Origin of the sequence: Micromonospora sp. D93 (assembly GCF_018070365.1) — a bacterium.
Classification (GTDB): domain Bacteria; phylum Actinomycetota; class Actinomycetes; order Mycobacteriales; family Micromonosporaceae; genus Micromonospora; species Micromonospora ureilytica.
In genome coordinates this window covers 1-53,600 of record NZ_JAGPXW010000003.1, presented here as the reverse complement: position 1 = coordinate 53,600, position 53,600 = coordinate 1, and the positions used below count along the sequence as shown (strand labels likewise).

The window sequence follows — 53,600 nt, the reverse complement described above, 5'->3', positions numbered from 1 at the left end:
CCGGACTCGCTTCCCGGGTTGCTTCAGACGAGGCAGTATGCCGAGCATCTGCTCCGGTCGCATCCAGAGTTGGCAGAGCGAGAGGTCGGACGCCTGGTCGAGCTTCGCATGGAGCGCCAGCGGATCCTCAAGCGAAAGAAGCCGGAGCCGGCGCGCTTGGAGGTCATTGTGGACGAAGGAGTGCTGCGTCGGCCGTTCCCCGGCATGGCGGACCAACTCCTCCACCTTCACAACCAGGTGGCAGCCGACGTTGCGACCATCCGCATCGTGCCCCGGGACACGCCGCCCAACTATGCCTTGACCGGCGGTGGTTTCGTCATGCTGGAATTTCCAGCGATCGGTATCCGCACCCCCGAGCCCACGACCGTCTACAGCGAGTCACTGACGGGCGCTTTATATCTCGACAAGCCGGCAGAGGTTGCGGCGTACTCTGTGAGGTGGAGAGCGCTCGAAGGTCTGTCGCTCGAAGCGAACCGATCGGCAGACCTATTAGCCACGATCGCCAAGGAGATGTAGCAATGAGTAACCTAACCGGGGCCGTGTGGCGCAAGAGCAGCCGCAGTGGAGGCAACGGCGGGCAGTGCGTGGAGGTGGCTGACAACCTCTCCGGCATCGTCGGCGTTCGGGACAGCAAGGACCCGTCCGGCCCGGCGCTCACGTTCGACCCGCAGACCTGGAAGGCGTTTGTCGGCTTCGCCAAGCGCGCCTGACGAAACGCAGCGAAGACCCCTCGGCATCGCGCTGAGGGGTCTTCGCTGTTGAGGGGTTGACCCTCGGCCTCGTGAGCGGCGATCAAGTCCAGCACAGGACCACCGCCTACGATCATCGGATGACGGTGGACCGGTCGAAGGTCGTGGTGGTCGGGGCGGGGATCGCCGGGGTGGCCTGTGCTGTCGAGTTGACCCGGGCCGGGGTGCCGGTGCAGGTCCGGGAACGCGGGCACGTCTGCGGTGGCCGAATGGCCAGCAAACGCTTCCAGGGCCGGCCCGCGGACATCGGCGCCGCCTACTTCACCGCCACCGACCCGGACTTCGCCGCCCTGGTCGAACAGTGGCGCGCCGCCGGGCTGGTCCGCGAGTGGACCGACACCTTCCAGGCGTACGACCGGAGCGGTAACCACGAGGTGCCCGGGCCGATGCGCTTCGCCGCACCACGTGGGCTGCGCTCGTTGGTCGAGCACCTGGCCGGCGCGGTGCCGGTGACCGTCGACCGGCTGGTACTCACCGTGGAGCCCGGCCCGGTGGTGGACGGGGAGCCGTGTGCGGCCGTCGCCCTGGCCATGCCGGGTCCGCAGGCCGCCCTGCTGCTCGACCCGGCCCTGACCGACGCCACCCGGGTCGTGCAGGCGCAGCGCTGGTCGCCGTCTCTGGCCGCGGTGCTGCGCTTCCCGACCCGGCGCTGGGCGGATTTCCGGGGCGCGTTCGTCAATGAGCACCCGGTCCTCAACCTCGTCTGCGACGACGGCGACCGGCGCGGTGACGGTGCGCCGGTGCTGGTCGCGCATACCGTGCCGGAGTTCGCGGCCGGGCACCTGGCCCAACCCACCGGGGCCGGCCCGGCGATCGAGCAGGCCGTCCGGGATCTGCTCGGGCTGTCCGAGCAGGCCGTCGACGTGCACGTGCACCGCTGGACGTACGCGAAGCCGACCAGCGACGCCGCCGGTGCCACCCACCACCTGGACGCCGACGGGGTCGGCCTGGCCGGCGACGCGTTCGGCAAGCCCCGGGTGCAGAGCGCCTGGCGCTCCGGCCGGGACCTGGGCCGTGCCCTGGCCACCCGCCTGGCCTGAGCGCGCGCCCTCAGGCGTGCCCGGCCGCCGCGACGGGCCGCGCGTCGGAGTCCCGCTCGGCCGGGTCGGAGGTCCGCTCGCCCTCCCGGTCCAGCAGCTGCATGACCGGGGTCGCCGTGATGCCGTGCACCACGACGGAGACGAGCACCACCAGCCCGACGGTCGCCCAGAGCAGCTCGGCCTGCGGGAAGTCGGCCTTGGTGGTGGCGAACGCGAGGTAGTAGAACGAGCCGACGCCGCGAATGCCGAACAACGAGATGACCCAGTGCTCGGCCGGGCGTCCCGGGGCGCCGCGCAGCGACAACCAGCCGATCAGTGGCCGTACCAGGAACACCAGCGCCAGCCCGACGGCGGCCGCCGGCCAGGTCAGCGGACCCAGCAGGCCACCCACGATCGCGCCGCCGAGCAGCAACAACAGCACCAGGGTGAGCAGCCGTTCGACCTGCTCGGCGAAGTCGTGCAGCACCGAGTGGAACTCGTGGGTTCGTTCGGCGGCCCGGATGGCCCGGGCGGCCACGAACACCGCCAGGAAGCCGTACCCACCGACCACCTCCACCAGCCCGTACGCCAGGAACGTGGCGGCCAACGCCAGGAAGCCCTCGGCGTGCCGGGCCAGCCGCAGCTCGCTGGGCGCGCGGAAGAACAGCTTGCCGAGCAGCCAGCCGATGAGCAGGCCACCGCCGACGCCGATGCCGATCTTCCAGAGCACGTCCACGGCGAACCACTCGGCCAACCAGTCGCCCGGGGCGAGGCTGGTCGAGGCGATGGCGATGGCGGCGTAGACGAACGGGAACGCCAGCCCGTCGTTGAGGCCGGCCTCGGAGGTCAACGCGAAGCGGACCTCGTCCTCGGAATCCTCCACGTCGGTCGGCTCGCCGACCTGCACGTCGGCGGCGAGCACCGGATCGGTGGGCGCCAGCGCGGCGCCCAACAACAGCGCGGCGGCCGGCACGAGCCCTGCCCACCACCAGCCGAGCAGGGCCACCGCCGCGATGCACAGGGGCATCGCGATCGCCAGCAGCCGCCAGGTGGACGACCACCGCCGCCAACTCAACGGCCGGTCGATCTTCAGCCCGGCGCCCATCAGCGCGACGATCACCCCGATCTCGGTGAGGTGGGTGGTCAGCTCCGGATGGGCCAGGGGGTCCGGTGACGGCAGCCCGACCGGCAGCAGGAACACCAGCATGCCGAGGGCGAGAAAGGCGATCGGCATGGACAGCGGGCGCTGCTCCAGCACCCGCGGCAGGATGCCCGCGAGCAGAGCGCCCAGGCCCACAAGCGCGAACGCCACATCTACCGGCTCCACGACACCACCCTCCAGCCGCACCCGCGCGGCGCGGGCAGGTGGTGACAGACCTTGCCCCGCAAGGGCTCCGGCTATGCGCGCCCGTGCCGGTGGACCCGAGTGATCCTCACCGCGGCCGGGTGAGCGGTGAGTCCGCCAACTCGTGCAACAGCGCGGCCGGGTCGTCGTACACCGCCACGGCACCCGCGCCGGCGAGCTCGCCACGGCTGGTGCCACCGCAGGTCAGGCCCACACACGGGATGTTCAACGCCCCGGCCGCGGCGACGTCCCACACCGAGTCGCCGACGAAGACCACCCGCTCGGCGGTCAACCCGGACTGCTCCAACGCGGCGACCAGGATGTCCGGTGCCGGCTTGCTCTGCTGGGCGTCCGCGGAGGAGGTGACCGTGTCGATCACGTCATCGGCGGCCAGCGCCTGACGCAGCGCGGCCACCTCGGGTCCCGAGGCGGAGGTGGCGAGCACCACCCGCAGGCCCCGCTCGGCGCAGGCGCGCAACAGGTCTGCCGCCCGGGGTAGCGGCGTGAGCCGTTCCCAGTACTCGGCGTAGAGGGTGTCGTGCGCGTCGCGCAGTTTCGAGTCGGCGTCGCGGTCCCGCTCCGGGCCGAGGAGGTGGTCCAGGAGTTTGTCCGACCCCATCCCGATCGAGCGGTGCACCACCGCCATCGGCACCGGCTGCTCGGTCTGCCGTAACGCCTCCCACCAACTCACCGTGTGCAGGTAGGTGGTGTCGACCAGGGTGCCGTCGACATCGAAGAGGACCCCGGCGGGCCGGTCGGTAGCCATGGGCGTCCTCCTACCCTCGGGCGGCTCAGGGATGCGCGGCCGGCGGCGTCAGGATCTCGAACCAGACCGTGGAGCCCCGGACCGACGGGTCGGTGCCCCAGGCGTCGCTGAGCTCCTCGATCAGGCCGAGGCCGCGCCCACGACTGCTCAACGTGTCGGTACGGGCCCGGGTCACGGTGCCCCGGGTGCCGGAATCCGCGACCGAGACGAGCAGCCGCTCAGCGCTGAGGTCGATCTCCACCCGGGCGGCCGTGCCGGCGTGCAGCAACGCGTTGGTGGTCAGCTCGCTGGTGCAGAGGACCGCCGCCCCGATCACCGACTCGGGCACCTGCCACTCGGTGAGCTGACCGGTCAGCCAGTGCCGGACCCGGCTGGGCGCGGTCGGCTCGGCGGGCACCTCCATGCTCGCCGAACGACTCGGTTTGAGGGCGTGCTCGACCGCGAGCACGGCCACGTCGTCCTCGGTGCCGCCGGGGACCGCCGCGGTGGCCACCGCGCACAGCGCGCGCGGGTCGCCACTGCCGGCCTTGGCGATGGCGTCGCTCAGGGTCGCCAGCCCGGCGCTCAGGCTCTGCCGGCGACGCTCCACCACCCCGTCGCTGAACAGCAGCAACGTGTCACCGGGACGGAACGCGACAGTCGTGGTGCCCGGTCGAACGCCCAGCCCCAGCGGCGGTCCGGCCGGGACGTCGACGTACTCGGCGTGAAACCGACCATCCGGGTCGCCACGGCGGATCAGCGGCGCGGGATGGCCGGCGCTGGACAGGGTCAGCTCCCGCCGCTCCGCGTCGATCACCCCGAACGCCACGGTGACGAACAACTCGTGTGTGCCGGCCTCCGCGCCGAGGCTGGTCACCAGCCGGTCCAGGCCGGCCAGGACCGCGTCGGGCGTCGGGTCGGCCAGGGCCAGGGCGCGCAGCGCGGCCCGGACCTGTCCCATCCGCGCGGCGGCCTGTACGTCGTGCCCGGCGACGTCGCCCAGCACCACGCCGAGCGAGCCGTTGGGCAGCAGGAACGCGTCGTAGAAGTCGCCGCCGGCCGCGTTGCCGTCCACGCCCGGGTCGTACCGGGCCGCGATCCGCAACCGGGGCAGATCCGGCAGGTGTTCCGGCAACATGCTGCGTTGCAACAGTTGGGCCGTGCCGTGCTGGGTCTCGAACCGGCGGGCCCGTTCGGCGGCCTGGCCGATCAGCTCGGCCGAAGCGGCCAGCAGCGCCCGCTCGGCGGGTGACCAGGTGTGCGGGACCTGGTAGCCGACCGCCAGCCCGCCGCGCACCACCGAGGTGCCCAGGGGCAGGGCCGCCATCGCCTGGATCTTCTGGTCGTGGCGGTCCGCTGCGGTGTCCCGCAGTGGTTGCCCGTCGCGGGTGAACGACGGGCCGCCGGAGCGTGCCGCCTGCACCACGGGGGCTGCCCAGTCCGCCGGCGCGCGCCGCCAGAGCGGGGGAAGACGCTCGTCGGCCTCGTCCAGCAACTCGCCACGGACCCGACGCACCATGCGCCAGCCGCCGCCGCCCTCGTCGACAGCGAACGAGGCCTGGTCGGGGTCGAACGTGGTGATCGCGTACCGCAGCGCCACCCGGGCCACGTCGTCGAGGGTGAGGGTGCCGGCGAGCGCCGCGGCCACCTCGCTGAGGCTCTGCAACTGCTCGGTGACGTGAGTGGTCTCGGCCGCGACAGTCAACACACCGACGATCTGCCCGGCGCTGTCGCGCACCGGCGAGTAGCCCCGGGTGAAGACCGCCTGCTCCACAGTCGCGGAGTGCCCGCGGACCAGCGGCAGGGTGGATTCCTTCTCCAGGAAGGGCACGCCCTGCCGGTAACAGCGCTCGATCACCGCACCGACGCCGGGCAGCGCCCAGATCTCCGCGAACACCTCGGCGGCCGGGCGGCCGAGGGCGCTCGGGTGTTTGGTGCCGAGCAGCTCGGCGTAGCCGGCGTTGTAGAGCAGGACGAGGTCGTCGCCGTACGCCAGGGCCATCGGCATCGGCGAGGCGAGGATCAGCTCCACCACGGCGCGCATGGTGACGTCCCACCCGTCGGCGGGCCCCAGCGGCGTCTCGGCCCAGTCGTGGGCCCGCACGCCGACGGCCGGGCCGGACCCGGTGGGTGCGCCCGGGCCCGGAGTTGCTGGAGTGGGGACCCGCCCGACCGTTCCTGGCATGTTCGCAGCCTAGTCGGCCCATCGGGAAAGGCCTCCGACCACGGCGGCGGGCCGCGTCACGGCGGCCGTTCGGGCAGTTCAGGGCCCCTGTCCGGAGGTCTGTCGCAAAAAACGCCGCGCGCTGCGCGGACTGCCGGACCGGTTGCCGGGTATGCGCCCGGCGCAGTCCATGCGACAGGAGGGACATCATGCTGAAAACCCTCGCGGTCCGGCAGGCCGACATCGGCGATGCCATCGCCGACACCTGGAGGTCGGTGCTGCTCTTCATCCCGAAGGCAGTGGCCTTCATCGTCATCCTCGTGGTCGGCTGGCTCATCGCCAGAGCCGTCCTCAAGATCGTGGATACGGTGCTGGAACGGGTGCGTTTCGACCAGGCGGTCGAACGCGGCGGCATCAAACGGGCCCTGGAGAGAACGAAGTACGACGCCAGCGACATTCTGGCCAGACTGGCGTACTACGCCGTACTGCTGTTCACGCTGCAGTTCGCCTTCGGAGTCTGGGGGCCCAACGCGATCAGTGACCTGATCAGCGGCGTGGTGTCCTGGCTGCCGCGCGCGTTCATCGCGATCGTCATCGTGGTGGTGGCGGCCGCGATCGCCAACGCTGTGCGGGATCTGGTCACCGGGGCGCTGGGAGGGCTCTCGTACGGCAAGGTCCTGGCCGACCTGACGGCGATCTTCATCATCGCGCTCGGTGTGATCGCCGCCCTGAACCAGGTGGGTATCGCCACCACGGTGACGACTCCGGTGCTGATCGCGGTGCTCGCCACGGTGGCCGGCATCCTGATCGTCGGCGTCGGCGGTGGTCTCGTGAAGCCGATGCAGAACCGCTGGGACGGCTGGCTGGACCGGGCGGCCCGGGAGGCTCGGGCGGTGCAGCAGCAGCGTCAGGCCAACGCGGCCGGGCGTAGCGACGTGGAGCGGCAGATGGCCGACCGCGGGGGTGACCGCACCCAGGCCATGCCTCGGGTGGACGAAGCCCAGCAGTACCGCTCGTAGCGGGGCGTAACGGCACGACGATGGGGAGGGTGTTCCGCGTACCGCGCGGGGTGCCCTCCCCTCGCGTGTCAGCGCCGGTCGAGTGTCAGTGCCGGTCGAGTGCGCGAGCCAGCGCGCAGACCGCGACCAGGCGGGTGAGCAGCCACTCCGGGTGGCTCCAGTCCACCGGCCCGTTGGGCGGCGTCCACCCGTGCTCCAGGGCGGCGGCGCGTACCCCCTCGGCGTAGCCGGCGAGCGCGGCGGAGGTCAGCGGCGTGCGGTCCCCGTCGAGGCTGTCCCGGACGGCCGCCGCGTGCTGGTCGACGAGGGCCAGCAGCCCCGGTCGTGCGGCGGCGGCGGCGAGCCCCAGAGTGCCCACGGAGACGGTGAGGGCGGCCAGGGTGGACCGCGCCGAGTCGACGGCGGTACGGGAGGCGACCCGGTTGAAGGACACACGCATGGTGACCGAGGCTAACCGACGGGTGACCGGGGCGACCTCGTCCGCTCGGTGGATGTCGGCTGCGCCACTGCGGTGATCGCCGCTGACCTCGGGGATTGATCCGGCACAGACGGGGCAGCAGGAGAACCACCCACGGATGACGGCACACGGCAGGGAGGCACGGATGGGGCAGCAGGTGGACGGACCCGACGAGTGGCACCGGCGGCCGGACGGGGTCAGCGACGCTACGGTAGTCGCGCTCGGCAAGCTCAGCGAGGCGCTGGAGTGTGTGGAGCGGGCCCGGGGGCACCTCTACTCGATGCACCAGTTGATCGGCCGTGCCGACCTGATGCTCGACGACGTGGTGGAGCAGTTTGGCGCTGCCGGGCATCCGCACCTCGCGGACCGGATCGCCACGGAGCTGCGCGGCCGCAACGCCATCGCCGGACGGTGGACGTTCCAGATCGTCGAGGAGTTCGACGACGGCTACCACGCGCTGTTTCGGGAGGTGGACCAGCAGGCCCGCGACGAGCTGGTGGGCGGGCGGCGCCACCTCTACGAGGCGGAGATGAAGGAACGTCGTCGGAGCCGGGGTCGGCCGGGCCACGAGGCCCGGCCGGGCGGCGGAGGCTAGTCGCTTGTCGCGTCGGCCGGGCGTCGCCGGGCCGCGTCGTCAGCGATGATCACGGTGGCCACCATCAGCGCGACGCACAGGCTGAACAGCCACGACTCGTCGGTGACGAACCAGGCGGACACGGGTGCCTGGAGCGCGGCGAGCAGGAAGCCGAGCCAGGCGAACCGGCGCTGACGCGTGGAGAGGATTCCAGAGCCTTGATGCATCCCGAAATTCTTACGCGAACCCGCCGGCTTGCCGTCCTCCGATCGGCCGATTCTGGATGAGCTGTCCGATTTCTCGACCGTACGGGCACGGCTTCTTCGGGCGGCGAGCGAGCGGGTGCCGACGCCGCTAGGGTGCGGTTGCGGCAGGATGGTGACTCGTGTCCACCGCGCCCGCGCGTCCCCGCGCCTCGCTGCTCCTGCTGGCCTACCTCGGGTTCGTCAGTCTCGGTCTGCCCGACGGCCTGCTCGGCGTGGGCTGGCCCTCGATCCGGGGCGACTTCGACGTGCCGACCGAGGCCGTCGGATGGGTGCTCACCGCCGGCACCGTCGGCTACCTCACCTCCAGCGTGCTGGCCGGCTTCACCCTGGCCCGGGTCGGCGTGGGCGTCCTCCTGGCCGGCAGCACCCTGCTGGCCAGCCTGGCGCTGACCGGCTACGCGGTGAGCCCGGTGCTGGCGGTGCTGGTGGGCTGTGCGCTGCTGCTCGGGCTCGGCTCCGGCGCGGTCGACTCGGGTCTCAACGCGTACGCCGCCGGGGCCTTCGGGGCCCGCCACATGAACTGGCTGCACGCCTTCTTCGGCCTCGGCGTGGCCATCGGTCCACTGATCATGACCGCGGCGCTGAGCGCCGGTCTCGCCTGGCGCTGGGGGTACGGCATCGTGGCCGCCGCCCAACTCGTCCTCGCCATCGCGTTCGTGCTCACCGTGCGGGCCTGGCACCGTGACGTCCCGGCCAGCACCGCAGTGAGCGCCGAGGCGGGCGTCGCCGTCCAGACCGGACCCGCCGCCCCGGCAGTCCGGGTTCCGGTTCTGGACACGCTGCGGCTGTCGGCGGTCTGGTCGGGGACACTCGCTTTCGCGTTGTACGTGGCGATCGAGGTGTCCGCCGGGCTGTGGGCGTTCCTGCTGCTGACCGAGGGGCGCGGGCTCAGCGCGGCGCTGGCCGGCGGCTGCGTCTCCGCGTACTGGGGCAGCCTCTTCGTCGGCCGCATCGTGCAGGGTCTGGTGGCCGAGCGCCTCGGGGCGGGGCTGGTGCTGCGCGTCAGCCTGGCCGGAATGGCCGTGGGCGCGGCGCTGATCGCCGTTCCCGGGCCGGCCGTCCTGGCGGTGCTCGGCCTGGTCGTTGTCGGTTTCGCCGCCGCCCCGGTGTTTCCGCTGCTCACCCTGACCACCGCCGACCGGGTCGGCGCCCAGCACGCGGACCGGGCCATCGGGCTGCAGATCGGCGCTTCGGGCGTCGGTGCGGCGCTCGTCCCGGCCGGGCTGGGCGTGCTGATCGGTAACACGTCGGTGCAGGTGCTGGGCTCGGCCCTGCTGGTGCTCGCGCTGGCGCTGATCGGGCTCTACGAGTGGGGTGCCCGTCGACCCACCGCCGGGCCCTCCGTGCCGGTGCTGCCCGCCCAGCCGGGGAACGAGGGTCAGACGTCCGGTCCGGTGCGGCCGGTGGTGGACGGGCGGTAGGCGCGCTGCGGGTCGGTGTCCTCCCGGCTGTTGCCCCGGACCGCCCCGTCGCGGTCCGACGCGGCCGGGCCGTGCCCGAACGTGGCCTCCTCACCAGCGTCGTTGCCCGTCACGTCGTCGGCCTGCCCGTCGAGGCTGGAGCCCGACACGGCGCGCTCCAACTCCTCCAACGGAAGCCGTTCCTCGTCCCGCCACACCCTGATGTTGTCGTCGGTCATACCTACAGCCGTACCCGGGCCCGATGATCGCAAACGGGCTCGGACACGGCGATGGCCGCCGGGATCCCGGCGGCCATCTCGGGTAACCAACTGCTCAGGGTCACGGCTGCGGACGGTCCACCTGCCCGCGCCAGGCGCCGGTCTCCTGGCCACGCCGCTCGATGTAGGTCTTGAACCGTTCCAGGTCGCCCTTGGCTCGCCGGTCGACGATGCCGAGCTTGTCGCCGGCCTGCTCGACCACACCGTGCGGCTCGAACTCGAGTTGCAGGGTGACCCGGGTCTTGTCCTGATCCAGTCGGTGGAAGGTCACCACGCCGGCCTGCTGGGTGCCGCCGGTGGAACGCCAGGCGACCCGCTCGTCGGGGAGCTGTTCGGTGATCTCGGCGTCGAACTCGCGCTTCACCCCGGCGATGTCCACAGTCCAGTGGGTCATCGTTTCGGAGAGCTGCCGGACCTCCTGCACGCCCTCCATGAACTCGGGGAACTCCTCGAACTGCGTCCACTGGTCGTATGCGGTGCGTACGGGCACGGACACGTCCACATGTTCGGTAACGCCACTCATTTGGGGAACCTCCTTCAGCCGCTGGCGGATTGCCGGATCGGGGGGCGATCCTGCTCACCAGCGAGTTGTCTCGTTCTTGTTGCCCAGCGCCGCCCACACCTCGGACACCGTCTGGTAGACGGTGCCCTCGGGCAGCCGTTCCAGCGCCCGAACGATGTCGTCCGGCGCCTCGTTCTCACGGGCGCTGGCGATGAGCACCAGACGGTCGCCCGGCAGCGCGCTCATCGAGATGAACCGGCCGAGCCGGCTGCGCTGCTCGACATCCGTGGAGCTCATGCCCTGTGGGGTGCCGGTGCGCAGGTCGCCGGCCGGGGCGGTGGTCGTCTCCGGCTGGTCCTCGCCAGCCGGTTCCGGCACCCGCGACTCGTCGACCCGAGAGCCACCGGTCCCCGGCCCCTGTACGAGGCCGCTGACCTCCTGACTCATCTGTTCGTCGATCCTCGGTCCGTGCTTGCTGTTGCCACGCTCCATGCCTTCTGCGCTACCCGGCACCCCACCCGATAAACCGGCACCGGGCCACGAACCGGCCCTCGGCCCGGCCGCGGACCGGACATCCGGGCCGGAACGGGGGCTCAGTCGTCGGCCGGCCTGCGCGGCGGCAGCACCGGCTCCTCCGGGTCCGGGTCGCCGGCCTGCAACTGCCGCCCGCGCTGCACCTCGGCGTTGATCTGCACACCCAGCATCAGCGCCGAGTTGGACAGGTAGAGCCAGACCAGGAACGCGATGGCCGCGCCGAGGCTGCCGTAGGTGGTGTCGTACGAGCCGAAGTTGGCCACGTAGAGGCCGAAGCCGAAGGAGGCCGCCGTCCAGGAGGCCAGTGCCACCCCGCCGCCCGGGGTGAGCCAGCGGAACCGGGGCTGGCGCACGTTCGGCGCGATCCAGAACAGCAGGGACAGCAGCGCCATCATGATCATGGCGAGGACCGGCCACTTCGCCACGCTCCAGGTCGTGCGGGCCAGGCCGCCGGCGTTGATCAGGTCGCCGACCGCGTCGGTGACCGGCCCGCTGACGATCAGGCCGAGGGCGACCACCGCGAGCAGCACCAGCGTGATCGCCGCAAGGCCGATCTGCAGCGGCCGAAGTTTCCAGACCGGGCGGCCCTCGGTCACCCCGTAGATGGCGTTGGAGGCCCGGGTGAACGCGCCGATGAAGCCCGACGCGGACCAGAGCGCGCCGGCCAGGCCGAAGCTGAGCAGCAGCTCGGGGTTGCTCTGGTCGAGCACCACCGTCCGGATCACCCCGATCACGCCGTTCTCGTCGTCGGTCAGCACCGCCCCGGCGCCCACCTGGTTGGCGAGGTCGACAACGGTGTCGACGGTCTGCTCGCCACTGGAGACCAGGCCGACCAGGGCCACCACCACGATGGCGGACGGAAAGAGCGCCAGGACCCCGTAGTAGGTGAGCGCGGCGGCCCAGTCGGAGCAGTTGTCGTTGACGAAGTTCTGCACGCTGCGAACCAGCACCCCGCGCCAGGTTCGCCAGCTCAGCTGCCGCATCCGTCGGGGCACCCGAGTGCCCGGTGTGCCGTCGAGCGTCGTACCGGGCTCCGTGGTCGTCATGCCCGCTCCCTGCGCCCCGGCCGCCGGATGACCGGTCGTCCGGTCTGGCCTGGCCCGGCGGTACCCGGATGCTGAAATCGACAAACCCACCCAGCGCCCGGCCGGCGCCGCTATGGTTTGCCGCCACGTCACGGGGGAACGGTCACAGGAACCCCGTCGACACGGAGGAGGACGAGATGCCCGGGCGCGAGGACCTGCCCAGCACGCTGCGGCGCTCCCCGGACAAGGCGCAGCGCACGTGGGAGAAGACGCACGACTCCGCGGTGGAGACCTACGGCGAGGGGGAGCGGTCGCACCGCACCGCCTTCGCCGCGGTGAAGCACCAGTTCGAGAAGGTGGGCGACCACTGGGAGCCGAAGGGCCGCAAGGGCCCCAGCGACCAGCAGGCCGCCGGTGGCGGGCCGGAACGACGCGCCCCCACGGCGGGCGGCGTGGACGCCAACGCCACAAAGGACCACCTGATGTCGGTGGCCCGCAAACTCGACGTACCCGGCCGGTCCGGCATGACCAAACCGGAGCTGGTCACGGCCATCGAGAAGGCCAACGACCGCGCCACCCGCAAGGCCCGCGGCGACTGATCGCCGTCGCACCGGAACAGAGCCGACGCGGTGCGGGCGGACGCGCCACCCCTGCGTCCGCCCGCACTGTTCACCAGTGCCCGCCGCCCGGCGCCTCGATGTGCACCGCCTTCGTCGCGGTGAACTCGTCCAGTAGCTCCGGGCCGTACCCGAAGCCCTGCCCGCTGGCCCGGCGCGGATGCGCGGCCCCACCCGGCGCACCCCCGAACACCGCGTTGACCTTGACGGTGCCGACCGGAAGCTCCCGCCAGGCCCGCTGCGCGTGACTCATCGAACGGGTCAACACGGTCGCGGCCAGCCCGTACGGGGAATCCGCCGCGCAGCGCAGCGCCTCGTCGAACGAGTCGACGACCACCACCGGGGCGACCGGCCCGAAGGTCTCCTCCCGGACCAGTGACATGTCGTGGCGGCAGTCCGTGACGACGGTGGCCGGGTAGAACGCCCCCGGTCCGTCCGGCACCTCACCGCCCACCCGCACCCGTGCGCCGTCCGCCACCGCTGCCGCCACCTGCCCGTGCACGTGGTCCCGGTGCCGGCGGTCGACAAGCGGGCCCAGCTCGGTGCCCGGGTCCCGGCCCGGCCCGAGCCGCAGCGCTTCGGCGCGTCGTACCAGTGCGGCCACGAAGTCGTCGGCCACCTCCCGGTGCACGTAGAGCCGCTCCACCGCCACGCAGATCTGCCCGGCGTTGGCGAACGCCCCGAGCGCGGCCTGCTCCGCCGCCCACTCCGGGTCGACGCCCGCGTCCACGATCAACGGGTCGCTGCCCCCGTTCTCCAGGAGCACCTTCGCGCCGGTGCGGGCCGCAGCGGCGGCGATCGCCCGCCCGGTCGCTGTGGAACCCACGTGCGCCACCACGTCGACCTCCTGCGCCGCCAGCGCGGCGCCCACCTCCGGGCCGCCGGTGAGCAGCGACAACACGCCGGCCGGCAGCGCCTGATCCAGTGCTCTGGCCAGCAGCCAGCCGGTCGCCGGTGTTCGTTCGCTCGGCTTGTAGAGCACCACGTTGCCGGTCACCAGGGCCGCGCCGAGCAGCCCGCAGGAGACCGCGACCGGGTCGTTCCAGGGGGTGATCGCCGCGACCACCCCGCGGGGCTGCGGGGTCAGGAAGTCCAGCGCGTCGGCTTCGCCGTTCAGCGTGCGCCCACCGCGCAGCGGTGCCAGCTCCGCATACTGTCGTAGGGTGCCGATCCCCGCCTCGACGCCGCCGCGGGCGTCCGCCAACGGCTTGCCCATCTCCGCGGTGACCGCCGCCGCCAACTCGTCGATGACCGCCGCCACCGCGTCCGCGGCCCGGTGCAGCGCCGCCGCCCGTTCGGCCGGCGCGGTCGCCGCCCACTGGGCCGCCGCGTTGCGGGCCGCCTGGGTCGCCTTGCCCACCTCGTCGGCCGTGGCCACCGGCACCGTGCTCACCGGCGTGTCGTCCGCCGGGTCACGCACGACCAGTTCGCCGCCGTCGCCGCCCGCACCCCACACCCCGCCCACCAGCTGCGCAACCGTGTACATGCGGCGCTGGATGCCCCGGCCCCGGCGAGGCAAACGCGTTTCGCCCCGTTGCGCGCCGGGTAGGCGGATCCGATGACAACCACCGTCGCGCAGAGCGCGGACGCCGTCATCGTCGGCGCCGGGCACAACGGCCTGGTGGCGGCGAACCTGCTGGCGGACGCCGGCTGGGACGTGGTGGTGCTGGAGGCGACAGCAGTGCCCGGCGGCGCGGTCCGCTCCGCCGAGGTCACCGCGCCCGGTTACCTGAGTGACCTCTACAGCTCGTTCTACCCCCTCGGGTACGCCTCGCCGGTGCTGGGCGGCCTCGACCTGGGCCGGCACGGGTTGTCCTGGCGGCACGCGCCGGACGTGCTGGCACACCTGCTGCCGGACGGCCGAGCCGCGGTGATCAATCGGGACCCTGACGTGACCGCCGCGTCGCTGGAGCAGTTCGCACCCGGGGACGGCAAGCGTTGGCTCAACGCGTACACCGACTGGCTCGACGTGGCCGAGCCGATGCTGGAGGCGATCACCTCGCCGTTCCCGCCGGTACGCGGAGGGCTGGGTCTGCTTCGTCGGTTGCGCGTCGCCGGCGCGCTGCGACTCGCGCGGCGGCTCGTCGTGCCGGTCCGCAAACTCGGCGACGAACTCTTCGACGGTGCCGGTGGGCCGGCCCTGCTGGCCGGCTGCGCCCTGCACACCGACCTCTCCCCGGAGGAGGCCGGCTCCGGGGTGTACGGCTGGCTGCTGGCCATGCTCGGCCAGCAGGTCGGCTGGCCGGTGCCCAATGGCGGCGCCCAGCAGATCACCAACGCGCTGGTGGATCGGCTGCAGGCGCAAGGCGGAACGATCGTCTACGGTGCCCGGGCCGACCGGGTGCTCACCGCCCGGGGTCGGGCGATGGGCGTGCGGACCGTCGGCGGCACGCTGTGGCGGGCCCGGCGGGCCGTGCTCGCCGACGTCCCGGCGCCGGCGCTCTACCTCGACCTGGTCGGCGCGGCGGCACTGCCGTCCCGGCTGGTGGAGGACCTGGCGCACTTCCGGTGGGACGGCTCCACGCTGAAGGTGGACTGGGCGCTCTCAGCGCCGGTGCCCTGGACCAACCGGCAGCTGGCCGGCGCCGGCACTGTGCACCTCGGCGCGGACCTCAACGGGCTCACCCACTACGCCGGCGAGCTGGCCCGTGGCGAGCTGCCCCGCGACCCGTTCCTGCTGGTCGGGCAGATGTCGGTGGCGGACCCGAGCCACTCCCCGCCGGGCACCGAGTCGCTCTGGTCGTACACCCACCTGCCGTTCCGGCGGAACTGGCGGGCCGAGGAGGTCGCCGGGCACGCGCAGCGGATGGAGGACGTGCTGGAGGAGGCGGCCCCGGGTTTCCGGCGCCTGATCGTGGGTCGACACGTGGCCGGGCCGGCCGACCTGGAGAAGGGCAACCCGAGCCTGGTCGGTGGCGCGCTCGGCGGCGGGACCGCCGCCGCGTACCAGCAGCTGTTCCTGCGCCCGATCCCTGGCCTGGGCCGGGCGGACACCCCGGTGGACCGGCTCTTCCTGGCCAGCGCGTCGGCGCACCCCGGCGGCGGTGTGCACGGCGCACCGGGCGCGAACGCGGCCCGCGCGGCGCTGGCCCGCGATCGCGCGCTCACCGGCCGCGCCTACGCCGCAGCCATCGCCACCGCGAACCGCGCCATCTATCCCACCTGACCGCCCCGCCCCCACCCTTGATCACTCAGGCGGGGGTGGGGCGTGCGGTCAGCTGGTTATGTTGCGGTGTTTGCTGCGGAGGCGGAAGGGCATGAGCGCGCTCTCCACCTTGGTCGCGGTGGTCATCTTGGAGACGCCGTCGCGCCGCTCCTCGAAGCGGATCGGCACCTCCAGGATGGTGTGCCCCAGCTTGGTGGCGAGGTAGTGCATCTCCACCTGGAAGCTGTAGCCGTTGGACTGCACCCGCTCCAGGTCGATGTCGAGCAGGGCGTCGGCCCGCCAGATCTTGAAGCCGGCGGTGAGGTCCCGGATGCGGACCCGCAGCAGGGTGTGCACGTAGAGGTTGGCCCAGCCACTGAGCGCCCGGCGGTAGAGCGGCCAGTTCTCGTCCAGCTCGCCGCCGGGCACGTAACGGGAACCGATCACCACGCTGGCCTGGGTGGAGAGCAGTGCGCCCAGCATCCCCGGCAGCGCCTCCGGCGGGTGCGAGAGGTCGGCGTCCATCTGCGCCACGTACTCGGCGCCGCCCTCGATCGCCCGACTCATCCCGTCCACGTACGCCCGGCCGAGGCCCTCCTTGCCGGCGCGGTGCACGACCTCGATCCGGTCGGGGTGTTCGATGGCCAGCTTGTCCGCCACCTCCCCGGTGCCGTCGGGGGAATTGTCGTCGGCGACGAGGATGCGCAGCCCCGACAGCGGCAGCGCGAGCAACCGCTCGACCAGCGCCGGGAGGTTGCCCGCCTCGTTGTAAGTGGGCACGACGACGGTTAGTCGTGCGTCCCGCCACGGCGACGGCAACTGCACCGGCTTGATCATGTCGGTCATCCTCGGTTTGCGGACAAGGGTCGTGTAAAGGGTATCCAGTTGCCGCATTCGCTCCGAGGGAGGCACCCCTTCCGGGCGTTGCGGACCCTCGCCGCCCCCATGGGCGGGTGTCGAAGACCTGGTCAGGGACGTTGCGGTGGTCAGCGCCGGGCGCTCGCGCCGGTCACCACCACGGTCCGGGTCACGACGTCCCCCTCTGTCGGGTGGCAATGTCGGAGAGTCGGGCCAGCGTCTCCCGGTTCCGCCGGTGCAGCAACAGATCGTTGACCTTGTTGTGGACCCAACGCAGCGGGCCGGCGGCGAAGTCCTCCCCGAGACGCACCCGCGTGGCGCCCGCGCCCACGGGTTCCAGCGTGAAGGCCACGATCGCCTCGCCCGCCGGCCAGAGCCCGGCCCTGAGCACGAGCCGGTGCGGCGGTTCGCAGACCAGCACCGTCGAGGCGTCCTGCAGGGAGAGCGGCCAGGGCCCGGCACGGTGGTGCAGTTGGCTGCCCACCCGGGGCCAGGCGTCGTCCACGTCCCGCATGTGCACGGTGCCGACCACCCAGTCGCTGTACGTCCACCCGTCGGCGAGCACGTCGAACACCTGCTGCGGGGGAGCGTCGATCACTTTCTCCACAATCGCCACCGGGATCCCATACCCGGGGCACGGCACGGGCTAACGGCTGCGGGGTTAGCTTCTCCGGCCCGGCGGGTAAGGCCGACCTGGGGCGTCGCTGGCGGCGCTGGCCCACCGCCTCGACGACGACGTTTACTCCTCGGGGCGCAGGGAACCCGCCGGCTGTGCGACAGGACCAGGAGGATCCGTATCAGCGCAGGTCAGCCCAGGTGTACGCCGCTGCTGACCGCGCTGGTTCCGGGTCTGTCGCAAGCCCCCGACCCATCCTGTACGACGCGGTGCTGCTGGACCGCGACGGCACCCTGATCGAGGACGTGCCGTACAACGGCGACCCGGAGAAGGTGCGGCCGGTGCCGGGCGCGCGGGCGGCGCTGGACCGTCTGCGCGCTGCCGGGCTGCGGCTGGCCGTCGTCACGAACCAGTCGGGCCTGGCCCGGGGCTACTTCACAGGTGAGCAGATGCGGGCGGTGCACGCCCGGGTCGAGGAGCTGTTGGGCCGGTTCGACGCGTGGCTGGTCTGCCCGCACGACGACGCAGACGGCTGTGACTGCCGCAAGCCGGCGCCCGGTCTGGTGCACGCCGCCGCCCGCGAGTTGGGCACGACCGCGTCCCGGTGCGTGCTGGTGGGCGACATCGGCCGGGACGTCGCCGCCGCGCTGGCCGCCGGGGCCGCGGGGGTGCTGGTGCCCACCCCGGTCACCCGGCCGGAGGAGATCGCCGCCGCCGGGTGGGTGGCCACCGATCTGCCGGCGGCGGTGGCGGAGATCCTGCGCCGCCAACAGGCCGTACAGCCCTCGGCTCTGCCCACCGAACCGGTACGGACGGCGCTCGTGGTCCGCTCGGATTCCGCGGGTGACGTGCTGGTCACCGGGCCGGCGATCCGCGCCGTCGCGGCCGGGGCGGAGCGGGTGGTGCTGTTGTGCGGGCCGCGCGGCCGTCCCGCCGCCAACCTGCTGCCCGGCGTCGACGAGATCATCGAGCATCCGCTGCCGTGGATCGACCCCGCGCCGGGGCCGGTCGACCCGGAGGCCGTGCGGAGCCTGACCGCGCGGCTCGGCGCGGTCGGCGCGGACCAGGCCGTGGTGTTCACCTCGTTCCACCAGTCCGCGCTGCCGCTGGCGCTGCTGTTGCGGATGGCGGGGATCGGCCGGATCGCGGCGATCAGCGACGACTACCCGGGCTCGCTGCTGGACATCAGGCACCGGGTGCCGGTCGGCGTCCCCGAACCCGAACGTGCACTCTCCCTGGCCGCCGCCGCCGGCCACCGGCTGCCCGACGGCGACGAACCAGTCCTCCGGCTCCGCCGAGACGCCGTGCCGCCGCGCCCGGCCGACCTCGGCGACCCGGGGTACGTGGTGCTGCACCCCGGGTCGGCCGCGTCGAGCCGGGCCTGCCCGCCCGAGCTGGCGACCCGAATCGTCGGGGCGCTGACCGACGCCGGGCACCGGGTGGTCGTCACCGGCGGCCCGGACGAGCGCGCGGTCACCGCCGGTGTCGCCGCGGCCGGCGGCACCGACCTGGGCGGCCGCACCGACCTGGCCGGGCTGGCGGCGATCGTCGCGGACGCCAGCGCGGTGGTGGTCGGCAACACCGGGCCCGCGCACCTGGCGGCCGCCGCCGGCGTGCCCGTCGTGAGCCTCTTCGCCCCAACCGTCCCGTTCGGACAGTGGGGGCCCTACCGGGTGCCCACCGTGCGGCTCGGCGATGCCGCCGCGCCCTGCCGGGACACCCGGGCGGCCAGCTGCCCAGTCCCCGGGCACCCCTGCCTCAGTAGCATCGACCCGGACGAGGTGGTCGACGCGCTCCGGACGCTCGCCGTCGGTGGTGGCGGCCGATGAACATCCTGCTCTGGCACGTGCACGGATCCTGGACCACGTCGTTCGTGCACGGCGCCCACCGCTACCTGATTCCCACCACACCCGACCGCGGCCCCTACGGCCTCGGCCGGGCCCGCACCTACCCGTGGCCGGACAGCGCGGTCGAGGTCAGCCCGGAGGAACTGCCGGGCGCCGACATCGACCTGGTCATCCTGCAACGCCCTGAGGAGGTCGACAGGGCCGAGGAGTGGCTTCGTCGCCGCCCCGGCCGCGACCTCCCCGCGATCTACGTCGAACACAACACCCCCAAGGGCGACGTGCCCAACACGCGGCACCCGATGGCCGACCGCGACGACCTGCTCCTCGCCCACGTCACCGGGTTCAACCAGATCTTCTGGGACACCGGCGCCACCCGCACCACTGTTGTCGACCACGGCATCGTCGCCCCCTCCGCGTCCTACACGGGCGAGCTGGACCGCCTCGCCGTGGTGATCAACGAGCCGGTACGGCGAGGTCGGGTCACCGGGACCGACCTGCTGCCCCAGTTCGCCGAGATCGCGCCGCTGGACGTCTTCGGCATGGGTGTCGCCGGCCTGGCCGACCACCTGGGGCTGCCCGCCGACCGGCTCACCAGCCACGACGACGTGCCCCAGGACCGGATGCACGCCGAACTGGCCCGGCGGCGGGCGTACCTGCACCTGTGCCGGTGGACCTCCCTCGGGCTCAGCCTCATCGAGGCGATGGCGATCGGCATGCCGGTCGTCGCGCTCGCCACCACCGAGGCGGTGATGGCGGTGCCCCCGGAGGCGGGGACGCTCGCCACCCGGACCGACACCCTGCTCGACGCCGCCCGCCGGTTCATCAGCGAACCGGCGACCGCGCGTCAGGCCGGAGCGGCGGCACGAACCGCCGCGCGCGACAGGTACGGCCTCGACCGTTTCCTCGCTGACTGGGACCGGCTGCTGGAGGAGGAAGTATGCGGATCGCGATGATCTCGGAGCACGCCAGCCCGCTCGCCGTCCTCGGAGGGGAGGATGCCGGCGGCCAGAACACGCACGTCGCGGAGCTGTCCGCCGCGCTCGCCGCAGCCGGGCACGAGGTGCGGGTCTACACCCGCCGCGACGCGCCCGACCTGCCGGTGACCGTCCGCAGCCCGGACGGGTACGACGTGGTGCACGTGCCGGCCGGCCCGGCCGAGCCGGTGGCCAAGGACGCGCTGCTGCCGCACATGCGGGAGTTCAGCAACTGGCTGATCGAGCGCTGGCGCGGCGGCGACTGGGTGCCCGAGGTGATCCACGCGCACTTCTGGATGAGTGGTCTGGCCGGGCTGACCGCCGGTCGGCAGACCGGGGTGCCGGTGGTGCAGACGTACCACGCGCTGGGCACCGTGAAGCGCCGCTACCAGGGTGTGCAGGACACCAGCCCGGCCCGACGGGTCTCCTACGAGCGGGAGCTGGGCCGCTCGGTGGACCGGATCGTCGCGCAGTGCCGCGACGAGGTGGGCGAGTTGGTCCGGATGGGTGTGCCCCGGTCCCGGATGACAGTGGTGCCCTCCGGGGTCAACCTCAGCACCTTCGCCCCGCTCGGACCGGCCGCCGACCGGGAACCGGGCCGGGCCCGGATCCTCACCGTGGGTCGGTTGGTCGAGCGCAAGGGCTTCCAGACCGTGATCCGCGCGATGGCGCTCGTTCCGGACGCCGAGTGCGTGGTCGTCGGGGGTCCACCCGAGGGGCTGCTGGAGACCGACCCGTACGCCCGCCGGTTGCGGGCCCTCGCGGAGTCGTGCGGGGTCGCCGATCGGGTGCACCTGGTCGGCGCGGTGCCCCGGGAGGAGATGGGCCGCTGGTACCGCTCGGCGGACCTGCTGGTCGCGGCGCCCTGGTACGAGCCCTTCGGGTTGACCCCGCTGGAGGCGATGGCCTGTGGGGTGCCGGTCGTCGGCACGGCAGTGGGCGGCATCCGGGACACAGTGGTCGACGGGACGACAGGCGACCTCGTGCCGGCCCGGGACCCGCACGCCCTGGCCACCGCGATCCAGGGGCTGCTCGACGACCGGATCAGGCGCTTCGCGTACGCGACGGCGGCGCGGGAGCGGGCTCGGACGCGGTACTCGTGGGCGGCCACCGCCGAGCGGCTGGTCGAGGTCTACAGCGAGGTGGCCGCCGTGCGCCGGCCGACCCGGGTGGTGGCCTGATGCCGACGGGCAGCCTGCTCGACACCCACCTGACGAATCTCGCCGCGGCGCTGGTGCCGTACCGGCGGTGTGAGCGACAGTTGGCGCGCTGGGGCGCGGACCTGGCCCACCGGCTGGCCGCCGGGGGGCGCCTGCTGGTGGCCGGCAACGGCGGCAGCGCCGCCGAAGCTCAGCACCTCACCGCCGAGCTGGTCGGGAAGCTGCGTGACGACCGTCAGCCGCTGTCCGCGATCGCCCTGCACGCCGAGACGAGCGCGCTCACCGCCATCGCCAACGACTACGGCTACGCCGACGTGTACGCCCGCCAGGTGCGCGCCCACGGCCGCCCCGGCGACGTCCTGTTGCTGCTGAGCACCAGCGGAACCAGCCCCAACCTGGTCACCGCCGCACAGGCCGCCCGCGACGTCGGTGTGACCACCTGGGCGCTCACCGGCGCCACCCCCAATCCGCTCGCCGACGCCTGCGACGACGTGCTGGCCGTCGCGTCCCCGGACACCCAGGTCGTCCAGGAGCTGCACCTGGTAACCAGTCATCTGCTCTGCGAGTACCTCGAACAGGAGTTGCCCGCCGCGTTGGCGGCGGTCGCCGACCCGGCGGTCGTCCACCCCGCGACCGGGGAGCCGGCGCCGGTGCGCGCCGGGGTCGAGGTGGTGCTCGACGGCGGGACCGGACAGCAGGTCGACGCGTGAGGATGAGGAGGCAAGCGTGAGGGGACCGGTGGTGGTGCTCGGGGACACCCTGCTCGACCGGGATGTGGAAGGTGTGGTGAACCGGCTCTGCCCGGACTCCCCGGTGCCGGTGCTCGACGAGACCGCGGCCACCGACCGACCGGGGGGCGCCGGGCTGGCGGCGGTGTTCGCCGCCGCGCAGGGCGCCGAGGTGGTGCTGGTGACCGCGCTCGCCGACGACGCCGGCGGGGCCCGGCTGAGCGCTCTGCTCACCGCCGCCGGCGTGCAGGTGTACCCACTGGCCCTCTCCGGCGCGACGCCGGAGAAGATCCGGCTGCGGGCCCGGGGGCGGGTGCTCCTGCGGCACGACCGGGGCGGCACGTCCGGGGAGCCGGGTCAGCCCTCCGACGAGGTGCTCCGGGTGATCGCCGCGGCGTCGGCGGTGCTGGTCAGCGACTACGGCCGAGGGGTGGCCCGGCAGCCCGCGCTGCGGGACGCGTTGGCCGCCACCCGCGCGCCGGTGGTGTGGGACCCACATCCGCGCGGCCCGGCGGCGGTGCCCGGCGTACACCTGGCCACCCCGAACGAGTCCGAGGTGCGCGAGCTGGTCCCCGCGCTGCCCGGTGCCTCCCGACTGGCCACCGCGTCGCGCGGCGCCCAGGGGCTACGGCGGCGCTGGCGGGCCGGCGCGGTCGCGGTGACGCTTGGCGGTGACGGCGCGCTGCTCTGCCACGCCGGGTCGACGCCGCTGGTGGTGCCGACGCCGGGTAGTGCCGAGGGGGACACCTGCGGTGCCGGTGACCGGTTCGCGGCGGCGGCCAGCCTCGCGTTGGCCCAGGGCGCGCTGGTCTCCGAGGCGGTGCAGGTGGCGGTCGCCGAGGCGTCCGCGTACGTGGCGGGTGGGGGAGTGGCCGCGGCGCTGCCTCCGTCGGGGCCGCCGGTGCGGACCAGGAGCGGGCCGGGCTCGCGGGCCCTCCAGCCGGGACCACGCGGTGGTGCGGTGGCTGACCGGGTGGGGGTCGCGGCCGTCGCCACGCTCCTGGGTGAGGTACGCGCCGCGGGTGGCACTGTGGTGGCGACCGGCGGTTGTTTCGACCTGCTGCACGCCGGGCACGTGGCCACCCTGGAGGCGGCCCGGCAGCTCGGCGACTGCCTGATCGTCTGCCTGAACTCCGACGACAGCGTGGCCGGGTTGAAGGGGCCGGATCGCCCGGTGCAGTCCGAGGGTGACCGCAGCCGACTGCTGGCCGCCCTGAGCTGCGTCGACGCGGTCCTCATCTTCGACGAGCCGACCCCGGCCGCGGCCCTGTCCTGGGTACGCCCCGACGTCTGGGTCAAGGGCGGCGACTACGCCACCGGCGGTGGGGACGCGTCTGCCACCCTGCCGGAGGCGGAGGTCCTGCGGCGGTGGGGTGGGAACACAGTGGTGGTGCCCTACCTGGACGGTCGTTCCACCACCGACCTGATCGTCCGCACGCTCGCGGGGCGGACCCGATGACCGCCACGCGGCCCGACGCCGGGCCCACCGTGCTGGTCACCGGCGGCGCCAGCGGGCTCGGCGCCGCGGTGGTCGCCGCGGTGGCCGCCTCCGGTGGCCGACCGCTCGTGCTGGACCGGCAGCCACCTGTCGACGGGGTGTCCTGGACCGAGTGCGACCTGGCCGACACGCGAGCCGCCGAGGTGGCCACCCAGCATCTCGCCGAGCAGGCCGGTGGCCTGGACGCGGTGGTCACCGCCGCCGGCACGGACGTGCCGGGCCGACTCGCCGACCTGCCGGGGGAGACCTGGGACCGCATCGTCGCCGTCGACCTGCTGGCCACCGCGGCGGTGATCCGGGCCGCGCTGCCGTTCCTGCTGACCTCGCGGGGCCGCATCGTCACTGTCGCCTCCACCCTGGGCGTCAAGGCGGTCAGCGACGCCACCGCGTACTGCGCGGCGAAGTTCGGGGTGGTGGGGTTCACCCGAGCCCTCGCCGCCGAGCTGGCCGGTCAGGTCGGCGTCACCCTGCTCATCCCGGGCGGTATGCGCACCGCGTTCTTCGACGAACGGGACCCGCAGTACAAGCCGGGGCCGGACGCCATCCTCAACGAGCCCGCCGACACCGCCGCCGCGATCATGTTCGCGCTCAACCAGCCGCCCGGCTGCGCGGTGCGCGAGATGGTGGTCTGCGCCGAGCAGGAGACCTCGTACCCGTGATCCTCGTGCTGCGCGCCCTCGGCGTCGGCGACCTGGTGACCGCGGTGCCCGCGCTGCGGGCGCTGCGGGCCGCGTACCCCGCGCGGGAGTTGGCCCTCGCCGCTCCCGCCTGGTTGGCCCCGCTCGTCGACCTGGTCGGCGGCGTCGACCGGCTGGTGGACACCACCGGGCTGGACCGACCCCTGCGGATCGGGTCGGCCCCGCGGGTGGCGGTCAACCTGCACGGGCGCGGCCCGCAGTCGCACCGGCTGCTCACGGCCACCCGGCCCGCCCGGCTGCTCGCCTTCGCCAACCTGGACGCCGGGTGGGCCGACGGCCCGGCGTGGGACGTCGACGAGCACGAGGTGGACCGGTGGTGCCGGCTGCTGTCCTGGTACGACATCCCGGCCGACCGCGCCGACCTCAGCCTGCGTCGGCCCGGGTCGGCCGGACTGCCCAGCGGTGTCACACTGCTGCACCCGGGCAGCAAGATCCCGGCCAAGCGGTGGCCCGCCGAACGGTTCGCCGCACTGGCCCGGGCGCTGACCGACCAGGGGCACCGGGTGCTGCTCACCGGCTCGGCCGACGAACGGGCGTTGGCGGCCCGGGTGGCCGACGCGGCGGGCCTGACCTCGGACGCCGTGCTGGCCGGCCGGACCGACCTCGGCGCGCTCGCCGCGCTGGTGGCCGACGCCCGGCTGGTGGTCAGCGGGGACACCGGCGTCGCCCACCTGGCCACCGGGTACGGCACCCCGTCGGTCGTCCTCTTCGGGCCGGTGCCACCGGCGCACTGGGGGCCACCACCGGACCGGCCACGGCACCGGGTGCTCTGGGCCGGCGAGGCGGATTGGCCCAGCTGGGACGGGGTAGGAAGCCACCCGACGATGGCGGCTCTGCGCCTCGACGAGGTGCTGGCCGCAGTGGCCGAGGTACTGAGGGTGGTGCGGGTCTCCGGTGCGGTTGCGGCGTAGCGACCCGGGTCGACCGGGGTACGGACGGCGTCGGCGCGGGCGGGGTTGGCTCTTCGTCGACCCGTCCGGGGCTCCGGTGCGGGAGCCGGATGTCCTGGCCCGGCTGCGGGAGTTGGTCATCCCCCCGGCCTGGCAGGACGTCTGGATCGCGCCGCATCCGAACGGGCACATCCAGGCGATCGGGATCGACGCGGCCGGGCGCAAGCAGTACGTCTACCACCCGCGGTGGCGGGAGAAGCAGGACGAGGCGAAGTTCGACCACATGTTGGAGGTGGCCCGGCGGCTGCCGGTGCTGCGCGAGCGGGTGGGGCGGGACCTGGACGGCCATGGACTGGGCCGGGACCGGGTGCTGGCTACGGTGGCCCGACTGCTGGACATGGGGATGTTCCGGGTCGGCAGCGACCAGTACGCGAACGGCGACGACCCGACGTACGGGGTGTCCACCCTGCGCCCCGAGCATGCCCGGTCCCGGGGCGGCTGCGTGGTCTTCGTGTTTCCCGCGAAGGGGGGCATCGAGCAGGTACGCCGGATCGAGGATCCGGAACTGTGCCAGGTGCTGATGAATCTGCGTCGGCGTCGGCGACGGGCGGAGCGGCTGTTCGGCTACTGGGACGGCCGGGAGTGGCGCGACGTGCGCAGCGACGAGGTCAACGGCTACCTGCGCGACGCCAGCGGTGGGGAGATGACCGCGAAGGACTTCCGCACCTGGCACGCCACAGTGCTCGCGGCCACCGAGTTGGCCACCGCGGGCCCGGCCCGCTCGGTGACCGCCCGGCGCAGGTCGGTGGTCGCCGTCATGCGTGCGGTGGCGGAACTGCTGGGCAACACGCCGACGGTTGCTCGTGCGTCGTACGTGGACCCCCGGGTGGTCGACCTGTATCACGACGGGGTGGTGGTGTCGGTGGACCCGCGGGCGCCTCGCGAGGAGGCGGAGCGGGTCGTGCTGGAGTTGCTGGAGAAGTCCTGACCGGCCCCGTCGACGATTCTGGGGGGAAGCGCGACGGGACCGGAGCCTCGGGCGTCAGTGGGGTGGCACCGGGCGGCCGCCCGCCGCTCGCGCGGCGGGCGCCTCGCCACGGCCCCCGTTGGCGGCCCACCAGGCGATGGCCGACCGCGTTGGTGTCAGTCTGCCGGCAGCGAGTTGACGGTGGACGCCTGGCGGTTGACGATCCGCGCCAAATCCGAGCCGCTGTCACGGTGTTCCTGCGGGGTGGTTCCGTACGCGGCCCGGAATGCCCGGCTGAAGTGGGCCTTGTTGGGTAACCCCCACCGCGCTGCGACGGTCTGCACCGGCAGGTTGCGCAGCGCCGGGTCGGTCAGGTCGCGCCGGCACCGGGCCAGCCGCAGGTCCCGGATGTACGACGCCACGGTGGTGTCCTCGGCCTCGAACAGCCGGTGCAGGGACCGGACCGAGATGTGGTGGGCGTCGGCGACGGCCTGTGGGCCGAGTGTCGCCTCGCCGAGGTGGCGGTGGATGTACGACTGCACCTGGGTGAGCAGCGCCCGGCGGCGGACCTCGGTGGGCACGGCGTCCTCGGCGACGAGGTGCCGGCCGAGCATGGTGGTGGCCAGGTCGAGCCCCACCGCGCCCAGCCTGCTGGCGTCGGCGGCATGGTACTGCTCGGGGTGCCCGGTCACCTGGAGCAGGAACTGCGCCAGCAGCGCCCCGATCCCCTCGCTGCCGGACATCCGGCCGCCGTAGAGCGCGGCCATGCGCTGTGGTGGCAGGGGCAGGGCGGCGTGCGGGATCAGCGTGATGATCGAGGTGGCCTGGTCCCGCTCCGGCTCGGTGGCGTGGTGACAGACGTCGTGCGGCCGGGACCCGTCGTAGAAGGTGAACTCGCCGGCCAGGATCTCGCTGCGGCGGCCGTCCTGGCTGGATGTGCCGATGCCGCCGGTGGTGAGGGCGAGGATGTACAACTCCGGGTCGGACTGACGGACCAGCTTCCGGGTCCGGGTGGCGTCCAGCGACGGGTACTCGTACTGCACCAGCTGGATCGGGCCGAGGTCGAGGAAGTCGGCGCGGGCGGCGAAGTCGTCGCTGTGCGCGGACTGGATGCGCAGCGGCGCCGAGGTGCGCGCCACCAGGTCCAGCCACATGCCGAACCGTTCGCCAGGTGGCAGGACTGTGGTGTCGATCGTTGCTCTCGGCAGCATCGGGGCTCCCTCAGCCCGCCCGGCGCTGGATCAGCGCCTCGACGCCGTCGAGGATCCGATCCAGGCCGAAGACGAACTCGTCGTCGGGGTTGTCGTCCTGGTAGAGAACGCCGGCGCTCAGCACCCGGTGCAGCGCGGGGAAGCGGGCCGGGTCGATGAGCCGGGCCACCAGCCGACCGTACGCGGGCATCATCTCGCTGGGCTCGACGCCGGCCGCCCGGGTGCCCTCGGCGATCTGCGAGGTGAGGGTGGCCTCGTTGCGGACGTACCCGGTGATCAGCAGGAGCACCGACATCTTCTCGCCCTCGGCGAGCGTGGTGCCGTCGAGGCAGCGCAGCCCGTCCTCCATCCAACCGAGCTGCTGCGGGGTGATCGGCGGGCCGCTGATCGGGACGTGCAGCAGCCAGGACCGTCGCCGCAGCACCTCGTGCTCGGCCCAGGCCCACCGGGTGAGGCCGGTGCGCCAGTCGTCCTCCGCGGCGGGCGGACCGGGGGAGGGGCCGTACCCGGTGTCCACCATGAGCATCAGCAGCTCGTCCTTCGAGCCGACGTACCGGTAGAGGGCCATGGTCGCGGCGCCCAACTCCTTGGCCACCCGGCTCATCGAGACGGCGGCCAGGCCGTCGGCGTCGGCCACGCGTACGGCGGCGTCCACGATGGTGGGCACGCTCATTCCCGGCCGGGGGCCCTTGGGTGGGCGTTCCCGCAGCCCCCACACACTCTCGATGGCCGGCGGGAGTACGGGCCCGCCGTCGTCTGTCTTCGCCGCCACATTTCCTCCTTGCCCCGCCATCCTAGTTCTGCGTATGGTCTACGCATAACAGCGTACGACATACGCAGAAGGGAAACTGATCATGACGACCACCACCACACCGGCACCGCGGGCGGGCCGGCGCGAGTGGATCGGGCTCACGGTGCTGATGCTGCCGCTGCTCCTGGTCTCGATGGACGTGTCGGTGCTCTACTTCGCCGTCCCGTTCATCAGCGCGGAGTTGCGCCCCACCGCCACCGAGCAGCTCTGGATCTTCGACATCTACGGCTTCGTGCTGGCCGGCCTGCTCATCACCATGGGCGCCCTGGGTGACCGGATCGGCCGACGGCGGCTCCTGCTGGTCGGCGCCACCGCGTTCGGTGCGGCGTCGCTGCTGGCCGCGTACGCCGACAGCACCGCGACGCTCATCGCCGCGCGGGCCGTGCTCGGTGTCGGCGGGGCCACCCTGATGCCCTCGACGCTCGCCCTGGTGCGCAACATGTTCCACGACGCCAAGCAGCGTGGCACCGCCATCGGCATCTGGACCGCCACCCTCACCGGCGGCATCGCCATCGGCCCGGTGCTCAGCGGCATCCTGCTGGAGCACTTCTGGTGGGGCTCGATCTTCCTGATCAACATCCCGGCGATGCTGATGCTGCTCCTGCTCGTCCCGCTCCTGGTGCCCGAGTTCCGCAACCCGGCGGCCGGGCGGTTCGACCTGATCAGCGCGGTGCTGTCGCTCGGCGCGCTGCTGCCGGTGATCTACGGCATCAAGGAGATGGCCCGCGACGGCCTGAGCACGGTGCGGGTCCTCGCCATCGTGGGCGGCCTGCTGGTGGGCGCGGTCTTCCTGCACCGGCAGCGGACCCGGGCGTACCCGATGGTCGACCTCGCGTTGTTCCGCCGTCGCGGCTTCGCCGGGTCGCTCGCCGTCAACCTGGTGGCGATGTTCGCCCTGGTCGGCTTCGCCATCTTCACCACCCAGCACCTGCAACTGGTGCTCGGCCTGAGCCCGCTGCGGGCGGCACTGTGGAGTCTCGTGCCGTCCCTCGCCGTGGGCGGAATCGCGCCGGCCGCCGCCGCCCTCGCCCAGCGCGTCGAACGGGCGTACCTGATCGGTGCCGGGTTCGGGATCGCCGTGCTCGGCTTCGTGGTGCTGACCCGGGTCACGCCGGAGACGCCGCTGTGGCTGCTGCTCGTCGGCGCCAGTGTCTACGCGGGTGGCCTGGTGATGGTGATGTCCCTCGTCACCGAGCTGGTCCTCGGCGCCGCGCCGCCCGAGCAGGCCGGTGTCGCGTCGGCGCTCACCGAGTCCGGCAGCGAGCTGGGTGGTGCGTTGGGAATGGCGATCCTGGGCAGCGTCGGTGCGGCGGTCTACCGCCGCGAGATCGTCGACGGCCTGCCGGCCGGGCTGCCCGCCGACGCCGGCGCCGCGGCCCGGGAGACCCTGGCCGGCGCGCTCGCGGTCGCCCAGGGACTGCCGGCGGACCTGGCCGACGCGGTGCGGCACGCCGCAGCTGTCGCGTTCACCGACGGGCTGCACCTGGCCGCGTACGCCGCCATGGCGGTCATGCTGTTGGGCGCGATCACCGCCCTGGTCTCGCTGCGCGGCATCCGACCGGCCGACCCGACGGCGCTGGCCGCCGAGCCGACCGGTCCGGCCGACACGTCGTTGTCGTCGCTCAGTCGGTGAGCACGTGCGCGAGCCGGTCGCGGAAACGCCGCTCGGAGTCGCTGACCGACTCGCCGCCGATGCCCAGCAGCCCACCGCTGGACGCGGCGCCCACCACCTGCTCGGCGATCTTCACGAGCCAGTGCTTGTACGCGCCGGCCTCACCCTCGTCGACGCGGCCGGCCAGCAGCTCGGCCGCCTGGCCGGCCCGCAGCAGCACGTCGTCGATGTACGCCCCGGGGTCGGCGGGCGCGATGGTCGGCAACTCCTCACCGGTCTCCGGGTCACCGACCCGGCTGACGATCTCACCGGCCACGGCGGCGACCAGCGGGCTGGCCGACTCCCGGCCGGTGGCGATGGTCTCCAGTCCGGCCGCGTTCTCCGCCATGGTCCGGCGGGTGCCGTCGGACTCGGCGGCGCTCGCGGCCGTCAGCACCGACTGCGGCAGGCCGACCAGCAACCCCCACTCCCCGTCGGAGAAACCGAACTCGGTGTACGCCGGCTGCTCGATCACGGCAACGCCCCTTCCGCCCTGCTCAACTTGGTCAATCGGTGCTCTGCTTGGTCGATCCACCGGGCCCGCCAACGGTGCCCGGGTCAGGCTAGTCCAGGGTCAGCAGGCCCTGTTCGGACACCACGCGCACCGACAACGTCTTGTACCCGACCTCGTCGAAGAGCACCGTCATCTTGTCCTCCTCGTACGAGAGCACCAGGCCGGGCCCCCACTCCGGGTGACGCACCTGGCTGTGCACCGGGAACGGCCCGACCGCTCCCTGGTCGGCCACGCTGGTGCCGTTGTGGCAGTTGTCGCAGTGGCCGCAGACGTGCGTCATCTGCTCGCCGAAGTAGGCCAGCAGGGTCTGCCCCCGGCAGGCCCGGGTCTCGGCGAAGGCCCGCATCATGTCGGTGCGGGACCGCGTCACCGTCTGCTGGCGCTCCGCCTCGGCCAGCGCCGCCGCGGCGGCGTCGGTCGGGGTGGGTGAGTAACGGGGAGCGCCGATGCGCTGCCGGGCGCGCGGCTCGGCCGCGCCGACCTGCTCCAACAGGGAGAGGTACTGGCCCAGCTTGCGCGGCCCGAGACCGGTGGTCTCGCGCAGCTCGGTCTTGGTGGCCGGCTTGCGGCGCAGCAGCGCGGCGAGGTCGCGCAGCTCGTCGACGTCGGGCAGGCCGCCGCTGAAGAACCGTTGCAGGCCCACGTCCTCGGCCTGCCAGAGCAGCAGCACCCGGGCCGGTTGCCCGTCGCGCCCGGCCCGGCCGATCTCCTGGAAGTAGCTGTCCGGCGAGTCGGGCAGCGCCATGTGCGCCACCCAGGCGATGTTCGGCTTGTCGATGCCCATCCCGAACGCCGAGGTCGCCACCATGATGGGGACCTGGTCGGCGAGGAACGCCTCGTGCAGTTCGTGGCGTGCGCCGGCCGCCATCCCTCCGTGGTAGAACTGCGCCGGGAAGCCGGCGTCGGTCAACCGGGTGGCCAGCTCCTCGGCGGCGCGACGGGTCGGCACGTAGATGATCCCGGGCCGCTCGTCGTCGCGCAGCAGCGTGATCAGCCGCCGCCACCGGTAGTCCTCGGTGGGGCAGTGCGCGACCTCGACGAACAGGTTCGGCCGGTCCAGTCCGGAGACCACCACCTCCGGCTCGCGCAGCCGCAGCCGGGCGATGATGTCGTCGCGTACCGGAGGGGAGGCGGTGGCGGTCAGCGCGACCACCGGCGGTCGACCGATGCCGTCGATGAGGTGCCCGAGCGCCAGGTAGTCGGGGCGGAAGTCGTGCCCCCACGCGGAGATGCAGTGCGCCTCGTCGATCGCCACCAGCGCCGGCTTCAGCGCGGCGACCTCGGCCATCCGCTGGGGGTTGCTGAGCTGTTCCGGGGTGATGAAGAGGAACTCCGCCCGACCCTCACGGATCTCGGTGATCGCCTCGGCCTGCTGGGTGGCCGACTCGTTCGAGCTGATCCGCACCGCCCGCAGCTCCGGGCGTTGCCGCTCGTTGAGGGAGGCGATCTGGTCCTGCTGGAGGGCCAGCAGCGGGGAGATCACCACTGTGGGGCCGGGGATCAGGCTGGCCGGGATCTGGTAGATCGCCGACTTGCCGGCGCCGGTGGGCAACACCACAAGCGCGTCGCGTCGCTTCATCACCGCGCGCATGGCGGCCAGTTGGTTGGGCCGTAGCGCCTTCCAGCCGAAAAGGCTGCGGGCCGCGCGGCGCAACGTCATCGAGTGCGTGGACAGTTTCATCGAGGGCCGGAGGTACCCGAGCCCATGACCGCCGAAACGCATTCGGACGATCATGGGCTCGTCGGTTACCGGCTCGCCGATCCGCGACTCAGCGCAGCCGGGGCAGGACCTCGCGCTGGTAGAGGTTGAACAGGCCCTGGTAGTGCGGGCCGGTGTTGGCCACGTAGACCTCGTCGAAGCCGGCCTTGGCGTACTTGTCGATCATCTCCAGGTGCGCGTCGGCGCTGTTGCCGCAGACGAACGCCTCCTTCAGCATCTCCGGCTTGACCAGCTCGGCGGCCTGCTCGAAGTGTCGCGGCGAGGGCAGCACCTGGGACAGCTCACCCGGCACCCCCGCGTTGGGCCAGCGCTCGTACGCGATGCGCAACCCCTCCTCCGCGCTGTCCGCGTACGCCGCCTTGAAGCCGGCCTGGCACGGCTTGTCGCCGCCGCCGTTCTCGCGGAAGCGCCGGACCATCTCGCCGTCGGGCATGGTGCTCACGTAGCCGTCACCGATCCGAGCGGCCAGGTCGATGGACTTCGGCCCGAAGCCGGAGACGTAGATCGGCGGGGGAGTGTCGGGCAGCGTGTAGATCCGCGCCTGCTCCACCGTGTAGTGCTTGCCGTGGTGGCTGACGAAGTCGCCGCCCCACAGCGCGCGCAGCACCTCGACAGCCTCCTCCAGCATCTCCAGCCGGACGTCGGCCTGTGGCCAGGCGTCGCCGAAGATGTGCTCGTTGAGCGCCTCGCCGGTGCCGACGCCGAGCACGAACCGTCCACCGTGCAGCACCGCGCTGGTCGCCGCCGCCTGCGCGATCACGGCCGGGTGGATCCGCATGGTCGGGCAGGTCACCGCCGTGGTCACCGGCAGCGAGCAGACCTGGCTGACCGCGCCGATCATCGACCAGACGAACGGGCTCTGGCCCTGTGCGTCCACCCAGGGGTGGTAGTGGTCGGAGATCCACAGCGCCTCGAAGCCGGCCCGTTCGGCACCGCGCGCCTGCTCCAGCAACTCGGCTGGAGTGAACTCCTCACTGGACAGAAAGTATCCGATCTTCATGGCTTACCCCTTCGGCACGCGGAGCTGCTGATGGGAGAGCCGTACCCCGGTGGTGCCCTGTCACACCGGTTCTCGACGTGCGGCGGGTCAGCGTCGGCCGAACATCGCCCGGATCGCGGCGAGGAGCAGCAGGGCGCCGACCACCAGGCCGAGCAGGCGTACGCCGGGGATGTCGGCCGGGCTCGTCGCGTCGGCCAGCAGGACGGGATCCATCCCCGCACTCTCCCCGGGGAACGGCCCGCCCGGCAACTGTAAGGTTTATTGACTATTGAATCGCTCAGTGTGACCATGGCAGGACCGCCTGCCGGTGGCGGTGCGCCGAGGGCGCGCGAGAGATGGGGTACGGGGGCCGCATGAGCGAGCGCAACCAGCGGATCGACGGGGGCGTACCGTCGCCGGTGATCGATATGGATCACTGCGAGGGGGCGGCGTGACCACGACCACCGGGCACCTCCCGGCGCTCGCCGCCGCCGTCCTGCAACCCGGCTTCGTCGGCACCACCCCACCACAGTGGGTGTGCCGCTGGCTCGGCGACGGTCTCGGCTCGGTGGTGCTCTTCGCCCGCAACGTCGTCGACACCGAGCAGGTGGCCGCGCTCACCGCGACGCTGCGCGCGGAACGGCCGGACGTCATCGTGGCGATCGACGAGGAGGCCGGCGACGTCACCCGGCTGGAGTCGGTGCACGGCAGCTCCCGGCCCGGCAACTTCGCCCTCGGCGCGGTCGACGACCCGGCGCTGACCGAGGCCGTCGCCCGTGACCTCGGCGTCGAGCTGGCCACGGCGGGCGTCACCCTCAACTACGCCCCGGACGCCGACGTCAACTCCAACCCGGCGAACCCGGTGATCGGCGTCCGCTCCTTCGGCGCCGACCCGGCGCTTGTCGCGCGGCACACCGCCGCCTGGGTCCGTGGGCTCCAGGCCGGCGGCGTCGCGGCCTGCGCCAAACACTTCCCCGGGCACGGCGACACCCGCGTCGACTCACACCACGACCTGCCCCGGATCACCGCCGACCGGGCCCGGCTGGACGCCTGCGAACTGGCCCCGTTCCGCGCCGCCGTGGCCGCCGGGGTGCAGGCGGTCATGACCGGTCACCTGCTGGTGCCCGCGCTCGACCCGCACCTTCCGGCGACGCTGAGTCAACGCATCCTGGGTGGGTTGCTCCGAGACGAGCTGGGCTTCTCCGGTGTGGTGGTCACCGACGCGGTGGAGATGCGCGCGGTCGCCGACCGGTACGGCTTCGCCGGAGCGACGGTCCGCGCCCTCGCCGCCGGGGCCGACGCGATCTGCATCGGTGGCGAACGGGCCGACGAGCAGGCCGCCCGTGAGCTGCGCGACGCCATCGTGGCCGCCGTCATCTCCGGTGAGCTGCCCGAGGAACGTCTCGCCGAGGCCGCCAAGCGCGTCGGTCAACTCGCCGCCTGGACGGTGGCGGCCCGCAGCGCCGGCTTGGCCGGAGCGCGTGGCGCCGCCGACGTCGGGCTGGTCGCCGCCCGCCGGGCCGTCCGGGTCACCGCCGCCCCCGGTACGACTGTCGCGCTGCCCCTGACCCGCGCGGCACACGTCGTCGAGTTCGAGCCGCCGCGCAACATCGCCATCGGCGCCGAGACCCCGTGGGGCATCGGCCTGCCACTGGGCGAGCTGCTGCCCGGCACCAGCACGGTCCGCTACGCCGAACCCGACGTGCCGGCGGACCCGGGCGCCGGGGCGGACGCCCGCCCCCTGGTGCTGGTCGTCCGCGACCTGCACCGGCACGACTGGATGCGCGCCGCCGTGCGCCGCGCGTTGGCCGTCCGACCCGACGCGGTAGTTGTCGAGCTGGGTGTGCCCGAGCTGGTCACCGGGGCGGTGCACCTGGCCACCCACGGCGCCACCCGGGCCAGCGGACGGGCCGCCGCCGAGGTGCTCACCGGCGCCCGCTGACGGGCCCGCCCTACGGAAGGTCGGCGACCAGGTCGGCGTACTCGGGGTGCTTGTCGATGAACGCGGCCATGAAGGGGCACTGCGGCACCAGCTTCGTGCCGCGTGCCCGGAGCTGGTCCAGGGTGCCGCGGATCAGCGTGCCGCCCACCCCCTTGCCCTGAAAGCTCCGGTCCACCTCGGTGTGGGTGAAGACCAGGACCTCCCCGCGCGGCAGGTACGCGGTGAAGCCGGCCAGCGCGTCGTCGACCAGGATCTCGAAGCGGTGCTTCGCCGGGTTGTCCTCGACCAGGGTGCTCATCCGGCCATTCTCCCCGCCGGATCGGCCAGCGCGTCGAGTTCGCCGAGCAACCGGTCCACCTCGTCGGCCGTGTTGTAGTGATAGATGCTGGCCCGCACCGCGCCGCCGCTGTCGCGCAGACCCATCAGCTGGAAGTACTCGTAGGCGTAGTAGTCGCCGACGGAGAGGCAGAACCCGGCGGCGCCCAACGCCTCCTGGGTTGCCGCCGGCGACATCCCGGCGACCCGGAACGAGACCGTCGGGCAACGCCGCGCCGGCGAGCCGTAGACGGTGATCGCCGGCCGCTGCGCCAACCCGGCGAGCAGCCGGTCCAGCAGGGCCTCCTCGTGGGCCTGGGCGGCGGCCAGCCCGGCCCGCAGCCGTGCCCGCCGGTCCCCGACCGCGTCCGGGTCCAACCCCGCCAGGTGGTCCACCGCGGCGGTCACACCGGCCAGCAGCGGGAAGCTCGGCGTGCCGTACTCGAACCGGTCCGGCACCGCGTCGGAGGACGGCACCAGCTTCGCCGGGCGCAGCGCCGCCCACCGGGCCGGGTCCGCCACCATCGCCGCCAGGTGCGGCCCGGACCACTTGTACGCGCTGGTGACCAGCACGTCGGCGCCGAGCGAGCTCAGGTCGGTCGGGCCGTGCGGAACCGAGTGCACCCCGTCGACGTGGACCAACGCGCCGACCGCGTGTGCGGCCTTGGCGATCGCCGGCACGTCCGGCATGGTGCCGATGGCGTTGCTGCCGGCGGTCACCGCGACCAACCGGGTCCGCTCACCGACCAGGTCCGCGTACTGGGCCGCGGGCAACTCACCGGTGTGCCTGTCGACCTCGGCCCAGCGCACCGTCGCGCCGGCCGCCTCGGCGGCCTGCACCCACGGCCGCACGTTCGCGTCGTGGTCGAGCCGGGAGACCACCACCTCGTCCCCCGGACGCCAGGCCGCGCCGAGCGTGCGGGCCAGGGTGTACGTCAGCGCTGTCGCACTCGGGCCGAGCACCACCCCGTCCGGGTCGCCGCCGAGCAGGTCGGCCACCGCCGAGCGGGCCTCGGCCACCAGCTCCAACGACCGGCGACCCGCCACGTTGGCGGCGGTGCGGTTGCCGACCGCCGACCGCATGGCGTCGGTGACCGCGTCGATCACACAGGCCGCGGTCTGGGTGCCCCCGGCACCGTCGAGGTGGACGAAGCCCTCGGTCAGGGCGGGGTACGCGGCCCGGGTGCGGGCGATGTCGAACGGCATGTCCGGACCCTAGCCGGTGCTCCTCGTACCCTTCTCGGCCGCCAGGTGATCACTGTTGGGCGGTGCCGTCGCTGATGTCTCGTACTCTTGGCGGGGTGACGAACCGACCCGCCACCGTGCCCATTCCCTCCGTCCGCCGCGCCGCCGGTCTCCTCGCCGGTCTGGCGCTCGGCCTCGCCGTGCTCGCCGGGTGCAGCTCCCAGGGCGCCTCCACCGACTGTGCGCTGGACGCCTGCACTGTCACCTTCGAGCGGGGTGTCGACGCGAGGACCACCATCCTGGGCGTCGAGGCCAAACTGGTCGGCGCCGAGGGTGACCAGGTGACAGTCGAGGTCGCCGGCGAGCAGCTCACCCTCACCACGGGCCAGCAGGCCGCCGAGGCCGGCGGCTTCGCTGTGACCCTGGACAGCGTGACCGACCAGCAGGTCAAGATCCGCGTGGCACGCAACCCGGGCAGCTGATCCGGGCGGGCGGCGGTGGCCGACGTTTGGGAATCTTCAGAATCGGAGATTGTGACGCCATGTCACTCACCCGTAGCGCCGAAGCCACCGCCTCCCGAACGGCGGACAGCCGGTGGCTGGAACTCCTCGCCCGGGCCGGCTTCATCGGCTACGGCATCGTCCACCTGCTTTTCGCCTGGCTGGCGTTGCAGATCGCGTTCGACAGGTCGTCCGCCGACGGCGACCAGTCCGGCGCGCTGCGCACCCTCTCCGCACAGCCCCTCGGCAAGTTCCTGGTCATCGCCGTCGCTGTGGGCCTGCTCGCCATGGCGATCTGGCAGGGGCTGGAGGCGGCGGTAGGGCACCGCGCCGAGCGGGGCAAGGAGCGGGTCATGGAACGGCTCGCCTCGGCCGGCCGGACCGTCGTCTACCTCTACTTCGCCTGGACCGCCTTCAAGGTCTTCTCCGACGCCGGGTCGAACAGCGCCGACAAGCAGGAGGCGTTGACCGGCAAGCTGATGACCTCCAGCGGTGGCCGCTGGCTGGTCGGCCTGGCCGGGCTGGTCGTCGCCGCTATCGGCATCGGCCTGGTGATCTACGGCGCCCGCAAGAAGTTCGAGAAGCACCTCAAGACCGGCGAGATGAGCCCGAAGACCCGCCAACTCGCCCGCCGCCTCGGCATGGCCGGGTACGTCGCCAAGGGCGTCGCGTACGGCATCGCCGGTCTGCTGGTCGTCGTGGCTGCGGTGAACTACGACCCGGAGAAGGCCCGTGGTCTGGACGCCGCGCTGCACACCCTGCGTGAGCAGTCGTACGGCACGTTCCTGCTGACCCTTGTCGCCCTGGGCATCGCCGCCTTCGGTGTCTACTGCTTCCTCCAGTCCCGGTACCGCAAGGTCTGAGCTGGTCGATTCCCGGGCCGTCGGGCACTCTTGGGCTTTTGCCCGAAGTGCCCGACGCCTGGTCGAAGGGGAGCACCGAAGCCGTGCAGAACTATCTCGAAACGGCCGTCGCCGCGCTCGTCGCGGCGGCGGTCGCTCTCTTCCTGGTCGAGGTCGTCCACCGGTTGACCCGGCGGTTCGGCCGCCGGTCACTGCTGCTGACCGAGTTGACCGATCACGCGCACCGCCCGTTCCAGGTCGCCGCGACGGTCCTGGCCGTGCAGTTCGCCGTCCGCTTCAGCACCGGCTACGCGGTCGGCGAGAGCTGGCGGCGGCTGCTGCTGCACCTGCTCATCCTCGGCGTCATCGCCACCATGGCCTGGTTGGTCGCCGGTCTGCTGATCGTCGTGGAGGACACCGCACTGGCCCGGTTCCGGGTCGACGTACCGGACAATCGGCACGCCCGACGCGTCCGGACCCAGGTGGTGATGCTGCGCCGACTGACCATCGCGGTGATCGTCATCCTGGCCGTGGGCGTGATGCTGATGACGTTCCCCAGCGTGCGGGGCATCGGCGCCGGCGTGCTGACCTCGGCCGGTGTGTTCGGTGTGGTGGCCGCGCTCGCCGCGCAGAGCCTGCTCGGCAACGTCTTCGCCGGCCTCCAGCTCGCCTTCAGCGACGCCGTCCGGCTCGACGACGTGGTCGTCGTCGAGGGGGAGTGGGGTCGCGTCGAGGAGCTGACCCTCAGCTACGTCGTGGTGCAGATCTGGGACGACCGCCGGCTGATCCTGCCCACCTCGTACTTCACCAGCAAGCCGTTCCAGAACTGGACCCGGACGGAGGCGGCGGTGCTCGGCACCGCCGAATTCGACGTGGACTGGGCGGTGCCGGTGCAGACCATGCGCGAGGAACTGCGCCGCCTCGTCGAGGGCACCGAGCTGTGGGACGGGCGGGTCTGCGTCCTCCAGGTCACCGACGCCACCGGCGGGATGGTGCGGTTGCGCGCGCTGGTCAGCGCCGCCGACGCGGGCAGTCTGTGGGACCTGCGCTGCCTCGTCCGGGAGCACCTGGTCGCCTGGATCCGGGACAACCGCCCGACCGCGATGCCCCGGCTGCGCACCGAGCTGGGCGACTCCAACAGCAACCTGTCCTGGCAGTGGGTGCAGCCGAGGCGGCCGGCACGCCGCCTGTCCGACACCGAGGCGCCCGACGACGCCCGTGTCTTCGGCGGTAGCGACGACGGCGACGCCCGCAGCGAAGCCTTCGTCGGCCCTGAGGAGACCCGCCCCTGACCCGCCATCCCGCCCCGTTGCGAGAGGTTTGGTCGGGCTTGGGTGGGGGATGTGCTGCCGGACGTCTCTGGCGTGATCACGGCGGCTGGCCGCGTATCGGCGGCGCGGCGTCGGACAACGGTGACGGTGAGCTGGTTGGCGCGCTCTAGGATTGACGAGCGACGACTTCGGGCATACAGCGCGGTGATGAGGAAAGGAGGACAGCATGGCTGACGTGGCGAAAGCCCGCACATCCCAGAACGGGAGCGAGCCCTCCACCGCCGAGTTGGTGCAGCGGGCCACCGAGCAGATCTCCCGCCTCGTGCGGGACGAACTGACGCTGGCCCGAGCGGAGTTGACCCAGAAGGGTAAGCACGCGGGCATCGGGCTCGGCCTGTTCGGCGGCGGTGGCGCGCTCGCGTTCTTCGGCCTGGGCGCGCTGGTCGCCACGGCGATCCTGCTGCTCGACCTGGTGTTGCCCGCCTGGGCCGCGGCGCTGATCGTGGCGGTGGCCTGCTTCCTGGTGGCCGGCATCCTCGCCCTGGTGGGCAAGAAGCAGGTCAGCCGTGCCGTCCCGCCGATGCCTGCGGCCACGGTCCGCAGCCTCCGGGCAGACATGGACACCGTCACCGCCGCGGTGAAGGACAGGGGGCGGCAATGACCGGTAACGGGACCGGCGACACGGAGGCCCTCCGCGAGGAGATCCGTCGCACCCGGGTCGAGTTGGGCGAGACGATGGAGGCGTTGGCCGCCAAGGCCGACGTCAAGGCGCGTCTCAAGGAGTCCGCCGAGCAGGCCAAGGAGCGGATGCGGGAGCAGGCGGCGCAGACCGTCGCCCGGGTTCGCGGGCAGGCCGCGCGTGGCGCCGGGATGGCGCGGGCGCAGGCGTACGAGAAGGGCGAGTTGGTACGCGCACAGGCGTACGACAAGGGTGAATTAATGCGCCGCAACCCGGTGCCGTGGGCGGCCATCGCGGCCGGTGCGGTGGCCACAGTGGTGGTGCTGATGATCGTGCGGGGGAGGCGTAGGTGAATAAGAGCATCGGCAGGGTCGCATACCGGCCGGTCGGCGTGCTGTTGGGTATCGCCGCGGGCACGGTGGCCGGGGCGATCTTCCGGCAGGTTTGGAAGGCCACCGCGGGCGACGGTGAGGCGCCCAACGCGACCGACGAGGATCGCGGCTGGGGCGAGATCCTGGCAGCCGCGGCGTTGCAGGGCGCCATCTTCGCGGTCGTCCGGGCCGCCGTGGACCGGGGCGGCGCGGTCGGCGTCCGCCGGATGACCGGCAGCTGGCCGGACTGACCAGGCAGCGACTTCAGCCCCCTTCCCGCATCGATGGGAAGGGGGCTTTCGCATGGCATCGTGCGCCGCCCAGCGCACCTGAGGCATCCGTCAGGTCACATGTCGGAGAAATTCGTCGGAGAGGTCGTGACAGACTTTTTACCTCCGTGATTTGCTGGTCCCCGCTGTTGCGAGATGGCGTGGGTTGAGAGAAGTCTCCTTCGTGGGGCCGCCTCAGGCGCCGCTGCTCAAAAACGGCCAATCGGCCGGACGGCGTGCACGGCCGCCAGTTTTTAGAGGGAGATACACATGGCTCAGGGAACCGTGAAGTGGTTCAACGCTGACAAGGGCTTCGGCTTCATCACCGTCGATGGTGGGGGTGCTGACGTGTTCGTCCACTTCTCGGCCATCCAGACCAGCGGCTACCGCTCGCTGGAGGAGAACCAGCGGGTGGAGTTCGAGATCGCTCAGGGTCAGAAGGGCCCGCAGGCTGAGCAGGTCCGTCCCATCTGAGTGAGACGGCCGGCCCCCGCCGGCCAGTGGGACGATCCGGCCCAAGGGTCGCTGTGAAGCCCCGCATCCCGGTTGGGATGCGGGGCTTTCGCCTGCTCAGGCCCGCTGGCGGAGGGACCGGTCAGCGTCGACGCGAGCGCAGGCCGAGCCAGAGCACCACCAGCCCGGCCAGCGCCACGATCGGGCCGACCACCGCCCAGATCTTCTGGTCGGTCATCACGCTGCCGGTGACGTAGCCGAGGCCCTGGACCGTCCACACCGCACCGATCACCACGGCCAGTAGGCCGAGGGTGAGCGGAAGCCAGCCCCTCATCGCGCCGTCACCACCGGTCGTGCACCTGCGGGCGGATCAGCTCGTCGTAGGTCTCGCGTACGGCTGCCAACTGCTCGTCGGTGAGCGGGGACAGGGCCGCCGCGGCGGCGTTGCGCCGGGCCTGGTCAGCGTCGCGGGCACCGGGGATGACCACTGTGACGCCGGCCTGGTCCAACACCCAGCGCAGCGCGAACTGCGCCATCGTGCGGTCCGCGTCGACAAGCGGGGCCAGCCGGCGTACGGCGGCCAGACCCCTGTCGAAGTCGACTCCGGAGAACGTCTCGCCGACGTCGAAGGCCGCGCCCTGCCGGTTGTAGTTGCGGTGGTCGTCGGCGGGGAACTCGGTGTGCTCGTCGTAGCGGCCGGAGAGCAGGCCGCTGGCGAGCGGCACGCGGGCGATGATGCCGACACCGGCTGCCGCCGCGGCCGGCAGCACACGCTCCAGGGGCTTGTGGCGGACCGCGTTGAGGATGATCTGGACGCTCGCCACCCCCGGTCGGGCGATCGCGGTGAGGGCCTGGTCGCAGGTCTCGACGCTGACCCCGTACCCGGCGATGGCCTTCTCGGCGACGAGGGTGTCCAGGCCGTCGAAGACCTCGTCGGAGGAGAAGACCGCGGTGGGCGGGCAGTGCAACTGGACCAGGTCCAGGGTGTCCATTCCCAGGTTGGCCCGGGAGCGGTCGGTCCACTGCCGGAAGTTGGCCAGGGTGTACGCCTCCGGCCGCTGCTCGACGCGGCGGCCCATCTTGGTGGCGACGGTCAGCCCGGCGTCGGGTCGGGTGCGCAGGAAGCGGCCGATCAGCTGCTCGCTGCGGCCGTCGCCGTACACGTCGGCGGTGTCGAGGAAGGTGACCCCGGCGTCCACGGCGGCGGCGAGCACTGCCATCGCGTCGTCCTCGCTGACGGTGCCCCAGTCGGCGCCGAGTTGCCACGCGCCCAGGCCGACCGCGCCAACGGTCCGGCCGAGCCGGTTGAAGCTGCGCTGTTCCATGCCCCCGAGCCTAGTGATCGGGTTGCCACGCTGCCACGCGAGCCGTAACCTTTAGCAGTACGCACGTACGGTTTAGGGGGCGACCATGTGGGATCCGACGACCTACCTGCGCTTCGACGACGAGCGGTCCCGGCCGTTCCACGACCTCGTCGCACGGATCCCGGCCGAGCGACCGCGCACGGTGATCGACCTCGGCTGCGGCCCCGGCCAGCTCACCGCCACCCTCGCCGACCGATGGCCGACGAGCCGGGTGCTCGGCCTCGACTCCTCACCCGACATGATCGCGCGGGCCGAGACCCTCGACGCGCCTGTCGACTTCGCGGTCGCCGACCTGCGCGACTGGCGTCCCGCCGGCGACGAGGACGTGGTGGTCAGCAACGCCGCGCTGCAGTGGGTCCCCGGCCACCAGGAGCTGCTGCGCCGCTGGGCCGCCGAGCTGCCCGCCGGCGCCTGGCTCGCCATGCAGGTCCCCGGCAACTTCGCCGCCGACTCGCACCGCGCCCTCCGCGAGGTCGCCGACCTGCCGACCTGGCGGGCAACGGTAGCCCCACTGCTGCGCGCGGACCCGGTCGACGACCCGGCCGACTACGTGGCGCTGCTGACCGCCGCCGGCTGCGTGGTGGACGCCTGGGAGACTACCTACGTGCACCTGCTGCCGGCTCGACCCGCCGCCGAGCACCCGGTGCTGGCCTGGATGGAGGGCACCGCGCTGCGCCCGGTCCGGTCCGCACTGGACGCCGCCAGCTGGTCCGCCTTCCGAGCCGAGCTGGGAGTACGACTCACCGCGGCGTACCCGGTACGGCAGGGTCAGGTGTACTTCCCGTTCCGCCGCGTCTTCGTCGTCGCCTGCACCGGCGACCATGCCCAGGAGAACCCGTGACCGACCTGCCCACCTTCATCGCCGGCCTGCCCAAGGTGGAGCTGCACGTGCACCACGTCGGCTCCGCCTCGCCCCGGATCGTCGCCGAGTTGGCCGCCCGACACGAGGGACGCACCCCCGTGCCGGCCGACCCGGACGCGCTCGCCGACTACTTCGAGTTCCGCGACTTCGCGCACTTCATCGAGGTCTACCTGAGCGTCGTGGACCTCATCCGCGACCCGGAGGACGTCTGGATCCTCACCCACGAGGTGGCCCGGGAGCTGGCCCGCCAACAGGTCCGGTACGCGGAGCTGACCATCACCCCGTACTCGCACGTCCGACGGGGCATTCCCGCGCCGGCGTTCTGCGAGGCCATCGAGGACGCCCGCAAGCGCGCCCTTGCCGACTTCGGCATCGAGCTGCGCTGGTGCTTCGACATCCCGGGCGAGGCCGGCCTGCCGGCGGCCGAGGAGACGCTGCGCATCGCGCTGGATCAGCGCCCGGACGGGCTGATCAGCTTCGGTCTGGGCGGCCCGGAGATCGGCGTACCCCGACCGCAGTTCCGGCCCTACTTCGACCAGGCCCGCGCCGCCGGCCTGCGCTCGGTGCCGCACGCCGGGGAGACCACCGGACCGCAGACCGTCTGGGACGCGCTGAACGAGCTGGGCGCCGAGCGGATCGGGCACGGCATCTCCGCCGCGCAGGACCCGCAGCTGCTCGCGTACCTGGCCGAGCGCCAGATCGGGATGGAGATCTGCCCGACGTCCAACGTCCGCACCCGGGCGGTGGCGACCCTCGACGAGCATCCGCTGCCCCGGCTTGTCGAGGCTGGGCTTCTGGTCACCATCAACTCCGACGACCCGCCGATGTTCGGCACGACCCTCAACGACGAGTACGCGGTGGCGGCCCGCCTGCTCGGCGTCGGCGCCGAGGGTCTGGCCGGTCTGGCCCGCAACGCGGTGACCGCGTCCTTCCTCGACAGCACCGGTCAGCAGCGGATCCTCAGCGAGATCGACGCGTACCTCGCCACCGCCGGCTGAACCGGTCGGTCGAGCAGGGCGCGCGGCGGGAGCGTGGGTGTGGGGGGACCTGTGACTCCCGCCGCGCGCGCGGCTCCACCGGCCGTGGGTACGTGGTGCGCTCGGCCGGTGGAACTGGTGGGTTCGTGTGGTGATCCTGTCAGCCCGCAGGCGATCCAACGCGGTCGTTAACCGCGATCTAAGGAAGACTTGCGCCGGCGCACAGCCCCGGGGTCGGCCGGGTCAGTCGTCGGTGGGGCGCTGGCGGGGCCAGCGACGTCCGCTGGCCTTCGTGTCCCGGACGTCGCGGGCCATCCGACCGACCAGACCGAAACGGCTGACCTGTCGGGGCGTCGCCTCCGGGTCGGCCAGCAGCATCACCACGCTGGCCCCGCCCAACCGTGCCCGGTCGATGCTCACCGAGCCGTTGGCCTGCAACGCCACCCGTTTGGCGATGTCCAGGCCGAGCCCTGTCGAACCCTGGTCACTGGTGCCCCGGCGCAGCGCCCGGTCCGGGTTGGCGATGCCGGGGCCGGCGTCGTCGATCCGGATCGCCACGTAACCGTCGCGCCGGGACACGGCCACCTCGAACGCGGTGCCCTGCGGGGTGTAGCGGAAGACGTTGCCGATCACCGCGTCCAGCGCGGCGGCCAGCTCGGCCCGCGGCACCGGCGCCGGGATGCGCAGCTGCGCGCCGTTGACCCGCTGCGGCCGGTTCTGGTCGCCGGCCAGCGCCGCCCAGAACACCATCCGGTCCCGGACCACCTCGCTGACGTCACACATGGCCGGCCCGGCCTCGTGCGCCACCGACTTGCGAGTGGTCTTGATCAACACGTCGATCTCACCCTCCAGGGTGACGATCGCCTGCCGGATCCGCCGGATCCCGCGCAGCCGGTCCAACTCCGCCGGGCTGAACGAACCCACGCTCGTGTCGTCGGACTCCAACGCCTCCGCGTCCAGGCGCAGCACCGTCAACGGGGTACGCAGACGATGCGACAGGTCGGCCACCAACTCCCGCTCGTCGGTGCGGGCGGCGTCCAGTCGGTCCGCCATCCGGTTGAAGGCGTACCCGGCCTCGGCCAGCTCACGCGGACCGGTCGGCTCGACGCGTACGCCGAGGTCGCCGTCGCCGATGGAGAGCGCGGCCTTGACCAGACCCCGGGTCGAGTCCACCGCGCGGGCAGCGACCCGGTCGACCACCAGCACCGCCGCGCCGGCCATCGCCGCACCGACCGCGAGCAGCAGCAGCCAGGTGCCGCCGGCGCCCTCGCCCAGCGTCGACTCCGGAAGGAACACCTCGACCACGGCCGTCCGGTCACCGAGGACGACCGGGTCGAGCCGGGCCACACCCCCGTCGACGTCGACAACCAACGACTGGCGCTCCGAGCGGGCCCGGTCCAGGTCGTCGCCGCTGGCCCGACCGGCGGACTCGTCCAGCCCCAACCCGTGCACCACGGGCCGGGTGGGAGCGCCCTCGGCGCTGGCCACCACGGCACGCTCGACGACCGCCGGGTCGGTGCTCACCGCCAGCGCGCCGGTCACCAGCGCGCTGCGCCGCGCCGCGTCGGCGATCGCCTCGTCGCGGCTCTGCTCCCGCAGGCTGAGCCCGAGCGGAATCAGGAACGCGAGCGCGACGAGACTGCACATGCCGGCCGTGAGCAGGGCCAGCGCCGTCCTCAGTCCGGTGCCACCAGCCGGAACCCGACCCCCCGCACGGTGCGCAGGTAGCGCGGCTTCGCCGCGGACTCGCCCATCTTTCTGCGGAGCCAGTACAGGTGAACGTCGATGGTCTGATCCTCGCCGACCGATGGCTGCCGCCATACCTCCTCCAAAAGCTCCCGGCGGGACACTACCCGCCCAGGTCGTGCGGCGAGATACGCCAACAGGTCGAATTCCTTGCGGGTGAGCGCCAGCGACTCCCCGTCGAGTTGGGCGCTGCGTTCGCCCACGTCCACCCGCAGCCCGCCGACGCTGTGCACAGCGGGCTGCACGGACCGACTGGCCCGGCCGGCCCGGCGCAGCACGGTGGTGATCCGCGCGTCCAGGTGTGCCCCGGTGAACGGCTTGACCATGTAGTCGTCGGCGCCGGCGCGCAGCAGCTTGACCACCGACTGCTCGTCGTCGCGGGCGGTGGCGATGATGATCGGAACGTCGGTGATGCCGCGCAGCATCCGCAGCGCGTCCGAGCCGTCCAGGTCGGGCAGGCCGAGGTCGAGGACCACCAGGTCGGGTGTCTCCGCGGCGACCCGACGCAGGGCGTCCAACGCCGTACCCACGGCGTGCACGGCATGCCCCCGGTCGGTGAGGGACCGCAGCATCGCGCCGCGTACGACGTGATCGTCTTCGACCAGGAGCACGGAGGCCACGACAAGACCGTACTTGGCCTGGCAAGTTGATCGCGTTGCGACGTGCCTGGCGACCGGGCAAGCTGGTACGACGATGTCGTTCACCCTGTTCGCCGATGCCCGCCTGGCGCTCGCCCGGGACAGCCTCGCCGGTCTCTCCACCGGCGACGCCCTCGGCGCGCAGTACTTCCTGTCGCGGCCGGCGCCCGTGGATCTCGCCGCCGACGCCCTGCCGCCGGCGCCCTGGGAATGGACCGACGACACCGAGATGGCCTGCTCGGTCCTCGCCCAACTGGCCGACTCCGGCGGCATCGACCGGGACCGGCTGGCCCTCTCCTTCGCCGAGCGGTGCGCCCCGAGCCGAGGCTACGGCGCGGGCGCGATGCTGATCCTGGGGCTGATCCGCACCGGCACCCCGTGGCCGCTGGCCGCCGCCTCCGCCTTCGACGGGCAGGGCTCCTGCGGCAACGGCGCGGCGATGCGGGTCGGCCCGCTGGGCGCGTACTTCGCCGACTCGACAGCGCGCGCCGCGGCGCAGGCCCGCGCCTCCGCCGAGGTGACGCACGCGCACCCGGAGGGGATCGCCGGCGCGGTCGCCGTCGCCGTCGCCGCCGCGCTGGCCGCCCGGGCCCGCCTCGACGGGCACCGGCCGGCACCGGAGCGGCTGCTCGCCGGGATCGCCGCCGCGCTCGATCCGGGCACCGAGGTGCACCGGGGCGTGAACCGGGCGGCCGGGCTGCTCGGCCGGCCACTGCCCCGGGTGGTGGCGGCGCTCGGCAACGGCTCCCGGGTGACCGCCCAGGACACCGTCGGGTTCACCCTGTGGGTGGCAGCCACCCACCTCGACGACTATCCGGCGGCCATCGAGACGTGCGTACGGGCCGGTGGGGACATGGACACCACGGCCGCCATCGCGGGAGCGGTGGTGGCGGCGCACACCGGCGTCGGTACCCCGGGAGGGGTGCCCGAGGCGTGGCTGTCCGCCCGCGAGCCGCTACCTACCTGGCTGCCCTGACCCCGCGGGCTGTGGCTCGGGCGTTGCGGCGTCGTCTCCGCGGCCGGTTATCTCGGCCAGCGTCGCGGTCTCGTCCGGGTCGCCGGTCACGTCGGCGAGCGCGACGGCCTCGTCCGGGTTGCGGCGGCGCCACCGGCTGACCAGCCAGCCGATCGCCGCGCCACCGCCCAGCCCGGCCAGCAGGCCGGCGGCCAGCATCCCGTCGGCGTTGCCGGACTCCTCGTCGGCACCACCCGCCCGGACCGGCGGCGCGGCGTCCACACCGCTGTTCGGAGCTGCCGGCGCACCGGCCGCCGGGGCGCCGTGGCCGCCGTGTGCGGCCGGACCCGCCGCGCCGGGCGCCGCCGGCAGCAGGGTGAGCGCCGGAGCCCGGTGCGCGCCGGCCGCGTCCGCCCACCGGACCACAGTCCCGTCGGCGTACGTCTGGACGACCTCGAAGGTGAGCCGCTCGGCCTGCGGCATCGGCCCCATGGAGAGCGCCAACCGGGCCGGCCCGGGATCGCTCGCACCGACCCGGACCCAGGTCACCGCCGTGGTCACAGTGGTCACCCCGGAGGAGTGGATACCGGCCAGCGGCTTGTCCAGGGTGCGGGAGCTGATCCGGGGCGCCCAGCCGTTCACCGACATGGGATAGACCTCGGCGATCGGCGCGTCGGCCGGCAGGCGGACCTCGATCTGGTTGGTCTTCGTGCCAGCCCGTTCCTCCGGCACGCTGAACTCCAGCCGTACGGCGTCGCCCTGCCGGGCCTCGGTCGGGGTGGTCGTCACGTCCACCGCGTGTGCCGTGCCGGGCCAGAGCAGCAGCCCGGCGGCGGTCACCGCGGTCGCCGCCACGATCCGCCGCCGACGGCCACCGCCGTGCGTGCTCGCCATCTCGTGCCCCCATCCGTGTCGACGCGGCCGGCACCGGTTTCCGGCCACACCTTCTAGTTCGGCTGCGAGGCGCGAAAGGTTCAACGCCGGCGGTAAGGAAGGTGCCGTTCCCGGTCGGGGGCGGGGCGACCGATAGCATCGGCAGGAGCCGAGGATCGGCACCGTTTCGTACCGCTTGTTCGCACCGCTTGGAGGAGTCACCGTGTCCGCACCCCGTACCCCCGCCGTGGCCGACCCTGTCGTCGTCGCCGCCGGGACCACGGCGGCCGACGCGGTGGCCGCGGCCGGACTGCCCGCGAACGGCCCCAAGGCGATCGTCGTGGTCCGCGACCCGCAGGGTCAGCTGCGCGACCTGGACTGGTCGCCGGCCGAGGAGACCGTCGTCGAGCCGGTCAGCCTGGACTCGCCCGACGGGCTCACCGTGCTGCGCCACTCCACCGCGCACGTCCTCGCCCAGGCCGTGCAGGACATCTTCCCCGAGGCCAAGTTGGGCATCGGCCCGCCCATCGAGAACGGCTTCTACTACGACTTCGACGTCGACAAGCCGTTCCAGCCCGATGACCTCAGCAAGCTCGAGAAGCGCATGCAGGAGATCATCAAGTCCGGGCAGCGGTTCCGTCGCCGCCGCTTCGGCAGCCTGGACGAGGCGCGCTCCGAACTGGCCGACGAGCCGTTCAAGCTGGAGTTGATCGAGGTCAAGGGCGAGGGCCTGGACACCGACGAGGTGATGGAGGTGGGCGGCGGTGAGCTGACCATCTACGACAACCTCGACGCCAAGGAGGACAAGGTCTGCTGGTCGGACCTGTGTCGGGGCCCGCACCTGCCGACCACCCGACTGATCGGCGCGTTCAAGCTGATGCGCTCCGCCGCCGCGTACTGGCGCGGGTCGGAGAAGAACCCCCAACTACAGCGGGTGTACGGCACCGCGTGGCCGACCCGCGACGAGCTCAAGGCGTACCTGAAGCTGTTGGAGGAGGCCGCCCGGCGCGACCACCGCAAGCTCGGCGCGGACCTCGACCTGTTCAGCTTCCCCGACGAGATCGGCTCCGGCCTGGCGGTCTTCCACCCCAAGGGCGGCATCATCCGCCGCGAGATGGAGCACTACTCCCGCCAGCGGCACGAGGCCGCCGGGTACGAGTTCGTCAACACCCCGCACATCACCAAGGCGCAGCTGTTCCAGACGTCCGGTCACCTGCCGTACTACGCGGACACCATGTTCCCGCCCATGCAACTGGAGGGCGCGGACTACTACCTCAAGGCGATGAACTGCCCGATGCACAACCTGATCTTCAGGTCGCGCGGGCGGTCGTACCGGGAGCTGCCGCTGCGGATGTTCGAGTTCGGCACTGTCTACCGGTACGAGAAGTCCGGCGTCGTGCACGGCCTCACCCGGGTCCGTGGCCTGACCCAGGACGACTCGCACATCTACTGCACCCGCGAGCAGATGGCCGGCGAGCTGTCCGCGCTGCTCAGCTTCGTGCTCGACCTGCTGCGCGACTACGGCCTCGACGACTTCTACCTGGAGCTGTCGACCCGGGACGACTCGCCCAAGTTCATCGGGGCCGAGGAGGACTGGGAGGAGGCCACCGAGGCGTTGCGGACCGCCGCCGCGACCTCCGGCCTGGACCTGGTGCCCGACCCGGGCGGCGCGGCGTTCTACGGGCCGAAGATCTCCGTCCAGGCCCGCGACGCGATCGGCCGGACCTGGCAGATGTCCACCATCCAGGTCGACTTCAACCAGCCGGAGCGGTTCGGGTTGGAGTACCAGGCCGCCGACGGTAGCCGGCAGCGGCCCGTGATGATCCACCGTGCGCTGTTCGGGTCGATCGAGCGGTTCTTCGGGGTGCTCACCGAGCACTACGCGGGCGCGTTCCCGGCCTGGCTGGCGCCGGTGCAGGTGGTGGGCATCCCGATCCGCGAGGACCACACCGACTACCTGCACGGCTTCGTCGCCGCGCTGCGCGCCGAGGGCATCCGGGCCCAGGTGGACGCGGGTGACGACCGGATGCAGAAGAAGATCCGGACGGCTCAGCAGCAGAAGATCCCCTTCATGGTGATCGCCGGTGACGACGACGTGGCCGCCGGTACGGTCTCCTTCCGCTACCGCGACGGCTCCCAGCGCAACGGGGTGCCGATCGCCGAGGCGGTGACCCACGTGCTGGACGTGGTCAGCTCGCGGACCAACATCGGCCCCTCCGCCGCCGCGGAGTAGCGGCGACGCCCCGGGGTTGACGCCCCGGGGCGGCGCCGGGTGTCAGATGCCGCAGTTCGGTGCTGACCAGCCCCCGACCGCCGCCACGTGGGTGTGGTCGTTGTGGTCCGGGTAGCCGGGGCCGAGGATCTGTCCGAAGCCGTGGTTGCGGGCCTGCTGCGCCAGCCGACAGAACGACGGGGACCCGACCAGGTCCACCCCGTCGCCGTACAGGTGCCTGCTGTTCGACGCTCCGCCGACCGCGCTGTTGCAGGCGTAGCTGCGGAAGCTGCTGCTGATCGCGATGGAAACGTCCCCGAGGGCGTGCCGCATGGCCTGGAGTTTCCACATCGAGACGAGGGCGTTGAACCGGGCGGTGCTCGCCGAGACCGCGCCGCCGGACCAGTCGCTGTTGCACTTGTTCAGCTCGGGGTAGCTGAAGTTGGCCGGGGTGCAGTCGTCATTCTGGAGGGCGTAGAGCCGGTTGAACGTCTGTGGGCCGGCGATGCCGTCCGCGGGCAGCCCGTACGCCTGCTGGAAGCGGATCACCGCCGATCGGGTGGCCGGGCCGTACGCGCCGTCGAGGGTGAGCACCGCGCCGTAGCCGGGGTAGCCGGCGACCCGGATCTGGAGTTGCCGGACGTCCTCCCCGGACGCTCCCTGGGCCAGGGTGCGTCCCCAGGTGTAGCAGCCGTCCGCCTGGGCCGCGCCGGCAGTGAGGGTGACGCCGGCCACTGTGGTGGCGGCGGTCAGCGCAAGTGCCGCGAGGAACCTGCCGAGCCGTCGGAACATGGAGCCCTCCATCAATGCATGGAAGTATGTGGATGCATGGAAGTTTCAGGCTTCGGCAATGATCCGTCAAGAACTTGCAACAACGAGCTTCCGCGACGGCGGTGTCGCGGCCGGCCCGCGCGGCTCCGTAGGATCGGCTCGTGACAGGGGCGGAACGGCACACGGACATCGGCGGCATGGCGGACGGCCTGGAGCGGCTCTGGACGCCGCACCGGATGACCTACATCTCCGGCGAGGACCGCCCGGCCGAGGGCTACGAGAAGCCCACCGGCTGTCCCTTCTGTCGAGGGCCCAAGCTGCCCCCGGAGGAGAGCCTGGTGGTGGCCCGCGGCGAACACGTGTTCGTGGTGCTCAACCTCTACCCGTACAACCCGGGGCACCTGCTGGTCTGCCCCTACCGGCACGTCGCCGACTACACCGACCTGGACGTGCCGGAGACCACTGAGCTGGCGTCGTACACCCAGACCGCCATGCGGGTGATCCGCAAGGTCAGCAACGCGCACGGTTTCAACCTGGGCATGAACCAGGGTGGGGTGGCCGGCGCCGGCATCGCCGCGCACCTGCACCAACACGTGGTGCCACGCTGGGGCGGCGACGCGAACTTCATGCCCGTGATCGGCCGCACGAAGGTCCTGCCGCAGCTGCTCGGCGACACCCGCGACCTGCTCGCCCGCGCCTGGCCGTCCTGACCGCCGCCGGCCGCACCGCACGGGCTGCCCTGCGCCCGCACCGGTCCGGCTAGTCGGCGCGCAGCAGCGGGGTCAGCTCCGACCAACTCTCCACCCGGTGTACGTGGGGCAGCATCGCGGCGTGCGCGGCGACCTGGGCCCTGCGAGGTCGGAACAGGAAGCGGTACGGCACCGAGTCGAGATAGCCGAGCACCTCCAGCTTGTCGTCCACGAAGTGGGTCAGGCCGAGGCGTCGAGCGATCGGCGCCTTGCCCGGTCGAGTGCGGCAGAAGTGCACCCGCTCGACGGCGATGCCGGTGCGGGCCGGAAAGTCGTGGTGGGCCAACCACTCCCGGGTACGCCGCTCGGTGGCCTCCCCGCACTTGGACACCAGGTGCACCTCGTCGAACGCCGGGCCGAGTGCCGCGAGCGCGTCGAACGCCCCGACGACGGCCGGGGTACGCAGGTAGTGCGCGCCGAAGAACGACGTGTCCGCGTCGTCGTCGGCCGGCTCGATGATCACACCGCCGATGTCCACACCGAGCCGTCGCATGGCGTCGATCATGCCGCACCGTGACCGTCGGCCGTGCGCCCGCGTGGCGGCCCGCAGGATCTGCTACGCCCCGGCCCGCTCGAGGTGGCACGATCGGCCGATGGCAGTCACGACACGCACGTTGGGCCGCAGCGGCATCGAGGTCAGTGCCCTCGGCATGGGGTGCTGGGCGATCAGCGGGCCCTGGGCGGAGGGCACCCAGCCGCTGGGCTGGGGCGCTGTCGACGACGACGAGTCGGTGCGGGCGGTACGCCGGGCACTCGATCTGGGCATCACCCTCTTCGACACCGCCGACACGTACGGGGCCGGGCACGGTGAGCGGGTGCTCGGTCGCGCGCTCGCCGGCCGCCGCGACGACGCCGTGATCGCCACCAAGTGGGGTTACACCTTCGACGAGGCTGCTCGGCAGGCCACCGGCGAGGACGCGTCGCCCGCGTACCTGCGCGGTGCCGTGACCGCCTCGCTGCGCCGGTTGGACACCGACCGGATCGACCTCTATCAGCTGCACCTTGCCGACCTGTCGGTGCCGAGGGCGCAGGCGCTGATCGGAACCTGCGAGGACCTGGTGGCCGAGGGCCTGATCCGCGCGTACGGGTGGAGCACCGACCGCCCCGACCGGGCTGCCGCGTTCGGGCACGCCGCCGCCGGTGCCACCGCCGTGCAACACACCCTGTCGGTGCTGCGCGACGCCCCCGAGTTGCTCGCCGTCTGCGACAAGTACGACCTGGCCAGCGTCAACCGCGGTCCACTCGGGATGGGGCTGCTCACCGGCAAGTACTCGGCCGGGTCGACACTGCCCCGCGACGACGTACGCGGGCTGACCCCGGGCTGGTTGGAGTGGTTCCGGGGTGGTCGGCCGGCACCGGAGTGGCTGCGCCGGGTCGGCGCGGTCCGTGCCGCGCTCACCGCCGACGGGCGCACCCTCGCCCAGGGCGCGTTGGGCTGGATCTGGGCGCGCAGCGGTCGCACCATCCCGATCCCGGGCTGCCGTACGGTCGCCCAGGTCGAGGAGAACGCCGCAGCGCTGCACCGGGGCCCGCTGCCGGCGGACCAGTTCGTCGAGGTGGAGCGTCAGCTCGCCGCCGTCCGCACCGCCGCCCTCCGCGACGCCGACCGCCCCCACTGGCCCCGCCCCACCCACTCCACAGTCCACCCGTAACCAAGTCCCACAA

At 72.7% G+C, this 53,600-nt stretch carries 58 protein-coding genes (1 of these 58 running past the window's edge); 31 read left to right on the top strand and 27 right to left on the bottom strand.

Annotated elements, in window-relative coordinates:
- The 3 genes from KBX71_RS04685 to KBX71_RS04675 all read left to right on the top strand — a co-directional run.
- Positions 1 to 516 carry the 3' portion of a helix-turn-helix transcriptional regulator gene (locus tag KBX71_RS04685; protein ID WP_210816711.1) on the top strand. 345 nt of this gene lie to the left of the window's left edge, so the window shows 516 of its 861 coding nt (coding positions 346–861); its start codon lies beyond the left edge, outside the window; its stop codon occupies positions 514 to 516.
- Positions 517 to 518: 2 nt separating this feature from the next.
- Positions 519 to 710 carry a DUF397 domain-containing protein gene (locus tag KBX71_RS04680; protein ID WP_210816710.1) on the top strand — a complete coding sequence of 64 codons (192 nt, stop codon included), beginning with the start codon at positions 519 to 521 and terminating at the stop codon, positions 708 to 710.
- A gap of 119 nt (positions 711 to 829) precedes the next feature.
- Positions 830 to 1,789, top strand: a complete 960-nt coding sequence (locus KBX71_RS04675; protein ID WP_210816709.1) for an NAD(P)/FAD-dependent oxidoreductase — start codon at positions 830 to 832, stop codon at positions 1,787 to 1,789.
- A 10-nt stretch (positions 1,790 to 1,799) separates the two neighbouring features.
- On the opposite strand, the gene KBX71_RS04670 is transcribed toward KBX71_RS04675, so the two are convergent.
- From KBX71_RS04670 to KBX71_RS04660, 3 genes are all read right to left on the bottom strand, one after another.
- Positions 1,800 to 3,095 (bottom strand): cation:proton antiporter, encoded by a 1,296-nt coding sequence (locus KBX71_RS04670; RefSeq protein WP_210816708.1) that lies wholly within the window; start codon positions 3,093 to 3,095, stop codon positions 1,800 to 1,802.
- A gap of 106 nt (positions 3,096 to 3,201) precedes the next feature.
- On the bottom strand, positions 3,202 to 3,879 hold the full coding sequence (locus KBX71_RS04665) for an HAD family hydrolase (protein WP_210816707.1): 678 nt from the start codon (positions 3,877 to 3,879) through the stop codon (positions 3,202 to 3,204).
- A 25-nt stretch (positions 3,880 to 3,904) separates the two neighbouring features.
- Complete coding sequence (locus KBX71_RS04660) at positions 3,905 to 6,043, bottom strand: SpoIIE family protein phosphatase (protein WP_210816706.1); 2,139 nt, start codon at positions 6,041 to 6,043, stop codon at positions 3,905 to 3,907.
- A gap of 188 nt (positions 6,044 to 6,231) precedes the next feature.
- Between KBX71_RS04660 and KBX71_RS04655 the strand changes: the two genes are divergently transcribed.
- The gene (locus KBX71_RS04655) at positions 6,232 to 7,041 is read left to right on the top strand and encodes a hypothetical protein (protein ID WP_124816583.1); all 810 of its coding nucleotides are present in this window, start codon (positions 6,232 to 6,234) and stop codon (positions 7,039 to 7,041) included.
- Positions 7,042 to 7,126: 85 nt separating this feature from the next.
- Here KBX71_RS04655 and KBX71_RS04650 read toward each other — a convergent pair whose 3' ends face one another.
- Entirely contained in the window at positions 7,127 to 7,480 is a 354-nt protein-coding gene (locus KBX71_RS04650) for a DUF6401 family natural product biosynthesis protein (RefSeq protein ID WP_124816584.1), read from the bottom strand.
- Between the two features lie 163 nt (positions 7,481 to 7,643).
- Between KBX71_RS04650 and KBX71_RS04645 the strand changes: the two genes are divergently transcribed.
- Positions 7,644 to 8,093: a hypothetical protein gene (locus KBX71_RS04645; protein ID WP_210816705.1), complete on the top strand. Its 450-nt coding sequence runs from the start codon at positions 7,644 to 7,646 to the stop codon at positions 8,091 to 8,093.
- Here KBX71_RS04645 and KBX71_RS04640 read toward each other — a convergent pair.
- A complete protein-coding gene (locus tag KBX71_RS04640; RefSeq protein ID WP_210816704.1) occupies positions 8,090 to 8,299 on the bottom strand; it encodes a hypothetical protein in 210 nt (69 codons plus the stop codon). The two genes, KBX71_RS04645 and KBX71_RS04640, sit on opposite strands and share 4 nt — an antisense overlap.
- A gap of 158 nt (positions 8,300 to 8,457) precedes the next feature.
- Here KBX71_RS04640 and KBX71_RS04635 point away from each other — a divergent pair, with 158 nt between their 5' ends.
- A complete protein-coding gene (locus tag KBX71_RS04635; RefSeq protein WP_210816703.1) occupies positions 8,458 to 9,759 on the top strand; it encodes a sugar MFS transporter in 1,302 nt (433 codons plus the stop codon).
- On the opposite strand, the gene KBX71_RS04630 is transcribed toward KBX71_RS04635, so the two are convergent.
- The 4 genes from KBX71_RS04630 to KBX71_RS04615 form a co-directional block, all read right to left on the bottom strand.
- A complete protein-coding gene (locus KBX71_RS04630) occupies positions 9,717 to 9,977 on the bottom strand; it encodes a hypothetical protein (protein ID WP_196927399.1) in 261 nt (86 codons plus the stop codon). The two genes, KBX71_RS04635 and KBX71_RS04630, sit on opposite strands and share 43 nt — an antisense overlap.
- A gap of 100 nt (positions 9,978 to 10,077) precedes the next feature.
- Complete coding sequence (locus KBX71_RS04625; protein WP_210816702.1) at positions 10,078 to 10,539, bottom strand: SRPBCC family protein; 462 nt, start codon at positions 10,537 to 10,539, stop codon at positions 10,078 to 10,080.
- 54 nt (positions 10,540 to 10,593) lie between these two features.
- Positions 10,594 to 11,010: a DUF2795 domain-containing protein gene (locus KBX71_RS04620; RefSeq protein WP_124816596.1), complete on the bottom strand. Its 417-nt coding sequence runs from the start codon at positions 11,008 to 11,010 to the stop codon at positions 10,594 to 10,596.
- Positions 11,011 to 11,111: 101 nt separating this feature from the next.
- Positions 11,112 to 12,098, bottom strand: coding sequence for a YihY/virulence factor BrkB family protein (locus KBX71_RS04615; protein WP_210816701.1), 987 nt, complete (start codon positions 12,096 to 12,098; stop codon positions 11,112 to 11,114).
- 176 nt (positions 12,099 to 12,274) lie between these two features.
- On the opposite strand from KBX71_RS04615, the gene KBX71_RS04610 reads away from it, so the two are divergent.
- Positions 12,275 to 12,676 carry a ChaB family protein gene (locus KBX71_RS04610; RefSeq protein ID WP_196927396.1) on the top strand — a complete coding sequence of 134 codons (402 nt, stop codon included), beginning with the start codon at positions 12,275 to 12,277 and terminating at the stop codon, positions 12,674 to 12,676.
- Positions 12,677 to 12,746: 70 nt separating this feature from the next.
- Here the strand turns inward: KBX71_RS04610 and KBX71_RS04605 are convergent, their stop codons facing one another.
- The gene (locus tag KBX71_RS04605; RefSeq protein WP_210816700.1) at positions 12,747 to 14,180 is read right to left on the bottom strand and encodes an aldehyde dehydrogenase; all 1,434 of its coding nucleotides are present in this window, start codon (positions 14,178 to 14,180) and stop codon (positions 12,747 to 12,749) included.
- A 72-nt stretch (positions 14,181 to 14,252) separates the two neighbouring features.
- Here KBX71_RS04605 and KBX71_RS04600 point away from each other — a divergent pair, with 72 nt between their 5' ends.
- Positions 14,253 to 15,860 (top strand): NAD(P)/FAD-dependent oxidoreductase, encoded by a 1,608-nt coding sequence (locus KBX71_RS04600; RefSeq protein WP_210816699.1) that lies wholly within the window; start codon positions 14,253 to 14,255, stop codon positions 15,858 to 15,860.
- Positions 15,861 to 15,908: 48 nt separating this feature from the next.
- Here KBX71_RS04600 and KBX71_RS04595 read toward each other — a convergent pair whose 3' ends face one another.
- On the bottom strand, positions 15,909 to 16,676 hold the full coding sequence (locus KBX71_RS04595; protein WP_124816605.1) for a polyprenol monophosphomannose synthase: 768 nt from the start codon (positions 16,674 to 16,676) through the stop codon (positions 15,909 to 15,911).
- Positions 16,677 to 16,866: 190 nt separating this feature from the next.
- Positions 16,867 to 17,313 carry an SRPBCC family protein gene (locus KBX71_RS04590; RefSeq protein ID WP_210816698.1) on the bottom strand — a complete coding sequence of 149 codons (447 nt, stop codon included), beginning with the start codon at positions 17,311 to 17,313 and terminating at the stop codon, positions 16,867 to 16,869.
- Positions 17,314 to 17,468: 155 nt separating this feature from the next.
- On the opposite strand from KBX71_RS04590, the gene KBX71_RS04585 reads away from it, so the two are divergent.
- From KBX71_RS04585 to KBX71_RS04550, 8 genes are read left to right on the top strand one after another with little or no spacing between them, the layout of a single operon-like run.
- A complete protein-coding gene (locus tag KBX71_RS04585; protein WP_210816697.1) occupies positions 17,469 to 19,142 on the top strand; it encodes an HAD-IIIA family hydrolase in 1,674 nt (557 codons plus the stop codon).
- Entirely contained in the window at positions 19,139 to 20,113 is a 975-nt protein-coding gene (locus tag KBX71_RS04580) for a glycosyltransferase (RefSeq protein WP_210816696.1), read from the top strand. The genes KBX71_RS04585 and KBX71_RS04580 overlap by 4 nt, the downstream gene beginning before the upstream one ends.
- Positions 20,098 to 21,315, top strand: coding sequence for a glycosyltransferase (locus tag KBX71_RS04575; protein ID WP_210816695.1), 1,218 nt, complete (start codon positions 20,098 to 20,100; stop codon positions 21,313 to 21,315). The genes KBX71_RS04580 and KBX71_RS04575 overlap by 16 nt, the downstream gene beginning before the upstream one ends.
- Complete coding sequence (locus KBX71_RS04570) at positions 21,312 to 22,004, top strand: SIS domain-containing protein (RefSeq protein ID WP_210817018.1); 693 nt, start codon at positions 21,312 to 21,314, stop codon at positions 22,002 to 22,004. Before KBX71_RS04575 ends, KBX71_RS04570 begins: the two co-directional genes overlap by 4 nt.
- 16 nt (positions 22,005 to 22,020) lie before the next feature.
- Positions 22,021 to 23,481: a PfkB family carbohydrate kinase gene (locus KBX71_RS04565; protein WP_210816694.1), complete on the top strand. Its 1,461-nt coding sequence runs from the start codon at positions 22,021 to 22,023 to the stop codon at positions 23,479 to 23,481.
- The gene (locus tag KBX71_RS04560; RefSeq protein WP_210816693.1) at positions 23,478 to 24,179 is read left to right on the top strand and encodes an SDR family oxidoreductase; all 702 of its coding nucleotides are present in this window, start codon (positions 23,478 to 23,480) and stop codon (positions 24,177 to 24,179) included. The genes KBX71_RS04565 and KBX71_RS04560 overlap by 4 nt, the downstream gene beginning before the upstream one ends.
- A complete protein-coding gene (locus KBX71_RS04555; RefSeq protein WP_210816692.1) occupies positions 24,176 to 25,129 on the top strand; it encodes a glycosyltransferase family 9 protein in 954 nt (317 codons plus the stop codon). The genes KBX71_RS04560 and KBX71_RS04555 overlap by 4 nt, the downstream gene beginning before the upstream one ends.
- The gene (locus KBX71_RS04550; RefSeq protein WP_210816691.1) at positions 25,113 to 26,096 is read left to right on the top strand and encodes a DNA topoisomerase IB; all 984 of its coding nucleotides are present in this window, start codon (positions 25,113 to 25,115) and stop codon (positions 26,094 to 26,096) included. The genes KBX71_RS04555 and KBX71_RS04550 overlap by 17 nt, the downstream gene beginning before the upstream one ends.
- Before the next feature lie 155 nt (positions 26,097 to 26,251).
- Here the strand turns inward: KBX71_RS04550 and KBX71_RS04545 are convergent, their stop codons facing one another.
- Together KBX71_RS04545 and KBX71_RS04540 are read right to left on the bottom strand one after the other, a co-directional pair.
- The gene (locus tag KBX71_RS04545; protein ID WP_210816690.1) at positions 26,252 to 27,286 is read right to left on the bottom strand and encodes a helix-turn-helix domain-containing protein; all 1,035 of its coding nucleotides are present in this window, start codon (positions 27,284 to 27,286) and stop codon (positions 26,252 to 26,254) included.
- A gap of 10 nt (positions 27,287 to 27,296) precedes the next feature.
- Positions 27,297 to 28,058, bottom strand: a complete 762-nt coding sequence (locus KBX71_RS04540; RefSeq protein ID WP_210816689.1) for a TetR/AcrR family transcriptional regulator — start codon at positions 28,056 to 28,058, stop codon at positions 27,297 to 27,299.
- Between the two features lie 82 nt (positions 28,059 to 28,140).
- On the opposite strand from KBX71_RS04540, the gene KBX71_RS04535 reads away from it, so the two are divergent.
- The gene (locus tag KBX71_RS04535) at positions 28,141 to 29,730 is read left to right on the top strand and encodes an MFS transporter (RefSeq protein ID WP_210816688.1); all 1,590 of its coding nucleotides are present in this window, start codon (positions 28,141 to 28,143) and stop codon (positions 29,728 to 29,730) included.
- On the opposite strand, the gene KBX71_RS04530 is transcribed toward KBX71_RS04535, so the two are convergent.
- The 4 genes from KBX71_RS04530 to KBX71_RS34225 all read right to left on the bottom strand — a co-directional run bounded on the left by KBX71_RS04530 (position 29,720) and on the right by KBX71_RS34225 (position 33,195).
- The gene (locus tag KBX71_RS04530) at positions 29,720 to 30,223 is read right to left on the bottom strand and encodes a hypothetical protein (protein ID WP_210816687.1); all 504 of its coding nucleotides are present in this window, start codon (positions 30,221 to 30,223) and stop codon (positions 29,720 to 29,722) included. The two genes, KBX71_RS04535 and KBX71_RS04530, sit on opposite strands and share 11 nt — an antisense overlap.
- Before the next feature lie 88 nt (positions 30,224 to 30,311).
- Positions 30,312 to 31,943 (bottom strand): RecQ family ATP-dependent DNA helicase, encoded by a 1,632-nt coding sequence (locus KBX71_RS04525; RefSeq protein ID WP_196927364.1) that lies wholly within the window; start codon positions 31,941 to 31,943, stop codon positions 30,312 to 30,314.
- Between the two features lie 88 nt (positions 31,944 to 32,031).
- Positions 32,032 to 32,982 (bottom strand): TIGR03557 family F420-dependent LLM class oxidoreductase, encoded by a 951-nt coding sequence (locus tag KBX71_RS04520; protein ID WP_210816686.1) that lies wholly within the window; start codon positions 32,980 to 32,982, stop codon positions 32,032 to 32,034.
- An 87-nt stretch (positions 32,983 to 33,069) separates the two neighbouring features.
- Positions 33,070 to 33,195, bottom strand: coding sequence for a hypothetical protein (locus tag KBX71_RS34225; protein WP_255750123.1), 126 nt, complete (start codon positions 33,193 to 33,195; stop codon positions 33,070 to 33,072).
- Between the two features lie 217 nt (positions 33,196 to 33,412).
- Here KBX71_RS34225 and KBX71_RS04515 point away from each other — a divergent pair, with 217 nt between their 5' ends.
- Positions 33,413 to 34,903 carry a glycoside hydrolase family 3 protein gene (locus tag KBX71_RS04515; RefSeq protein WP_210816685.1) on the top strand — a complete coding sequence of 497 codons (1,491 nt, stop codon included), beginning with the start codon at positions 33,413 to 33,415 and terminating at the stop codon, positions 34,901 to 34,903.
- A 10-nt stretch (positions 34,904 to 34,913) separates the two neighbouring features.
- Here KBX71_RS04515 and KBX71_RS04510 read toward each other — a convergent pair whose 3' ends face one another.
- Positions 34,914 to 35,201 carry a GNAT family N-acetyltransferase gene (locus tag KBX71_RS04510; RefSeq protein ID WP_210816684.1) on the bottom strand — a complete coding sequence of 96 codons (288 nt, stop codon included), beginning with the start codon at positions 35,199 to 35,201 and terminating at the stop codon, positions 34,914 to 34,916.
- A complete protein-coding gene (locus KBX71_RS04505) occupies positions 35,198 to 36,424 on the bottom strand; it encodes a cysteine desulfurase-like protein (protein WP_210816683.1) in 1,227 nt (408 codons plus the stop codon). The genes KBX71_RS04510 and KBX71_RS04505 overlap by 4 nt, the downstream gene beginning before the upstream one ends.
- A gap of 95 nt (positions 36,425 to 36,519) precedes the next feature.
- Here KBX71_RS04505 and KBX71_RS04500 point away from each other — a divergent pair, with 95 nt between their 5' ends.
- The 7 genes from KBX71_RS04500 (at position 36,520) to KBX71_RS04470 (ending at position 40,809) form a co-directional block, all read left to right on the top strand.
- Positions 36,520 to 36,885 carry a hypothetical protein gene (locus KBX71_RS04500; protein WP_210816682.1) on the top strand — a complete coding sequence of 122 codons (366 nt, stop codon included), beginning with the start codon at positions 36,520 to 36,522 and terminating at the stop codon, positions 36,883 to 36,885.
- Positions 36,886 to 36,944: 59 nt separating this feature from the next.
- Positions 36,945 to 37,766, top strand: coding sequence for a DUF1206 domain-containing protein (locus KBX71_RS04495; RefSeq protein ID WP_210816681.1), 822 nt, complete (start codon positions 36,945 to 36,947; stop codon positions 37,764 to 37,766).
- 83 nt (positions 37,767 to 37,849) lie between these two features.
- Positions 37,850 to 39,037 carry a mechanosensitive ion channel family protein gene (locus tag KBX71_RS04490; protein WP_210817017.1) on the top strand — a complete coding sequence of 396 codons (1,188 nt, stop codon included), beginning with the start codon at positions 37,850 to 37,852 and terminating at the stop codon, positions 39,035 to 39,037.
- 205 nt (positions 39,038 to 39,242) lie between these two features.
- The gene (locus KBX71_RS04485; protein WP_196922217.1) at positions 39,243 to 39,677 is read left to right on the top strand and encodes a phage holin family protein; all 435 of its coding nucleotides are present in this window, start codon (positions 39,243 to 39,245) and stop codon (positions 39,675 to 39,677) included.
- A complete protein-coding gene (locus KBX71_RS04480; protein WP_124817924.1) occupies positions 39,674 to 40,048 on the top strand; it encodes a DUF3618 domain-containing protein in 375 nt (124 codons plus the stop codon). The genes KBX71_RS04485 and KBX71_RS04480 overlap by 4 nt, the downstream gene beginning before the upstream one ends.
- Before the next feature lie 8 nt (positions 40,049 to 40,056).
- Positions 40,057 to 40,317 carry a DUF4235 domain-containing protein gene (locus tag KBX71_RS04475; protein WP_374102583.1) on the top strand — a complete coding sequence of 87 codons (261 nt, stop codon included), beginning with the start codon at positions 40,057 to 40,059 and terminating at the stop codon, positions 40,315 to 40,317.
- Between the two features lie 288 nt (positions 40,318 to 40,605).
- Entirely contained in the window at positions 40,606 to 40,809 is a 204-nt protein-coding gene (locus tag KBX71_RS04470) for a cold-shock protein (protein WP_030338233.1), read from the top strand.
- 121 nt (positions 40,810 to 40,930) lie between these two features.
- Here the strand turns inward: KBX71_RS04470 and KBX71_RS04465 are convergent, their stop codons facing one another.
- Both KBX71_RS04465 and KBX71_RS04460 read right to left on the bottom strand, forming a co-directional pair.
- On the bottom strand, positions 40,931 to 41,122 hold the full coding sequence (locus KBX71_RS04465) for a hypothetical protein (protein WP_210816679.1): 192 nt from the start codon (positions 41,120 to 41,122) through the stop codon (positions 40,931 to 40,933).
- A 7-nt stretch (positions 41,123 to 41,129) separates the two neighbouring features.
- Positions 41,130 to 42,113 (bottom strand): aldo/keto reductase, encoded by a 984-nt coding sequence (locus KBX71_RS04460; protein WP_196927354.1) that lies wholly within the window; start codon positions 42,111 to 42,113, stop codon positions 41,130 to 41,132.
- Between the two features lie 85 nt (positions 42,114 to 42,198).
- Between KBX71_RS04460 and KBX71_RS04455 the strand changes: the two genes are divergently transcribed.
- Together KBX71_RS04455 and KBX71_RS04450 are read left to right on the top strand one after the other, a co-directional pair.
- The gene (locus tag KBX71_RS04455) at positions 42,199 to 42,993 is read left to right on the top strand and encodes a trans-aconitate 2-methyltransferase (RefSeq protein ID WP_210816678.1); all 795 of its coding nucleotides are present in this window, start codon (positions 42,199 to 42,201) and stop codon (positions 42,991 to 42,993) included.
- On the top strand, positions 42,990 to 44,012 hold the full coding sequence (locus tag KBX71_RS04450; protein WP_210816677.1) for an adenosine deaminase: 1,023 nt from the start codon (positions 42,990 to 42,992) through the stop codon (positions 44,010 to 44,012). The genes KBX71_RS04455 and KBX71_RS04450 overlap by 4 nt, the downstream gene beginning before the upstream one ends.
- Positions 44,013 to 44,234: 222 nt before the next feature.
- Here the strand turns inward: KBX71_RS04450 and KBX71_RS04445 are convergent, their stop codons facing one another.
- Both KBX71_RS04445 and KBX71_RS04440 read right to left on the bottom strand, forming a co-directional pair.
- The gene (locus KBX71_RS04445) at positions 44,235 to 45,638 is read right to left on the bottom strand and encodes a HAMP domain-containing sensor histidine kinase (protein WP_210816676.1); all 1,404 of its coding nucleotides are present in this window, start codon (positions 45,636 to 45,638) and stop codon (positions 44,235 to 44,237) included.
- Between the two features lie 29 nt (positions 45,639 to 45,667).
- Complete coding sequence (locus tag KBX71_RS04440; RefSeq protein WP_124817935.1) at positions 45,668 to 46,357, bottom strand: response regulator transcription factor; 690 nt, start codon at positions 46,355 to 46,357, stop codon at positions 45,668 to 45,670.
- Positions 46,358 to 46,430: 73 nt separating this feature from the next.
- Here KBX71_RS04440 and KBX71_RS04435 point away from each other — a divergent pair, with 73 nt between their 5' ends.
- Positions 46,431 to 47,351, top strand: a complete 921-nt coding sequence (locus KBX71_RS04435; RefSeq protein WP_210816675.1) for an ADP-ribosylglycohydrolase family protein — start codon at positions 46,431 to 46,433, stop codon at positions 47,349 to 47,351.
- Here the strand turns inward: KBX71_RS04435 and KBX71_RS04430 are convergent.
- A complete protein-coding gene (locus KBX71_RS04430; protein WP_210816674.1) occupies positions 47,331 to 48,224 on the bottom strand; it encodes a DUF1775 domain-containing protein in 894 nt (297 codons plus the stop codon). The genes KBX71_RS04435 and KBX71_RS04430 overlap by 21 nt on opposite strands.
- A 202-nt stretch (positions 48,225 to 48,426) precedes the next feature.
- Between KBX71_RS04430 and thrS the strand changes: the two genes are divergently transcribed.
- Complete coding sequence (gene thrS / locus KBX71_RS04425; protein ID WP_124820287.1) at positions 48,427 to 50,436, top strand: threonine--tRNA ligase; 2,010 nt, start codon at positions 48,427 to 48,429, stop codon at positions 50,434 to 50,436.
- 42 nt (positions 50,437 to 50,478) lie between these two features.
- On the opposite strand, the gene KBX71_RS04420 is transcribed toward thrS, so the two are convergent.
- On the bottom strand, positions 50,479 to 51,207 hold the full coding sequence (locus KBX71_RS04420; RefSeq protein ID WP_210816673.1) for a D-Ala-D-Ala carboxypeptidase family metallohydrolase: 729 nt from the start codon (positions 51,205 to 51,207) through the stop codon (positions 50,479 to 50,481).
- A gap of 176 nt (positions 51,208 to 51,383) precedes the next feature.
- Here KBX71_RS04420 and KBX71_RS04415 point away from each other — a divergent pair, with 176 nt between their 5' ends.
- Complete coding sequence (locus KBX71_RS04415) at positions 51,384 to 51,896, top strand: HIT domain-containing protein (RefSeq protein ID WP_196930193.1); 513 nt, start codon at positions 51,384 to 51,386, stop codon at positions 51,894 to 51,896.
- 49 nt (positions 51,897 to 51,945) lie between these two features.
- Here KBX71_RS04415 and KBX71_RS04410 read toward each other — a convergent pair whose 3' ends face one another.
- A complete protein-coding gene (locus KBX71_RS04410) occupies positions 51,946 to 52,440 on the bottom strand; it encodes a hypothetical protein (RefSeq protein WP_210816672.1) in 495 nt (164 codons plus the stop codon).
- Positions 52,441 to 52,528: 88 nt separating this feature from the next.
- On the opposite strand from KBX71_RS04410, the gene KBX71_RS04405 reads away from it, so the two are divergent.
- Positions 52,529 to 53,587, top strand: a complete 1,059-nt coding sequence (locus KBX71_RS04405) for an aldo/keto reductase (protein WP_210816671.1) — start codon at positions 52,529 to 52,531, stop codon at positions 53,585 to 53,587.
- The last annotated feature ends 13 nt before the right edge of the window (positions 53,588 to 53,600 follow it).

Excerpts from the sequence above, each read along its gene's own strand:
- KBX71_RS04465 (WP_210816679.1), bottom strand. The coding sequence starts at position 41,122 with ATGAGGGGCTGGCTTCCGCTCACCCTCGGCCTACTGGCCGTGGTGATC.
- KBX71_RS04545 (WP_210816690.1), bottom strand. The coding sequence starts at position 27,286 with ATGCTGCCGAGAGCAACGATCGACACCACAGTCCTGCCACCTGGCGAA.
- KBX71_RS04630 (WP_196927399.1), bottom strand. The coding sequence starts at position 9,977 with ATGACCGACGACAACATCAGGGTGTGGCGGGACGAGGAACGGCTTCCG.
- KBX71_RS04535 (WP_210816688.1), top strand. The coding sequence starts at position 28,141 with ATGACGACCACCACCACACCGGCACCGCGGGCGGGCCGGCGCGAGTGG.
- KBX71_RS04625 (WP_210816702.1), bottom strand. The coding sequence starts at position 10,539 with ATGAGTGGCGTTACCGAACATGTGGACGTGTCCGTGCCCGTACGCACC.
- KBX71_RS04520 (WP_210816686.1), bottom strand. The coding sequence starts at position 32,982 with ATGAAGATCGGATACTTTCTGTCCAGTGAGGAGTTCACTCCAGCCGAG.
- KBX71_RS04580 (WP_210816696.1), top strand. The coding sequence starts at position 19,139 with ATGAACATCCTGCTCTGGCACGTGCACGGATCCTGGACCACGTCGTTC.
- KBX71_RS04665 (WP_210816707.1), bottom strand. The coding sequence starts at position 3,879 with ATGGCTACCGACCGGCCCGCCGGGGTCCTCTTCGATGTCGACGGCACC.
- KBX71_RS04455 (WP_210816678.1), top strand. The coding sequence starts at position 42,199 with ATGTGGGATCCGACGACCTACCTGCGCTTCGACGACGAGCGGTCCCGG.
- KBX71_RS04620 (WP_124816596.1), bottom strand. The coding sequence starts at position 11,010 with ATGGAGCGTGGCAACAGCAAGCACGGACCGAGGATCGACGAACAGATG.
- KBX71_RS04645 (WP_210816705.1), top strand. The coding sequence starts at position 7,644 with ATGGGGCAGCAGGTGGACGGACCCGACGAGTGGCACCGGCGGCCGGAC.
- KBX71_RS04410 (WP_210816672.1), bottom strand. The coding sequence starts at position 52,440 with ATGATCGACGCCATGCGACGGCTCGGTGTGGACATCGGCGGTGTGATC.
- KBX71_RS04405 (WP_210816671.1), top strand. The coding sequence starts at position 52,529 with ATGGCAGTCACGACACGCACGTTGGGCCGCAGCGGCATCGAGGTCAGT.
- KBX71_RS04470 (WP_030338233.1), top strand. The coding sequence starts at position 40,606 with ATGGCTCAGGGAACCGTGAAGTGGTTCAACGCTGACAAGGGCTTCGGC.
- KBX71_RS04495 (WP_210816681.1), top strand. The coding sequence starts at position 36,945 with ATGTCACTCACCCGTAGCGCCGAAGCCACCGCCTCCCGAACGGCGGAC.
- KBX71_RS04640 (WP_210816704.1), bottom strand. The coding sequence starts at position 8,299 with ATGCATCAAGGCTCTGGAATCCTCTCCACGCGTCAGCGCCGGTTCGCC.
- KBX71_RS04480 (WP_124817924.1), top strand. The coding sequence starts at position 39,674 with ATGACCGGTAACGGGACCGGCGACACGGAGGCCCTCCGCGAGGAGATC.
- KBX71_RS04525 (WP_196927364.1), bottom strand. The coding sequence starts at position 31,943 with ATGAAACTGTCCACGCACTCGATGACGTTGCGCCGCGCGGCCCGCAGC.
- KBX71_RS04510 (WP_210816684.1), bottom strand. The coding sequence starts at position 35,201 with ATGAGCACCCTGGTCGAGGACAACCCGGCGAAGCACCGCTTCGAGATC.
- KBX71_RS04660 (WP_210816706.1), bottom strand. The coding sequence starts at position 6,043 with ATGCCAGGAACGGTCGGGCGGGTCCCCACTCCAGCAACTCCGGGCCCG.
- KBX71_RS04415 (WP_196930193.1), top strand. The coding sequence starts at position 51,384 with ATGGCGGACGGCCTGGAGCGGCTCTGGACGCCGCACCGGATGACCTAC.
- KBX71_RS04430 (WP_210816674.1), bottom strand. The coding sequence starts at position 48,224 with ATGGCGAGCACGCACGGCGGTGGCCGTCGGCGGCGGATCGTGGCGGCG.
- KBX71_RS34225 (WP_255750123.1), bottom strand. The coding sequence starts at position 33,195 with ATGGATCCCGTCCTGCTGGCCGACGCGACGAGCCCGGCCGACATCCCC.
- KBX71_RS04680 (WP_210816710.1), top strand. The coding sequence starts at position 519 with ATGAGTAACCTAACCGGGGCCGTGTGGCGCAAGAGCAGCCGCAGTGGA.
- KBX71_RS04605 (WP_210816700.1), bottom strand. The coding sequence starts at position 14,180 with ATGTACACGGTTGCGCAGCTGGTGGGCGGGGTGTGGGGTGCGGGCGGC.
- KBX71_RS04445 (WP_210816676.1), bottom strand. The coding sequence starts at position 45,638 with ATGTGCAGTCTCGTCGCGCTCGCGTTCCTGATTCCGCTCGGGCTCAGC.
- KBX71_RS04610 (WP_196927396.1), top strand. The coding sequence starts at position 12,275 with ATGCCCGGGCGCGAGGACCTGCCCAGCACGCTGCGGCGCTCCCCGGAC.
- KBX71_RS04460 (WP_196927354.1), bottom strand. The coding sequence starts at position 42,113 with ATGGAACAGCGCAGCTTCAACCGGCTCGGCCGGACCGTTGGCGCGGTC.
- KBX71_RS04600 (WP_210816699.1), top strand. The coding sequence starts at position 14,253 with ATGACAACCACCGTCGCGCAGAGCGCGGACGCCGTCATCGTCGGCGCC.
- KBX71_RS04420 (WP_210816673.1), bottom strand. The coding sequence starts at position 51,207 with ATGTTCCGACGGCTCGGCAGGTTCCTCGCGGCACTTGCGCTGACCGCC.
- KBX71_RS04650 (WP_124816584.1), bottom strand. The coding sequence starts at position 7,480 with ATGCGTGTGTCCTTCAACCGGGTCGCCTCCCGTACCGCCGTCGACTCG.
- KBX71_RS04675 (WP_210816709.1), top strand. The coding sequence starts at position 830 with ATGACGGTGGACCGGTCGAAGGTCGTGGTGGTCGGGGCGGGGATCGCC.
- KBX71_RS04575 (WP_210816695.1), top strand. The coding sequence starts at position 20,098 with ATGCGGATCGCGATGATCTCGGAGCACGCCAGCCCGCTCGCCGTCCTC.
- KBX71_RS04435 (WP_210816675.1), top strand. The coding sequence starts at position 46,431 with ATGTCGTTCACCCTGTTCGCCGATGCCCGCCTGGCGCTCGCCCGGGAC.
- KBX71_RS04505 (WP_210816683.1), bottom strand. The coding sequence starts at position 36,424 with ATGCCGTTCGACATCGCCCGCACCCGGGCCGCGTACCCCGCCCTGACC.
- KBX71_RS04615 (WP_210816701.1), bottom strand. The coding sequence starts at position 12,098 with ATGACGACCACGGAGCCCGGTACGACGCTCGACGGCACACCGGGCACT.
- KBX71_RS04655 (WP_124816583.1), top strand. The coding sequence starts at position 6,232 with ATGCTGAAAACCCTCGCGGTCCGGCAGGCCGACATCGGCGATGCCATC.
- KBX71_RS04485 (WP_196922217.1), top strand. The coding sequence starts at position 39,243 with ATGGCTGACGTGGCGAAAGCCCGCACATCCCAGAACGGGAGCGAGCCC.
- KBX71_RS04560 (WP_210816693.1), top strand. The coding sequence starts at position 23,478 with ATGACCGCCACGCGGCCCGACGCCGGGCCCACCGTGCTGGTCACCGGC.
- KBX71_RS04595 (WP_124816605.1), bottom strand. The coding sequence starts at position 16,676 with ATGATCAAGCCGGTGCAGTTGCCGTCGCCGTGGCGGGACGCACGACTA.